Below are 57671 nucleotides of genomic sequence, written 5' to 3'. Positions count from 1 at the left end.
TCGCGCTGCAGAAGTACCACTGGGTGGAGAAGATCGACCACGTCCACCACGCGGGCAACTCCTCGGGCATCGTCGACGGCGCCGCCCTCGTCGCCATCGGCAACAAGGAGGTCGGCGAGCGCTACGGCCTCACCCCGCGTGCCCGGATCGTCTCCGCCGCCGTCTCCGGCTCCGAGCCGACCATCATGCTCACCGGCCCCGCCCCCGCCTCCCGCAAGGCGCTCGGCCGCGCCGGCCTGAGCATCGACGACATCGACCTCGTCGAGATCAACGAGGCGTTCGCCGGCGTCGTGCTGCGCTTCGCCCAGGACATGGGCCTCTCGCTCGACAAGGTCAACGTCAACGGCGGCGCGATCGCCATGGGCCACCCGCTCGGAGCGACCGGCGCGATGATCCTCGGCACCCTCGTCGACGAACTGGAGCGCCAGGACAAGCGGTACGGCCTCGCCACCCTGTGCGTGGGCGGAGGCATGGGCATCGCCACCGTCGTCGAGCGTCTCTGACCACCCGTCCTTCCCGCCTTACGGAGCAGCCACCACCATGAGCGAGTCCACCACCATCCGCTGGGAACAGGACGAGACCGGCGTCGTCACCCTCGTCCTCGACGACCCCGACCAGTCCGCCAACACCATGAACGAGGCCTTCCGGGCCTCCATCACCGCGATCGCCGACCGCGTGGAGGCCGGGCAGGACTCCATCCGCGGCATCGTCTTCACCTCCGCCAAGAAGACCTTCTTCGCCGGCGGCGATCTGAAGCTGATGATCCAGGCCGGTCCCGAGGACGCGCAGTCCGTCTTCGAGGGCGGCATGGCCATCAAGCGCGCCCTGCGCCGTATCGAGACCATCGGCAAGCCCGTCGTCGCGGCCGTCAACGGCGCGGCGCTCGGCGGCGGTTACGAGATCGCCCTCGCCTGCCACCACCGCATCGCGCTCGACGTCTCCGGCTCCAAGATCGGCCTGCCCGAGGTCACCCTGGGCCTGCTGCCCGGCGGCGGCGGTGTCACCCGCACCGTACGGCTCATGGGCATCGCCGACGCGCTGCTGAAGGTGCTCATCCAGGGCACCCAGTACTCGCCGAAGCGCGCTCTGGAGAACGGCCTGGTCCACGAACTGGCCGCCACCCCCGAGGAGATGCTGGCCAAGGCCCGCGCCTTCATCGACGCCAACCCGGTCTCCCAGCAGCCGTGGGACGTCAAGGGCTACAAGATCCCCGGCGGCACCCCGTCGAACCCGAAGTTCGCCGCCAACCTGCCCGCCTTCCCCGCGAACCTGAAGAAGCAGACCGCGGGCGCCCCCTACCCGGCGCCGCGCAACATCCTCGCGGCCGCCGTCGAGGGCTCCCAGGTCGACTTCGAGACCGCGCAGGTCATCGAGTCCCGGTACTTCACCGAGCTGGTCACCGGCCAGACGTCGAAGAACATGACGCAGGCGTTCTTCTTCGACCTGCAGGCCGTCAACGCGGGCCGCAGCCGCCCGGACGGCATCGAGCCGCGCCCCGTCCGCAAGGTCGCCGTCCTCGGCGCGGGCATGATGGGCGCGGGCATCGCCTACTCCTGCGCCCTCGCCGGCATCGAGGTGGTCCTCAAGGACGTGTCGGCCGAGGCCGCCGCGAAGGGCAAGGGCTACTCGGAGAAGTTGTGCGCCAAGGCGGTGGCGAGGGGCCGCACCACCCAGGAGAAGGCGGACGCGCTGCTCGCCCGCATCACGCCGACCGCGGAGGCGGCCGACCTCGCGGGCTGCGACGCCGTCATCGAGGCGGTGTTCGAGGACACGGCGCTCAAGCACAAGGTGTTCCAGGAGATCCAGGACGTCATCGAGCCCGACGCCCTCCTGTGCTCCAACACCTCGACGCTGCCCATCACCGTGCTCGCCGAAGGCGTCTCGCGTCCGGACGACTTCATCGGCCTGCACTTCTTCTCGCCGGTCGACAAGATGCCGCTCGTGGAGATCATCAAGGGCGAGCGCACCGGCGACGAGGCACTGGCCCGCGCGTTCGACCTGGTCCGGCGGATCAACAAGACGCCGATCGTCGTCAACGACTCCCGCGGCTTCTTCACCTCGCGGGTCATCGGCCAGTTCATCAACGAGGGTGTGGCGATGGTCGGCGAGGGCGTCGACCCCGTCTCCGTCGAGCAGGCCGCGGCCCAGGCCGGCTACCCGGCCAAGGTGCTCTCGCTGATGGACGAGCTGACCCTCACCCTGCCGCGCAAGATCCGCAACGAGACCAGGCGCGCGATCGAGGAGGCGGGCGGCACCTGGGCGGAGCACCCGGCCGAAGCGGTGATCGACCGGATGGTCGACGAGTTCGGCCGCACCGGCCGCAGCGGCGGCGCCGGTTTCTACGACTACGACGAGGACGGCAAGCGCACCGCGCTGTGGCCGGGCCTGCGCGAGCACTTCACCCGCGAGGACGCCGGGATCCCGTTCGAGGACATGCAGGAGCGCATGCTCTTCTCCGAGGCTCTGGACACGGTCCGCTGCATCGAGGAGAACGTCCTGACCTCGGTCGCCGACGCCAACATCGGCTCCATCATGGGCATCGGCTTCCCGGCCTGGACGGGCGGTGTGCTGCAGTACATCAACGGCTACGAGGGCGGCCCTGCCGGCTTCGTGGCGCGCGCCCGTGAGCTGGCCGACCGGTACGGCGAGCGCTTCCAGCCGCCCGCTCTGCTGCTGGAGAAGGCGGAGCGGGGCGAGGTCTTCACCGACGCCTGACACGCTGCCCCGATGAGGGCGGTGGAAGTCCTCGCCCGGCGGGTCGCGGCCACGGCTCCGACCCGCCGGGCACCGCGCCCGAGGATTCGTCCGTAGGGGCGCAGCGCGGCGCAGTCGTCGTGCACCGTCAGCAGCACGTCGTTGACCTCGCGCTCGGTGTAGTCGCGGTCCCGCTCGAAGAGCGTCTGCGCCAGGTGCGTGAGCACCTGCTCGCGCCGCGCGGGCTTGCGGGGGACAGCCGTCAGCCGGCCCTCGTGCTGGTTCCTTGATCGGACATGGGGGGCAGCCTCGACCACCGCCCGGCGCGCGGCAAGGCGTTCACGCGCTGCGCTCCGCGGGCCCGCCGGCGCCGAACGCCTCGCGCAGTTCCTCCCGCAGCGAGCGCTGGAACGCCGTCACCAGCGCCTGGATCACCATCGGCTGCATGTGCGCGGACAGCGACTTCATCGCCGCCACATGGTCCGGGTCCGACTCGCGCTCGCGATAGGGGCCCCAGACCTCGTCGCGGAACAGGCGCGTCAGGTCCTGCGCCGCGGCCCGCGCGTGGCCCAGCAGGACGGTGCGGGACGCGAGAATGGTCTCGTGCGCGATGGGCACGTCCAGCAGTTCGACGCCGAGGCGCAGCAGCGAGCCGTCGAGCCGGAACGCGTCCCCGTCGGTACGGTCCAGCACACCCATCGCGGCGAGCCGGTCCACGTCCTGCTCCGACAGCGGCCGGCCGGCCCGCCGTTCCAGCTCCTGCCGGGTCACCTCCTCGGCCGACTCGGGTGCCCACGAGGCGACCAGGGCGCGGTGGATGGCGAGGTCCTGGGCGCTCAGGTCCGCGGGCAGCTGCTCCAGATAGCGCTCGATGGCCGCCAGCGTCATGCCTTGGTGCTGCAGTTCCTCGATGAGGGCCAGCCGGGACAGGTGGTCGGAGCCGTAGTGCCCCACGCGCCGGGGGCCGATCACGGGCGGCGGCAGCAGACCGCGCGTGCTGTAGAAGCGGATGGTGCGCACGGTGACCCCGGCGCGCGCGGCCAGTTCGTCGACGGTGAGCGTCGGCTCCTCGGTCTCGGTCGCCATGACCCTCCTTCTGCTGAACCGCACCGGTGCAACAGTATTGCTGTCTCACCATCGTTGTGAAAGTCGGGCGCTTGAGGCAGGGCGTTGTCAGAGGTGCATCGTACGGTTGTGCCATGTCCGAGATCAGATACGTCCGGGGGGACGCCACCGTGCCGCAGGCCAAAGGCGTCAAAATGATCGCGCATGTGTGCAACGACATCGGGGGCTGGGGCAAGGGATTCGTGCTGGCCCTCTCCCGCCGCTGGCCGGAGCCCGAGGCGGCCTACCGCCGCTGGCACCGGCAGCGCGCGGGAAACGACTTCGCCCTGGGCGCGGCCCAGTTCGTCCGGGTCGGCCCGTACCTCTGGGTGGCCAACATGGTGGGCCAGCGGGGTGTGCGCACCGGCAGCAAAGGCGTCCCCGTGCGCTACGAGGCCATCGACACGGCGCTCGCCGCCGTCGCCGGCAAGGCGCTGGAGCTCGGTGCCTCGGTCCACATGCCGCGCATCGGCTGCGGGCTGGCGGGCGGCACGTGGTCGCGGATCGAGCCGCTGATAGCCGCCCGGCTCACGGCACGCGGCATCGACGTCACCGTCTACGACCACGACTGACCGGCGGCGTCGTCCCCCGGGCAGCGATCTAGGATGGTCGGCGGCCTTCACGGGGGAGCACATGGCGACGACGACGTACTCACTGGTCAACACGGGACGGGGCGGCCTGCGCGGCGCATACAAGGACCTGCCGCGGAACGGCGGGCTGCCCATCCTGATCGTGGCGAAGGAGGGCGGTGGCGCACCGCCGCGGCCGGTCGCCGTGCTGCAGCGTGACCACGGCGCGGGTGCTTTCCACGGTCACGGCACGGCACGCGAGTTCGTCCTCTGGTCCGGCGACGAGCGAGGCGAACTGCTGGCCAGGGTGACCACCGAATCCGTCGCCGGCCCCCGGGCGGTCTACCGCGTCGACGACCCGGCCGGCACGGCCATCGGCCGTATACGGATGCGCCGCGGATCACTCCTCGCGTTCCGCCGCACCCGCTGGACCGTCGAGCCCGCGAACGGCCGCCCCGCGCAGGGGGCCGCCGGGCGGCTGTTCTGGTGGGCCATGTGGTGGACGGTGTTCATGCCGTGGAACATCGTCGTGATCATCGGTTCCTTCACCGGCCTCGCCGAGGACCCGGTGACCTGCCCGCGACGGCTGACCTTGCGGGACGGGTCGGGCCGGGCTCCGCTGGTGTACCGAGGAATGCTCGACGAGTACCGGGCGGCGGCCGGCGTCTGGGACCCCCGGCTGGTGGCGGCCCTGGTGGGCATCCACCAGACGTACACCTCGGTCGCCGCGAGCGACGACACCGACTGGTACGCCAAGGGCTGAGCGTCCCGGCGCGACCCGCTCCGGACGTGATGCGGGGCGCTCCCACGGTCCGTGGGGACGCCCCGCTGCGACGGAACCGAGGTCAGTAGACCGCGACCCCGTACGCGCTCAGCGCCTCGCGCACCGGCTGGTGCAGGGCCGAGCCGCTGGTGCCGGTGCAGCCGGAGCTGCCCGAGTGGATGCCCAGCGCCGTCGAGCCGGCGAAGTGGGCGCCACCGCTGTCACCGCCCGCGGAACAGGCTGTGGTGCGGACCAGGTTGTAGACCGGGCCGTCGCTGTAGTTCACGGTGACGTTGACGGCGGTCACCGTGCCGCTGGTCACCTTCGTGGTGGAGCCGGACTTGCGCAGGGACTGGCCCACGATCGCGTCGGCCGCGGAGCTGATGTCCTGGTAGCTGCCGTTGTACAGGTTGACGTTCCCGGCGGGCGCCGAGCCGTCCGTGTAGCGGACGATGCCGTAGTCGTTGGTCGGGAAGCTGGTGCCCTCACGGGTGCCGATGGACGGCCCGCCGGAGGTGGCCGACCAGCTGCTCGCCGAGTTGGTGCAGTGCCCGGCCGTCAGGAAGTAACGGGTTGTCCCCTTCGAGACGTTAAAGGCGGCCGAGCAGCGGTAGCCGCCGCCGTAGATCGCGTCCCCGCCCGCCACCTCCGCGGTGAAGACGCCGGGCACGCGCGTGATCCGCACACGGTCGCCGAGTGCCGCGGCGACCGTCTTCAGCCGGAGCATGTCGCGGGCCGAGACCGACGAGTCGGCCTCGACCGCGACCTGGTTCGTCCGGGGGTCGATGCCCCACGACGTGCCGGTGATCCGGGCCTTGGCCTGCAGGGTGTCGATCGCGGACCGCAGCTGCGCCGCACTGCGCGAGACGAGCTCGGCGCGGGCGCCGGTCGCCCGTACCTGCTCGGCGGCCTCGGCGTCCGTCACCGTGACCACCAGTTCGCCGCTCGCGGCGTCGAGGTAGGAGCCGGCGGTGCGGTCGCCGAGGGCGCGTTCGAGCGAGCTGTGCTGCGCGTACTGGACGGCGGTCGCCGCGACGCCCGGGGCCGGACCGGCGGCCGGTACCGGGTGGTCGGCGGCCCCCGCCGTGGCGGAGCCGAGTCCGACAGCGGTGAGGGCCAGAAGGGCGGGAAGGCAGATGCGCGCGCGGAGCGTGCGTCTCATCAGGGCTTCTCCTTCTACGAGTCCGTGGGGGGCTTGCCGTGGGGACGGCAATGTGGACTGGACCAGTCCGAACTGCGGACTCAATGTGGCATGGCCCTGACACTGATACAAGGGTGCCGCCGCGCGCTTGCGCTTACCGGCTGGAGGCAATCACCGGATAGTGGTCGGACAGGTTGGTGTACGTGTACGTGGTGCCCCAGCTGGAGACCGACCAGGGCGCACTCTGCTCCTTGATCACCTCATTGGTCCAGCCCGCGGGCCTCGCGTGCCCCGCCCGGTGCAGCACGTAGTCCAGATCCTCGCGCGGGTCGTCGGGGTAGCGGTCGGCGGCGATCGAGTTCTCCTGCGTGTCGAAGGAGTACGGGTGCCCGGTCCGCGCGTCCGCCCCGGCGAAACCGCCGTCGGCGAGCATCCGCGTGTACTCCGGCGTACGGGAGTCGACGTTGAAGTCGCCCGCCACGATCACCTGTTCGGACGCCGGGATGTTCTTGGCGTCCAGGAACGTGTCCACCGCGCGGAACTGACGGCTGCGCATGTCGGCCGCCTCGCCCGCGTCGCACCCCGGATCCGTCGACTGTGCGTGCGTACCCACGACGTGGACCCTCGTGCCGTTCACGTCGAGGACCGTGTAGACGAACCCCTTGTTGGAGTACCAGTCCGCACCGCAGGCGTCCTGGTAGACGTACTGTTCCTTGCGCACGATCGGCCACTTGCTCAGGACCGTGACACCGCCGTCCTCGGGCGTCGTCGCCGAGTACGCGCCGCTCGTCGCGTCCCAGCCGTCCCTGCTGCGGCCCATCACCGGCGTCTGGTGCGGATACCGGTCCGCCGCCCTGCTCTTGAGCGCGTCCGACGAGGAGTTGTCGAACGCCTCCTGGAGCACGACCACGTCGTGGCCCTGGAAGAAGGGAGCCGAGGGTATGGCGGCCGCCCGGTGGTCCTGGCCCCAGTTGGGGTAGAGCGACTTGCTGAACAGGAACGCGTTGTACGTGAGCACCTTCAGTCGCGGGGTGTCCGCGGTGGGTGCGGCGACTGCCGACGGTGCGGTCGCGGCCAGGGTGGTGGCGGCGAGCACGGCGGTCAGGGCTGCGCCGGGGATGCGGCGGAGCGCGGAGTTCAGCACAGGATCTCCTGTTTCCGGTGGGGGTTCGGAGCCGGCCGTACGACCGGCGCCGCACATCAAACCAGCAGAAGTTACCTCCAGGTAATAGCCAGGCGCCCACTTCCTTTCCCCAGGCGCAACGATTGGCTCCGTTCCCCGCTCCGTGCCCCGATCGTGCACCTGGGCGCCCCGTACTCCGCTCGGTTGGCATGGCGAACGCAGGGCATGCGTCGCCAGGCATACGGCCATGCGCATCGCGCCAACTTTCTTCATCGAGAGGCCGCTCGCCCTGCCGCCCGCTCCAAGACGAAGGCCCGGCCAGGGAGATGATCCCCAACCTGGGCCCTTGTGCTGTCAGGACCGCTTCAGGCGTCGCACACTCTTGACACTGGGCCAGGTTCCCGTTGTCCCCGTCGGGGAGCGAAGGGTGCCCGCCAATCGCCGGTGCTGGCGTATACGTCGCCCGCGTGGGACACCTGACGGGGTCAGGACGAGGACCGGTCGTGGAATCGGGGTTCGGAGGACCTGCCGACCTCTACCATCTCGGTCATGAGTGCAACGGTTGTCACCATCGCTTTGGCATTCGTCGGCTACCTCGCGACTTATCTCAACAGCGTACGACTGACACAGCGTCAGGAACGGCTTTTGCGGGTGAACCGCCAGCTCAGCGACTTCTACGGGCCCCTCTTCGCGCTTACGGAGACCAACACCCGAATTTTTAATACGTTCATGGAGCGCACCTCGACGCGACCTGACGGGCGCTCTCCCTTTGCCGTTGGTGGCGAGTCCCCGACGGATGAGGAGCTGGCGGAGTGGCGGTTGTGGGTTACCACGGTGTTCTTGCCGAACATCCGGGCCATGCGCGACATCGTCGTCACCAAGGCAGACCTCCTCGCTGAGTCGCAGGTACCGCCGGTTTTGCTTGAGTTGAGCGTCCATGTCTCTGGGTACGAGATCGTGGTAGCCAAATGGGCAAGTGGCGATCACACGCAGCATCTCTCCAGTGTGCCGTTTCCTGCCGAGGAGCTGGCCCGGTACGCGCGACAGGCATTCATCCGGCTCAAGGAGGAGCAAGGCAGTCTCCTAGGCCGCCGTCGAAGGCACAGCAACGTGCAGCCGGACAACGACGGCGTACGTTGGCGTCGCCTCGACGCCAGGCCCAGTGACATCAGCATCTGACATCAACCGCTGTAACACCCGGCGCACCCCGGGGGACGCCGCCTGGCGGGACCCAACGGGTAGACGCCTGGGCCGATGACGACTGGTTGGCGGCCGCCGACCAGCGCCTGTGCCAGCGAAAACGCAGCCCGCCGAGATCGCTCGAAGACCTAGGGCCTCTCGTTTGGATCATGCCGGGCTCGCGGGGTCTGGCACGCACGCTCGCCGCGTTGTCGTCGGTCGCCATGGCTCCGCCATTGTCTCCCTCCTCCGCCTTGCGATCGCACGCACCAGCCCCCGCTCACTGATCCGGCCTGATCCAAACGAAAGACCCTAGGGCAAGAAGTAGCCCTAGGTTGGATCCTTTGACTGAGCCGACAAGTTGTGCCACTCGTGACCGCATCCGCCGGCGCAGTGCAGCGCCCGCCTGCGGGTGTCCGCGATGCTGAAGAGGGCGACGAGCAGGCGAAATGACTTGGTGAGTTCATAGGCCGGGAGGTCTTCCATCCCGAAGCGCCACTTCGTGAGCATCACCGCAGGCGTGTGGGTGGGGCGGATTCCAGAGCGCGCGATACTCTCCGGAACATCGCCCTCGCGGGCACGGGCCTGCCCGCAGAACAGCACTAGTGTGTGCAAGGCCTTGCGCTGGTCATCCTCCGGCAGGCTGTCGAACCACTCGACACCCTCAGCCGTGGATCTGAGCCCTTGTGCGAGTTCGTTCAGGATCACCTCGTGTGCGTACAACACAGCCTCCCCCCACGTGACCAGGCCGACGGTACGCTCACGACTCCCTGCGGGCAGCACGGTATTACGTTTTCCACGTGCCCTTCCGTGCCCGATGCGTGCCCGACAGGTCGGTAGGCCACGGTCAACAGCGGGTACCGGGAAGAGCCCAAGGCTTCCCCCTGGCACCCGTTGCCGCTGGTCAGGTCGCCAACTTCGCCCGGAGGTACGGTTATTCCCAAGTTCAGAGCGCGGGTTCGATTCCCGTCACCCGCTCCACGAGAAAGTCCCAGGCCAGCGGCCCGGGGCTTCTTTGTTGTCTAGACCGATCCAGGCGTCTCGCGCCCGTGCCAGATGCCGAGGGAGCCGCGCGCGGCCCGGCCCCCGGCCGGGCCTGCGCTCCTGGCTCCGCCCCGCTCCTGGCCCCGGCTCCGCCGGGCGCGCGGCTGGAGCGAGCACACCTGATGCGGTGGCCGAGCTCCCGCCCAACGCCGCTTCACCGACCTCTCTGTAGAGTGCAGCGCCACGGTGACTGAAGCGGACAGCGGAGCGGGGAGAGGCACGGCATTGTGGGATGACCTCGTTGCCCAGTACGCGTGGGCTGATGCAGACGAGCCGGAGGCCTACACCTTCTCCGTGATCTCGGGGAAGACCGAGGACGACGTGATCCGCGCTTTCGGCGGTGATCCGGCAGCGTCTCGGATGATGACATTCGCTGAAGCGGTCGACGAACAGGTCGGTCACCCCTACCCCGACTACGAGCTACTGCGCGTGGCTACCGTCGGGAAGCACGTCATCGCCATCGAGTGGGGTTACCACGGCAGCATTCCGGAGATCGCCAGGCGAGCCTCGGTGGACGGCGGCGAGTTCTTCAGCGTGCACCGGAACATCAACGCCCGCTATCAGGTCATGCACGCGGTCGATGGCCGAGTGGACGGTATGTTCGATCCCTTTGGCCTGGAGGACGCGACCTGGAGGGACCGCCAGCTGGAGGTCCCCGCCTGGGCGGAAGACGTCGCGTTTCGCATGGAGACGCTGTGCGCCGAATCCTTTGCGCTGATGGAACGCATGATGGGTGTTCCAGTCGATCCCGCTTGGATGGACGCCTCGCTCCGCACCACCCTCCTTGCCTCACCTGACACGCTCTTCAGTGACCCGAAAGCGGCGTGGTCCCCGTGACTGCCGACGCAACGGCGGAGCGCATGATGCTCCCGGCGGACTGCGGATGACATCAACGGCGGACACCAACGCCAGCGAATCGGAGCGGGGACGCAGAGGCCGGCATGTCTTTCAAGTGGCTACCGCCACCAGTCGCCGTCGCCCGCGAGGGAGCGGTGCAGGTAGTCCTCCAGTCTCCTTGCAGCCCACAGCCGACTGTCATTCTCGTGGTCCCAGACGAAGATGTCCGAACGCTCGGGCGTAAGGACGAAGGCGAATTGGTCGCCGCCGCTGTTGTCGCCGAAGAACAGCAGCGGATCAAAGGGCATGTACAGGCCCGGGAACGCATCGGGGGACCAGAACAGCAGGTTCTGCTCCACAATCCGATCCAGGGACCAGACGACGTCGGTCCCGGTACTCGCTTACTACCCCGTTCGTCTCCATCAGCAGGGCGCTCAGTTGCGCCGGCAAGACGCGCCCAAGGCGCCGGTCCGCCTCAGCCAGAGCGGTCGCGTCCACGGGTGCCCGGAACTCGACGTCAGGCGAGGCTCCAGCAGCGGCTTCTTTCCACATGGGCGCAGCTTAGGCGGAAGGTCCCACCGCTCCGGGCGCTGGTGCTGTACAGCAGCGCCGTACCGCAGCCCCGACATCCCCCGGTCCGTTTTCACGGGGTGGTGAGTCACACTGGAAGGTGACCGTCACACCGGAAAACCGGACCTCGGCACCACCTGGAGAACCTCATGAGCAGGGCCGCAGCACCCGTCGACCCGCCCCCGCCCGGCGGGGTGCTGTGGAGCCTCGCCGGGGACGTGCGGGCCCTGCTGATGCTCCCCGCCGCGCTCACGCTCCAGGTCGCTCACCCGGCCGTCGGAGCGGGCGTCGACGAGCACTCCGTCTTCCGCACCGACCCCTGGGGCCGCGGCGAACGCTCCCTGCGCTCGCTCCAGCTGTGGATCTACGGCGGCGAGGAAGCGGCCGCCGAGGGCCGGCGGCTGCGCGCGCTGCACCGCACCATCCAGGGCACCGACGCCCACGGCCGCCGCTACCACGCCCTCGACCCCGCCCACTACTCCTGGGTCCACGCCACCGGCTTCCCCGTCTACCGGCACGCCGCCCGCTACCTGGTGCGCCCGCTCACCGAGGCCGAGGAGCGGCAGCTGTACGCCGAGTGGCTCCAGGTCGGCCGCGTCCTCGGCATCCACGACCGGGACATGCCGCAGAGCATCGAGGAGTTCTGGCCCTACTACCGCAAGGTGCTCGCCGACGAGCTGGAGGCGACCGTCGTCGTACGCGAACTCGTCGACGTGCACCAGCGGGTGCCGCCTCCCGACCGGGGCCCGCTGCTCCTGCGGCTCGTCCTGCGGACCCTGTGGCCCGTGCTGCTGCCCCCGCTCGCCCGCTTCCGCCGCTTCATGACCGTCGGGCTGATGCCGCCCGACGCCCGCGAGGCCATCGGCATGGACTGGACGGACGAACAGGAGCGCGCCCTGCGCCGGTTCTGCCGCGTCGTGCGGGTCGTGGTGCCCCTGCTCCCCGAGCGGCTGCGCTACCTGCCGCTCGCCCGGCGGGCCCGGCGCGAGGTCCGCCGGGCCGGCCGGCTCAGGAGCTCAGTCCGCCGCGCGCGATGACGTCCGCGTACCAGTGCGCACTGTCCTTGAACGTGCGCCGTTGGGTCGCGAAGTCCACGTGCACGATGCCGAACCGCTTGCTGTAGCCGTAGGCCCACTCGAAGTTGTCCAGCAGCGACCACAGGAAGTAGCCCCGCACGTCGGCGCCGGCCCCGATCGCCCGGTGCACCGCCGCGAGGTGCGCGCGCAGATAGGCCACCCGCTCCGGGTCCTTCACCGCCCCGGACGGGTCGGCGTAGTCGTCGTACGCGGCCCCGTTCTCGGTGATCACCAGCGGCACGCCCGGCAGGTCGTCGCGCAGCCGGGTCAGCAGCTCGTACAGACCCTCCGCGTCCACGGGCCAGTCCATCGCGGTGCGCGGGCCGGGCGCCGGCACGAAGAGCACGTGCTCCTCGGCGCCCGCCCACGGCGACGGCGCCGGCGACGAACCGGCGGCGACGACGGTGGGGGAGTAGTAGTTGATGCCCAGCGAGTCGATCGGCGCCGACGCCGCCTCCAGATCCCCGTCCCGCACGAACGACCAGTCCGTGACGGCCGCGGTGTCGCGGACCAGGTCCTCAGGGAGCCGGCCGTGGAACACCGGGTCGAGGAAGATCCGGTTGCCGACCGCGTCGATCCGGCGCGCCGCGTCGGCGTCCGCGGCGGAGTCCGAAAGGGGCCGCACCGCGTGGAGGTTGAGCGTGAGCGACACCTCGCACTGCGCGGGCAGCCGGGAGCGGAGCTCCCGCACCGCCCACCCGTGCGCCAGGTTGAAGTGGTGGGCGGCGCGCAGCGAGGCGAGCGGGCTGGTGCGGCCCGGAGCGTGCACCCCGTTGCCGTATCCGAGGAAGGCGGCGCACCATGGCTCGTTGAGCGTCGTCCAGGTCGCCACCCGGTCACCGAGCGCCCCGGCCACGATCCCCGCGTACTCGCCGAAACGCTGCGCCGTCTCGCGCTGCGGCCAGCCGCCGGCGTCCTCGAGCTCCTGCGGCAGGTCCCAGTGGTACAGCGTGGCCACCGGCCGGATGCCGGAGGCGAGCAGCTCGTCGACGAGCCTGCGGTAGAAGTCCAGCCCCTTCTGCACGGCCGGCCCGCGGCCGGTGGGCTGCACCCGCGGCCAGGCGATCGAGAAACGGTAGTCCGTGACGCCGAGCCGTCTCATGAGCGCGATGTCCTCGCTCACGCGGTGGTAGTGGTCGGCGGCGATGTCGCCGGTGTCGCCGTTGCGGACCTTGCCCGGGATGCGGCTGAACGTGTCCCAGATGGACGGGGTGCGCCCGTCCTCCGCTGCCGCACCCTCGATCTGGTACGCCGCTGTGGCCGTGCCCCAGCGGAAGCCCACCGGGAACCGGAGCGTCGCCGTCGTGTCGGGGCGTGCGTCGAGCGCGGTCATGAGGATGAAAACTCCCAGGAGTGAGACGTCGTACGAGAGGGAAATCGCGGGGTCAGCCCTTGACCGCGCCCTGCATGATGCCGCCGACGATCTGCCGGCCCAGCAGCCCGAAGACCAGCAGCACCGGCAGCGTGCCGAGCAGGGTGCCCGCCATGATCACGGACTGGTCGTGGACATAGCCGCCGCCGAGCTGGCGCAGCGCGACCTGGACGGTCGGCTCCTGCGAGGAGAGGGCGACGATCGGCCAGAAGAAGTCGTTCCAGGCGGCCATGAAGGTCAGCATGCCGAGCACGGCCATTCCCGGCCGGGCGACGGGCACCACGATCGACCAGAAGATCCTGGCCGTGGAGGCCCCGTCCACCCGAGCGGCCTCGATCAGCTCGTCCGGCAGGGACTGGACCAGGAACTGCCGCATGAAGAACACCCCGAAGGCGGAGACGAGTCCGGGCAGGATCACGGCCTGCAGCTGGTTCACCCACTGGAGTTCGGCGATCAGCATGAACAGCGGGATGACGCCGAGCTGCGGCGGGATCATCATCGTGCCGACCGTGACGGCGAGCAGCGCCCCCCGGCCCCGGAAGCGCAGTTTGGCGAAGGCGAACCCGGCGAGCGTGCAGCACAGGACCGTGCCGACGGTGATCGAGGAGGACACGACGAAGGAGTTGAGCAGCGCCTTGCCGATGTCCGCCTCCTCCATCACCGCCTCGAAGTTGTGGATCAGGCGGGAGCCGGGCAGCAGTGTCGGCGGCACCTTGGCCAGGTCGGCGTTGGACCGGCTGGCCGCGACGATGGTCCAGTAGAACGGGAAGGCGGAGACGAGGACCGCGAGGATCAGGATCGCGTGGGCGAGCTTCCCGCCGTGCATCGTGCGGCCGGCGCGGGACCGGCCCCGCCGGCGTTTGCGCTCCCTGGGCGTCGTGGTGGCCGGCTGCTTCACCGGCGGCTCGGCGAGCGAGGTCATCGGCCGGCCTCCTTGCGCGAACGGCGGCGCGTGACCAGGGCGTTGACCCCGACCAGCACCAGGATCAGCAGGAACATCACCCAGGCGATGGCGGCGGCCCGGCCCAGGTGGAAGAAGCCCCAGCCCTGCTCGTACATGTACAGGCCGAGCGTCTGGTACTGGTGCGAGATGCCGCCGGAGACGGAGCCCTCGAACAGCAGCGGCTCGCCGAAGAGCTGGGTGGCGCCGATGGTGGAGACGATGACGGTGAAGACGATCGTGGGTCGCAGGCCCGGCAGCGTCACGTGGAAGAACTGCCGCCAGCGCGACGCCCCGTCCATCTCGGCCGCCTCGTACAGCTCGTCCGGGATGGACTGCATGCCCGCCAGGTAGATCAGCGCGTTGTAGCCCGTCCAGCGCCAGATGACGATGGTGGAGACGGCGATCTGCGAGGCGAGCGTCCCGGTCTGCCAGTCGACCGGCGAGATGCCCACCAGCCCCAGGACGTAGTTGACGAGGCCGAAGTCGCGGCCGAAGAGCTGGGCGAAGACGAGCGTGGCCGCGGCCACCGAGGTGGCGTACGGCAGGAGCATCACCGTGCGCAGGAACGTCCGTCCGCGCAGGCGGTAGTTGAGCAGATGCGCCAGGCCCAGGGCCATCACCAGCTGCGGCACCGTGGACAGCACCCCGATGGTGAACGTGTTGCGCAGCGAGGTCCAGAAGAACTCGTCGCCCAGCAGCGCGGTGTAGTTGCCGAGCCCGCGCCACTCCATCTCGCCGGGGGTCTGGAGCTCCACCCGGTAGAGCGACACGAACGCCGTGTAGAGGAGAGGGAAGAGGCCGAAGGCGGCGAAGAGCGTGAAGAACGGGGCGATGCAGGCGTACGGCGAGACCTTGTGCCAGGCGCGCCGCACGGCCGGCGGCCTGGGCGGCGCGTACGGTTTCGCGGGAGCGGTGAGGGTCACGGTGCGGCCCTTCGGAGGGAGTCGGTTCGGTACAGGGCGGGGCCCAGGGGGTGTCCGGGCCCGGTCCGGGGCGGGAGTGGTCAGGGACCGGGCCCGGAGTTTCAGGACCTGGCGTCAGCCGATGGTGTTGTCGACACCCTTCTTGGCGTTCGACCACGCCTTGTCGGGTGAGGTGCCCTTGCGCTCGACCTCGCTCAGCGCGTTGGTGATCTGCTGGTTCACGTTCTGGTCGTGGACTCCGAGCACCTGGACCGGTGCGGCTTTGGCCGCGGCACCGAAGATCCGCCCGATGGGGGCGTCCGAGAAGTACGGGTCCTTCGCGTCGGCGACCTGGTCGATGGCGCCTGTCGCCGAGGGGAAGTTGCCCTGCTTGCGGAAGAGCTTGGCCTGCTGCTCGGGGGCGGTGAGCCACTCGATCAGCTCGTACGCCTCCTTCTTGTGCTTCGCGGCGCGCGGGATCGACAGGTAGGAGCCGCCCCAGTTGCCGGCGCCGCCGGGCAGCTTCGCGATGTCCCACTTGCCCTTGCCGCCGTCACCGGCCTGGCCCTTGATGTAGCCGAGCATCCAGGCGGGGCACGGGATGGTGGCGAAGGAACCGGCGGCGAAGGCCTGGTTCCACTGCGGGGACCACTGGTCGAGCTCGGCGCTCAGTCCGTCCTGCGCTGCCTCGACGGAGGTGTCCCAGGCGGCCTTGATGGCGGGGTTGGTCTCCCAGATCAGCTTCCCGGAGGCGTCGTGGTAACGCTCCTTCTCCTGGCCGATCATGATGGAGAACAGGCTGCCGACACTGTCCAGCCAGGCACTCTTGGCCGGCGCCTTCTCCTTGTACTGCCGGCCCAGCTCCAGGTAGCCCTCCCACGTCGACCACTTCTTCGCGAGCTCCTCGCGGTCCGTGGGCAGTCCGGCCTCGGCGAACAGGTCGGTGCGGTAGCACATGGCCTCGGGGCCGACGTCCGTGCCGAGCCCCAGCACCTGGCCGTCCCTGCCGGTCGCGGCCGCCCACTTGGCCTCGGCGAACCGGTCCTCGAGCTTGTCCGCGCCATGCGTCCTCAGGTCCTCGAACCTGTCGGCCTGCTGCTGGGTGACCGACGCGATCCGCCCCACCTCGATGCCCTGGACGTCGGCGAGACCGCCGCCGCCGGCCAGCCGGGTCTGGAGCGACTTCCAGTAGTCGGCCTCGTCCTCGGTGTCCGTCTGCTTGATCGTGACGTCCGGGTGGAGCTTCTCGTACTCGGCGTAGAGCCCGGCCTCCTTGTAGCCGAAGGATCCGAACAGGTCGACGGTGAGCGTGACCTTTCCGCCCGCGCTGTCGGCAGCGCCGTCGGACGAACCTCCGCAGGCGGCGAGCAGTGCCCCGGCGAGCGCGACCGCACCCAGTCGGACGGCGGCCCTCTTGGCGGCTCGGGCTATGGGCATGGGAAGCCTCCCTTGGCTTCGGGGTGGAGCGAGAGCGAGAAGGTGGTCGGTACTGCGTGAGAGCGCTCTCAGATCTGCGACTGGAGCGTGCCCGCTCCGTACTCGCCCCGTCAATAGTCGAAGGCGTAACGGCTTGGACTCGGGCCCAACTCCCGTCTGTGTCTCATCTATTGACACGTGCGTTTCAGGAGTTTTACGTTGCGGCCATCTGAGAGCGCTCTCGGCCCCCCAATCCATGATGACGTGAGGTGCCGTCCATGCCAGCCCCCCGCACCGGACCAGCTGCCGCGCTGGTCCTGGCCACCACCCTGGCCGCCGTCGGACTCGGCCCCGCCGCCGCACCCGCGGCCGCCGCCACCGTCCCCGTAGGCTCCGGCAGTTACTCCGACACCCGTCCCGCCGGCACGTCCGGCCCCACCACCAACACCGGCACACCGGTCACCCCCAAGGTCACCGCCGCGGCCTCGGCCCGGCCGGTGCCCACCAACGACTGGTGGTCCTCCCTCGCCTTCCAGCGCTACGGCGACAACCCGTACTCCACTCCCATGTACGGACACCCGCTCACCTACCAGGCCACAGCCGGCGGCCTCGACGTCGGCTACCCCACCACCCCGGCGATCGTCGGCGACGGACGCCAGTACGAGTTCGCCCACAAGCGGGACCTGACCATCGGCCTCGCCGGGCTCAACTCGCCCGACACCAAGGCCGACGACTGGTCCGACTGGACCGTGACCCCCTACTGGTCCGACGGCGCCCGCACGCTGCGCACCACCATCGGGCACGGCCTTCCCTTCGTGTACGCCAAGGGCACCGGCGCGAACGCGCAGATCACCACGGCCGCCGCCCCCACCGTCTTCGCCGACCAGGGCAACGTCCTCGGCATCACCGTCGCCGGCCACCACTACGCCCTGTTCGCGCCCACCGGCAGCGACTGGAACGTCTCCGGGTCCACGATCAGCGCGGGCCTCGGCGGCAAGGACTACTTCTCCCTCGCCGTCCTGCCCTCCACCGACGCCCTCGCGACCTACAGGAAGTACGCCTACAGTTTCGTCACCGGATCGAAGGTCGCCTGGAGCTCCGCGGGCGGCACGGTGCGAGCCACGTACACGCTCACGACCGAGGCCAGGGAGGGCAGCGAACGCGGCACGCTCCAGGCCCTGTACCGCCACCAGTGGCTCCACACCGCCGACCCGCTCACCCCGTACACGTACGTCTCGCCGCGCGGCGCCATGAAGGTCCGCGAGGGCGCGTCGTTCACCACCTCCCAGAAGGCGTCCGGGGTACTGCCCGCCCTGCCGAAGTCGAACGGCGTGGACGCGGCACGCCTGCGCGGATACCTGAACGAGGTCGTGAACGCCTCCGATCCGTTCTCCGGGGCCACCGACACGTACTGGACCGGCAAGGCACTCGGCCGTCTCGCCCAGCTCGTGCCCCTCGCCGACCAGATCGGCGAGAGCGCCGTCCGTGACCGGCTCATCGGCCTGATCAAGGGCAGGCTCCAGGAGTGGTTCACCACGGGCGGCGCGTCGGAGTTCTCGTACGACAGGAACTGGCGGACGCTGACCGGCTACCCGGCCTCCTACGGCAGCGACACCGAGCTCAACGACCACCACTTCCACTACGGCTACTACGTCTACGCGGCGGCCGTCGTCGCCCAGTACGACCAGGGGTGGGCCGCCGACTCCGCGTGGGGCGGCATGGTGAAGACCCTGGTCCGCGACACCGCCAACCCCAGCCGCACCGACACCGCCTTCCCCTTCCTGCGCGGCTTCGACGTGTACGCGGGGCACAGCTGGGCGTCCGGCCACCAGGGCTTCGCCGCGGGCAACAACCAGGAGTCGTCGTCGGAGTCCACCAACCTCAGCGCCGCACTGGTCCTGTGGGGCTCGGCGACCGGCGACACCGCGCTGCGCGACCTCGGCACGTACCTGCTGACGACGGAGGCGGAGTCGATCGCGCAGTACTGGTTCGACGCCGACGAGCAGGTCTTCCCCGCCTCGTTCGGCCATGACACGGCCGGCATGGTGTGGGGCAGCGGCGCCGCGTACGCCACCTGGTGGACCGCGAACCCCGAGGAGATCCACGGCATCAACGTGCTGCCCGTGACCGGCGGTTCACTGCACCTGGGCGGCGAGAAGGCGGCCATCCGGCGCAACATCGCCGAGATGGAACGGGAGAACGGCGGCCCGGCCGTCGAATGGCGCGACATCCTCTGGGAGTTCCAGTCGCTCGCCGACCCGGCGGCCGCCCGGTCGAAGTGGGACGCGGGTCACGCCGGCTACACCCCCGAACAGGGCGAGTCCAAGGCCCACACCTACCACTGGATCAGCACGCTGGACACACTCGGCGCCCCGGACGCCACCGTGACAGGCGACATCCCGACGTCGGCCGTCTTCACCAAGGGCACGGTACGGATGTACGCGGCGCACAACCACGGCGCGACGGCCCGCACCGTGACATTCTCCGACGGCAAAACCCTGTCCGTACCGGCCCGGTCGACCGCGACCGGCACCGGGAGCGGCGGCGACCCGGATCCCCAGCCGCCGACGGGCAACACGTTCCAGCTGCGCAGCGGGGGCACCCTGACCACGGCGACCGGCGGCACGCCGGGCAGCGACACGATCGCGTCCGCGGACGGCGCCAACCACGACGGCACCCCGTACCGGCCGCTGGTCTACGAGGTCCGCGGAGTGACCGGCACGCTCAGGCCCGGCGCCTCGACCGCCTTCCGGCTCCCGGTGGACGCGGGCCCCACGGTGGGCCTCGGCCAGCAGGCCCGTGTCAGCTACGACCTCACCGGTGACGGCACCTTCGAGCGGACCGAGACGTACCACTACTTCGCCACCGACCCCGTCACGGGCTGGGAGGAGTACGCGCAGTCGCGCGGGCTCAAGTCGGCGACGGGCACGCTCGGCAACCTCGCCGGCGGCACCGTACGGCTGGAGGTGTGGAGCGCGATCGGCAACGGCACGTCCAGGCTCCGGACCGGGACGGACACCTCCGTGCTGGTGATCCCCTACGGCTGACGGACCGCACGAGAGGCGGCGGGCGCCGGCGATCAGGCCGACGCCCGCCGCACCAGTGTGGTCGGCGTGATGACGGACGCGGGGGTGTCGCTCCCGCTCTCACTCAGCAGCCGCATCAGGAGCCGGACCATCAGCCGGCCCATGCCCTCGATGTCCTGGCGCACGGTGGTCAGCGCCGGCCGGGTCGTCGCGACGACGGACTCCATGTCGTCGAAGCCGACGACCGCCACGTCCTCGGGCACCCGCACCCCCCGCTCGCGCAGCGTCCGCAGGGCACCCGACGCCATCAGGTCGTTGGCGACGAACACGCCGTCCACGTCCGGGCGGCTGTCCAGCAGCTCGGCCATCGCGCGGGCCCCGCTCTCCTCGGTGAAGTCGCCCTGGCGGATCAGGCCGGGATCGGCGTCGACCAGCACGTCGCGGTACCCGTCGACGCGGTCGAGCGCGGAGGTCTGGTCGCGGGGGCCCGCGATGTGGGCGATGGACGTGCGCCCGAGCGAGACGAGATGGCGCACGGCCTCGCGCGCCCCGCCCCGGTTGTCGCAGTCGACGTACGGCACGTCGGGAGAGGAGCCGGTGACGGGCCGGCCGCCGAAGACGGTGGGGATCTGGGCGCGGCCGATCACGGCTGGCAGCTCGTCGTCGTTGTGCAGCGAGAAGGCGAGCGCGCCGTCGACATGGCCGCCGCCGAGATAGCGGGCGATGCGGTCGTGATCGCCGGGGCCCTCCACCCACAGCAGCACGAGCTGCGAGTCGTGCGCGGTCAGCTCGCGGCTGATCCCGCGCACCTGCTGCTCGAAGAACGGGTCGGAGAAGATCCGGAACTCCGGCTCCGCGATGATCACGGCCACCGCGCCGTTGCGCCGGGTGACCAGGGTGCGGGCCGCGTGGTTGGGCACGTAGCCCAGCTCCTCGACCGCCTGGCGCACCTTGTCGACCAGGGGAGCCCGCACTCCGGCACCGCCGTTGACGACCCGGGAGGCCGTGGCCCGTGAGACCCCGGCACGCGCGGCGACGGCTTCCAGCGTGGGACGGGACCCTGCGGTCTGCTCGGGCAAGGCGGGCGCTCCTTGTGTCTGCTCCGTCGGCTGCGAGCCCTGACGCCGCTCAGGATAACTCCTGGCCCGGCCGCCTGAGAGCGCTCCCACCGAGCGCCCGTCCGTACCGGCGCCGTGCCGCCCGCCCGGCCACGCTCGACTCCGCCACGCGGTGCGCCGGCACCGGGTGCACCGCCCTGGCTGCCCGGCCGCGCCGACGGTGCACGCGGCCCGGGCGCCGGCCGGTCCCACCGGGGATGTCACCGGAACTCCGCGCCGGCATGCGCCCGCACGGCATGCGCCCGCACGGCATGCGCCCGCACGGCATGCGCCCGCACGGCATGCGCCCGCACGGCATGCGCCCGCACGGCATGCGCCCGCCCGCCTGCGCCTGCCGGCGTCATCGGCCCGGCCCGAACGCACTGGTGCCCCGCGGACCGTGGGCCGCGGGGCACCGAGTCACCACCGTCAGTGGTCGTGTCCGTGACCCTGCTCGTGCTCGTGGATCGTGTTCGTCTCCGCGATCTTCTTCCAGGACTTCGGCTGCGCCGGCCGGGCCGCGTCACCCTGAGCGATTTGCGCCCCGGCCGCCGCCGGGGCGGCCGGCTTCGCGGGCTCGTACAGCCACGTGTCGAACAGGGCGCCCAGCGGCCTGCCCGAGATCCGCTCCGCGTACGCGACGAAGTCGCCCACCTTGGCGTTGCCGTACGCCCGCTCCGCCGGCCAGCCCTTGAGGATCTCGAAGAAGTCCTCGTCGCCGATCTCGTTCCGCAGCGCCTGCAGCGCCAGCGCGCCCCGGTCGTAGACGGCGATGTGGAACTGGTTGTCCGGGCCCGGGTCGCCCGGCGTCACCGTCCAGAACGGGTCGTCGGCCGCCCGCGTCGCGTAGACGTGGTCCGCCAGCTCCTGCGCGGTGCCCTCGCCCTCCTTCTCGGACCACAGCCACTGGCTGTAGCGGGCGAAGCCCTCGTTGACCCAGATGTCCTTCCAGCCGTCCACCGAGACGCTGTCGCCGTACCACTGGTGCGCCATCTCGTGCACGACCACGGAGACGTTGACGCCGTTCGCGAACTGCCGTGGGCTGTAGAACGGGCGGGTCTGCGTCTCCAGCGCGTAGCCGCTCTTCACGTTCGGCACGTAACCGCCGATCGCGTTGAACGGGTAGGGGCCGAAGATCTCGGTCAGCCACTCGGTGACCTCGGCGGTCCGCTCGATGCTGGCCCGTGCCGCCCCCGCGTTGTCGCCGAGGTCCTTGCTGTACGCGTTGAGGACCGGCAGCCCGTCCGCGGTCTTGTCGGTCGTGATGTCGAACTTGCCGACGGCGAGCGTCGCCAGGTACGACGCCTGAGGCTTGTCGGAGCGCCAGTTGAAACGCGTCCAGCCCAGCCGCGAACTCTGTGAGACGAGAACGCCGTTGCTGATGGCCTGGGTGCCGTCCGGGACCGCGACCGAGATGTCGTAGGTCGCCTTGTCCAGCGGATGGTCGTTGCTCGGGAACCACCACACCGCCGACTCCGGCTCCTGCGCGGCGACTCCGCCGTCCGGGGTGCGGTGCCAGGCGGTGTAGCCGCCGATGCTGAGCTCGGACGGCTTGCCCGCGTACCGGACGGTGACGGAGACCGGCCGGTCCTTCTCCAGCGGTGTCACCGGAGTGATCTCCAGCTCGCGGTCGCCGCTCGCCGTGAACGCCGCCTTCCTGCCGTTCACGCGCACCTCGTCGACGGACAGCCCGAAGTCGAGGTTGAAGCGGCTCAGGCGCTGCGTGGTGGTGGCGAGGATCGTCGCCGTCCCCTTCAGCAGGTCCGTCTGCGGCTGGTACGTGAGCCTCAGGTCGTAGTGGGAGACGTCGTAGCCGCCGTTCCCGGCTGCCGGGTAGTAGGGGTCGCCGATGCCCGGTGCCCCGACCGACGTGTTTGCGGCCGATGCCGGGATCGCCAGCAGAAGCGTGGCCGCGAGCGCGCTCGGGACGATGAGTCTGCGGTGCACAGGAGCTCCAAGTCGTAGGGACGAACGATCTCCTGGACTCTACGCACGGCCGGGGCCACCGGTCAGGAGCGAAGCTCGGCCTTTCATGCGACTGCCATCCGGTCGGCACACGACAGCCGGGCGGCCACCGGGCCTCGGGACCGCGGCCCGCAGCCCGCGGACTCAGTATGTACGAGCACCCAATGGGCTGGCTGAACCGCGACGAGGCGCTGATCGCGCTCGGGAGTCGGGCATCAAGCCCTGCCACATCTGCCGACCCGAGACCGCCGTGGCCCAGGGCCTGTTGCGTAAGCGGATCACGGCCGTGGAGGATCAGGGAACTCGACACCGAGGGGGACGGCTGTGCGATTTGCCGATGGTCCGAGCGTGCACTGTGATGTTCATGTCGGGGCGGCCGTGCCGCGGGTCTGGGAGCTGGTGACCGACATTCGTCTGCCTGCCCGGCTCAGCCCGGAGCTGCAGCGCGTCGCGTGGCTCGATGGCGCGGACCGGCCTCTGGTGGGCGCGCGCTTCGAGGGCTACAACCATCACCAGCAGCTCGGCGAGTGGCGGACCGTCTCCCATGTGGTCGAGCTGGAGGAACAACGGGTGTTCGCCTGGGCTGTCACGGATGCGGACGGCCGGTACGGAGAACCGACGCTGGACCCGGCGAAATCCATGGCGTCCTGGCGCTACGAACTCGAGGCCGAGGGCGGCGGCACCCGGCTGCGGCAGTCGGCCCTCATCGGGCCGGGCCGCAGTGGAGTCACACTGGCCCTCGATCGCCGGCCGGACCGGGAGGAGGAGATCATTGCCTTCCGCCTGAAGGAGCTGAGCGCCGGGATGGAGGCCACCCTTTGCGGCATCAAGAAGCTTGCGGAGGCAGGCAGCTGAGGACCGGTTGCGAGGGTGTCACGGCCATGCGTCGATGGCAGCGACAAGGATTTACTTCGTAGAGGACCGTCGGCTTGTCGTACCTCGTGGACCCGGCTCGGTGCCTTTGGGGCGGTTGATGCCACGCTCCACCGCGTGCCGCTCGCGGTGGTCGACCGGGTCGAACTTCGGCGGCCGACCACCACGGGAGCCGCGTTTCTGGCGGTTGCGGGCCTGGTCGGCCTTGTGCGGAATGGTGCAGCGGACGCCACGCCTGGAACACCTGCCGGCACGCTGCTGCGCATGCTGCAGCAGGCCGCCGTCCTCGCCGACGCACCTGACCGCCCCCATCGCGGAACCGCCCGCTCCGGTCCCCTGCCTCGTGTCAGAGGCACCCGCCACCGAACCGAGACGCCTGTCAGGCCATGCCTGGCGTCGGCTGTCGGCTGGAACGGGGAACCTCGTCACTCCAGGGAAGAGGCTGGACCTGCTGCGGCAGTTGGCGGACCAGGGCTAAGGCGTCCTCGATGCGCCCAGCCCTCATGAGGTACGCGGCGAGGGCGTTCCGTTGGCCGGGATGGCAGGGGCCAGGATCGCGACGGCCTCCCCCGGGCGTCCGGCGTCACAAAGTAGCTTTGCGAGGTTCTGCGCCTCGTACCAGCGAGTGAGGGGCTTTCGTGGCTGCTCCAGCCGCGCGCCGGCAGGTGCTCCGCCGTGCGAGCCCGCGCGTCGTCGGCTGCCTCGGCCGCGGCAGCGACCGCATCCGTGCCGGTCGGGTTGGCCGAGAACCAGCGGCGGTTCTGCTCGGTCACGTACGCCCGCCACGCCTCCGCTTCCGCCTCGGGCGCGGCCGATCCACCCGACTGCCCCCTGTCGCACGGCAGTTGACCGGAGTACCTTCCGGCCCATGCCGATTCGTGTGCGGGCCACCCGCCTGACGTACAGATCGCTCGTCCTCGCGGCCTCCGCCGCCCTGCTGGCCGTGGGCATCCCCGCGGGGGCACAGGGCGCGCCGCCGGCGCGCGAGAGCAGACCCGTCTACTCCTATGAGAACGCGATCCGCGAATCGGTCTGGGTCGACACCCGGCTCGACGGAGACGGCGACGGACGCACCGACCGGGTCGCCGTCGACATCGTCCGCCCCCGCGAGACAGCCGGTCAGGGGCGGAAGATTCCCGTAATCATGGATGCCAGCCCGTACTACTCCTGCTGCGGGCGCGGCAACGAGAGCCAGCGCAAGACGTACGACGAGAACGGCGACCCCGTCCAGTTCCCGCTCTACTACGACAACTACTTCGTCCCGCGCGGCTACGCCTTCGTCGCCGTCGACCTGGCCGGAACCAATCGGTCGGACGGCTGCGTCGACGTCGGCGGCCGCTCGGACATCCAGTCGGCCAAGGCGGTCGTCGACTGGCTGAACGGCCGCGCCCAGGGCTGGACCGCCCGCACCGGCGGCGAGCGCACACGGGCCGACTGGACCACGGGTGCCACCGGAATGATCGGCAAGAGCTACGACGGCACCATCGCCAACGGCGTCGCCGCCACCGGCGTACGAGGACTGAAGACGATCGTCCCGATCGGTGCCATCTCCTCCTGGTACGACTACTACTTCGCCAAGGGCGCACCGCTGTACGACTCCGGCCCGGACTGGCTCTCCGGCTACGTCGAGAGCCCCGAGGCCCGGGCACACTGCCAGGCCGTCCAGCAGCGCCTCGTCGACGGCGCCCCGCGCAGCGGCGACCTGACCCGGCTGTGGGCCGAACGCGACTACGTGCCGGACGCGGACAAGGTGCGGGCCAGCGTCTTCGCCGTGCACGGCATGCAGGACCTCAACGTCCGTGCCAAGCACGCCGGCCAGTGGTGGGACGCGCTCGCCGAGAACGGCGTCGAGCGCAAGATCTGGCTCTCCCAGACCGGCCACGTCGACCCGTTCGACTTCCGGCGCGGTGAATGGGTCTCCACTCTGCACCGCTGGTTCGACCACTACCTGCTCGGATTCGACAACGGCATCGACCGCGAACCGATGGCCGACATCGAGCACGCCCCCGACCAGTGGTCCACCGACCGGGTCTGGCCGCCGCGCGGCACCGCCACGGCCTCGCTGCGCCCGGGCAACGGCAGCGCTCCCGGCGTCGGCACGCTGTCGCTGCGACCCGCGCCCCCCGGCGCGACCGAGACGTTCACCGACGACCCGGCGCTGGGCGAAGGCGACTGGGCCGCCGCGGTCGACACCACCACGGCCGCCAAGGCAGGGTTCGTCACCCGCCCCCTCACCCGCGCTCTGCGCCTGTCGGGCACCGGCCGGGTCACCGTCACCGTCACCCCCTCGACGACGAGCGCCCATCTGACGGCCGTGCTCGTCGACCTCGGGCCGGCCACCATCCGCGACTACGCGGCGTCCGGCGAAGGCATCACCACCCTTGCCCCACGCACCTGCTGGGGCGCGAGCACCGTCGGCGACAGCTCCTGCTTCAAGGAGACGAAGGCGGACACCGCCGACGTCGGCCACACGATCTTCAGCCGCGGCTGGGCCGACCTCGGCAACCACGCCTCCGACGCCGAAGGACGGCCGCTGACCCCCGGCAAGCCGTACACCATCACGCTCGACCTGCACGCGAGCGACCACGTGGTCCCGGCCGGGCACCGGCTCGCCCTCGTCGTCGCCGGCACGGACCGGAACCTGATCGACCCGCCGGCGAGCACCCCGCGGCTCACCCTCGATCTCGCCCGCACCACGGCGGACCTGCCCCTCGTCGGCGGAGCCGCCGCCTTCGCCCGCGCCACCGCCCCGACCGCCGACCGTCCCGGCGCGCGCGGTCAAAGCTCCGCAGGCGTCGCGGGCCCGCGTCCCATCCGCCCGATCCCCGGAGGCAGCACCCGATGACACCCCGCACCCGAACCGCGCTCCGGACGCCCCGCCTGCACACCCTGCTGCTGACGGGCGTGGCGGCGGTGCTGGCCGCACCGCTGGTCACCGCGCCCGCACAGGCCGCGCCCAACGTGCCGCGCACCGGCTTCGAGACGAGCAACGGCGCCCGCTGGACCACGCAGCCCGAGGAGCAGACACTGCTCGCGGCCGCGGACCGGGACAACCGTGCCGTGTCCGTCGAACGGATCGGCAGCACCGAGCAGGGGCGTCCCCTCCAGCTCGTCCACCTCGGCAACCGCGAAGCCGACCACACCGTGCTGCTGATCTGCAGTCAGCACGGCGACGAACCGTCCGGCCGCGAGGCGTGTCTGACCACCGTCCGCGACCTCGCGTACGGCAGGGACGAGGCGGCCCGCCGGCTGCTGACCCGCACCCACCTCCTCGTCGTGCCCACGGCCAACCCCGACGGCCGGGCCGCCGACACGCGCGGCAACTCCGACGGCGTCGACATCAACCGCGACCACATCGCCCTGAAGACCGCCGAGGGACGCGCCATCGCCGCCGTGATCCGCGACCGGCGCCCGGACGTGGTCTACGACCTGCACGAGTACGGAGCCACGCCTCCCTACTACGACAAGGACCTGTTCGACCTCTGGCCCCGCAATCTCAACACCGACGACGCCGTCCACCGCGAGGCGCAGACGCTGTCCGCGCGCTACGTCCGCCCGGCCGCCGGACACGAGGGCTACTCGACCGGCACGTACGGCATCTGGACCGACCCGGTCACCGGGGAACCGATCAGGCAGACCGCGGGCGACGGCCAGGAGCGCATCCTGCGCAACGCGACCGGCGTCAAGAACGCGGTCGGGCTGCTGATCGAGAGCCGCGTCGACCCGCTGACGCCCGAGGAGCAGGCGGACGCGGCACTGAACAACCGCCGGCGCGTGCACAGCCAACTGGCTGCCCTCACCGGCCTGTTCGCCTTCAGTGACGAGCGGCGGGGACGGATCGAGGCGGCGACCGGAGCGGCGCGGCATGCCGGTCTCGAGGACCGCGGGCCGGTCTACCTGGGCGGCGCCGACAACGACCCTGCCGCGCCCGAGGAGACCCTCCAGGACCCGCCCTGCGCGTACCGTCTCGACACCGCCCAGTACATGGAGGTGAAGGACGAACTGGCGCTGCACGGCGTCGCGGTCAGGCCCGTCGAAGGCGGCGCCGTCGTACCGCTGCGGCAGTCCCAGCGCAAGCTGGTACCGCTGCTGCTCGACACCCGCGCGGCCTACCACCTCACGGAGGGCCAACCTGTTGACGCCTGTTGATCCCGGGAGCTGATTGCCCGGTGTGGTAGGGGGTAGCGGGGAGTGCAATCGGACTCCGTGAACACGTGAAAGGTGCCCCCGTGTCGCACGAGCAACAGAAGCCGGGCAAACGGCTGTGGTATCCGGTCAGGGCGGCCCTGCCGGGCCGCCACCCGCACGAGGACAGACCGGCCGTCACCGACTGGGTGGTGTTCGGCGTGACGGCCGTCCTCACGCTTGCCTTCGTGGTCTGGGGGTCGGCCTTCACCGAAACGCTGGAGAGCGCCTCCGACACTCTGCTGAACGGCCTGATGCACAACGGCGGCTGGGCATTCGTCCTGGCCGCCTCGGGCTTCGTCGTCTTCGCTCTGTGGCTGGCGATCAGCCGCTACGGCAGGATTCCGCTCGGCCAGGAACACGAGGGGCCGGAGTTCCGGACGGTGTCGTGGGTGGCGATGATGTTCAGCGCCGGCATGGGCATCGGCCTGATGTTCTACGGCGTCAGCGAACCGCTCGCGCACTACACCAGCCCGCCGCCGGGCACCGATCCGGTCGACTCGGCGGACGCCATGCAGACGGCCCTGGCCACCACCCTCTTCCACTGGACCCTGCACCCATGGGCGATCTACGCGGTGGTCGGCCTCGCCATCGCGTACAGCACCTTCCGGCGCCGCAGGCGCCAGAACATCAGCGCCGTCTTCGAGCCGCTGATGGGCAAGGAGAAGGCCAACGGCGCGCCGGGCCGCGTGATCGACGTCCTCGCGATCTTCGCCACGCTCTTCGGCTCCGCGACGTCCCTGGGCCTCGGCGCACTGCAGATCGGCAGCGGCTTCCAGGAACTGGGCTGGATGGAGAGGGCCGGGACCGGGCTGCTCATCTCCATCATCGCGGTGCTGACGGTGTGTTTCGTGTTCTCGGCGGTCTCCGGGGTCGAGCGGGGCATCCAGTGGCTGTCCAACACCAACATGGTGCTCGCGGTGGTGCTCGCCGTGTTCGTCTTCATCGCCGGGCCCACCATCCTCGTCCTCGACCTCGTGCCCACCTCGCTGGCCTCCTACCTCGGCGACCTGCCCCAGCTGGCCGGCCGTACGGAGGCGGCGACCGGCGGCGGTGACGTCGCGGACTGGCTGAGCAGCTGGACGGTCTTCTACTGGGCCTGGTGGATCTCCTGGACGCCGTTCGTCGGCATGTTCATCGCGCGCATCAGCCGCGGCCGTACGATCCGCCAGTTCGTCGGCGGCGTCATCCTCGTGCCGAGCACGGTCAGCCTGGTCTGGTTCGCCGTCTTCGGCGGCACGGCGATGAAGCTCCAGGAGGAGGGACGGATGGCGGACGAGACGACGCCGGAGGGCCAGCTCTTCGGCGTGCTGCAGCAGTTCCCGATCGCGGGCGTGATGAGCCTGCTCGTGATGATCCTCGTCGGCATCTTCTTCGTCTCGGGCGCGGACGCCGCCTCGATCGTGATGGGCACGCTGTCGCAGAAGGGGACCTTCGAACCGGCCCGGCTCGTCGTCGTCTTCTGGGGCGTCGTGACCGGAGCGGTGGCGGCGGTGATGCTGCTCGTCGGCGAGGGCAAGGGGGACGCGCTCGCAGGTCTGCAGCACCTGACGATCCTCGTGGCGGCCCCGTTCGTCCTGGTGATGATCGGCATGTGCGTGGCCCTCATGCGCGACCTGCGCCAGGACCCCCTGATCGTCCGCGGAGAGATCGCCGAGGAGGCGGTGGAATCGGCGGTGATCGCGGGCCACGAGAAGTACGCGGGCGAGTTCGAGATCCGCATCGGCCCGGGCACGGGCCCGGAGGCGGGCCAGATCCCCCCGGAGGAGGCGGAAGAGGGCTCCGGAACGGCGGACACGGACACGCCCCCGGACGCGGGCAAGGACCGCCCCAAGGAGAGCTGACGGGCCGGCCCCGGGAGGGCCGAGCGCGCGGCCGGGGCCTGGGCAGGGGCCGTTCGGTCGGCTGCCGGCCCCCGGCTCGGGCGGCGGGCCGGATCTGGTCGCGCCGAGGCCCGGTGGCCGAGGCCCGGTAGCCGAGGCCTGGCGGCCACGACAGGGCCGGGGCCGAGCCGATTGGCCCGGTGCCGAGGGCCCATTGGCGCGATCCCGTGTGAGGGACGCGCCTTTGATGCGCTCCCGGCCTCTGGCCCTCCGGCGGCCCGCCGCGTCCGGTGCGAACCCGGCCCCGGCCCGCTCGGCCCGGCGCCCCCGGTCGGGGAACGCCCCCGTCAGGCGCGGCGCGTGCGCTGGTCCTTGGGGGAGGACAGCAGTTGCTCGCGAAGGGCCGTCAACTGGTGGGAGTGCTCCACGGCGCGCGTCTCGTCCAGGGTGGTCAGCGCGAGCAGCAGCCCATCAAGCCCAGGTCCGTCCGCCCCGCCCGGCTCGGGCGTGGTGCGGTGCCGGTCGGACGCCCCCGCCGAGGATCTCAGCCCGCCAGTGCCGCCGCCGCTCGTGCGCAGCCCCAGGCCACCGTCACGCCCGCGCCGCCGTGGCCGTAGCTGTGGATCAGGAGACCGCCGTCCGGCAGGCGTTCCGAGGTGAGGCGGACACCGCCCGTGCGGACCGGGCGCAGGCCCACCCGGTGGCCGAGGACGCGGGCGTCCCCGATGGCCGGGAGGACACGGGCGCAGCGAGCGACGATCGCCGCGGCCGTCGCCCGGTCGGGCTCCTGTGACCAGACGTCCTCGTCCGCCGTGCCGCCGAGGACGAGCCGCCCCGGCTGCGGGAAGAAGTACGTCGTCTCCGCCGAAGCCGGGTCGGCGGCGGTGAACCACTCCGTCACACCCGGGTTCTCCACCAGCACCAGCTGGCCCCGCACCGGCCGCAGGGTCGGGTCGGGCGCCAGCTCCCGCGCACCGAGACCCGTGCAGTTCACGACCACCGCGGCCCCGCTCCGGGCCTGCGCCTGCCCGAAGGAGGTCACCACGCGCCGTTCGAGCGTGCCGCCCGCCTCAGCCAGCCGCTGCTCCAGCCATCGCAGGTGAACGGGCATGTCGATCAGGGGAATGTGGGCCCGCAGCCCCGCCGGGTACCCCGAGGGCAGCTCGCCCGGCTCCGCCGTGCGCAGCCCGTCGACCTTGGCCGCCCACGCCCCGAGCCCCTCCATCCGCAGGTCGGCGTGGACTCCGGGCACGATCCGCACACCGGTCTCCTCGGCCCGGGCCGCCAGCTCCCCGTACACCCGCAGCGATTCGAGCGCCCACGCGCCCGCGAGGGCCTCGGGCTCGATGCGGTACGGCCACCACAGCGCCCCCGCCACCGCGGACGTGGTGGCCTCGGCCGGCTCCCGGGACCAGACCCGCACCCGCCTGCCGCTCTCGGCGAGCACCACGGCCGTCGTCAGCCCGATGACCCCACCGCCCAGCACCAGCACGTCAGCGTTCATGCCGGGACGGTAGCCCATGGCCTATGGGTGCGCGCCGGGTGCCCGTCGGGGACCCGTACGGCCGCCCTCCGGTGCTGGCCTAGGATCGGCCTCCTGATGACTGCCACTCTCGTCGCGAAGGACCTCGCCGCCGGCCACGGCGAGCGTTCGCTCTTCTCCGGCCTCGATCTCGTCGTCGCACCGGGCGACGTCATCGGCCTCGTCGGTGTCAACGGCGCGGGCAAGTCCACGCTCCTGCGCCTGTTCGCCGGACTCGACCGCCCCGAGCAGGGCGAGCTGCGGCTCTCGCCGCCCACCGCCACCGTCGGCCACCTCCCGCAGGAGCCCGATCGCCGCGAGGGCGAGTCCGTACGGGACTTCCTCGCCCGCCGCACCGGCGTCGCCGCCGCGCAGGCCGCCATGGACGAGGCCACCCAGGGCCTCGTCGACGGGGCACCCGGCGCGGACGACGCCTATGCGGTGAGCCTGGAGCGCTGGCTCGGCCTCGGCGGGGCAGATCTCGACGAGCGCGCCGAGGAGGTCGCCGACTCGCTCGGGCTCGCCGTCGGCCTCGATCAGCCGATGACCTCGCTCTCCGGCGGTCAGGCCGCCCGCGCCGGTCTGGCGTCCCTTCTGTTGTCCCGCTACGACGTCTTCCTGCTCGACGAGCCCACCAACGACCTCGACCTGGACGGACTGGAGCGACTGGAGCGCTTCGTCCAGGGCCTGCGCGCGGGCACCGTGGTCGTGAGCCACGACCGCGAGTTCCTGACCCGCACGGTCACCAAGGTTCTCGAACTCGACCTGGCCCAGCAGCAGATCACCCTCTACGGCGGCGGTTACGCGGCCTATCTGGAGGAGCGCGAGACGGCCCGCCGTCACGCGCGCGAGGAGTACGAGGAGTACGCCGACAAGAAGGCCGCCCTGGAGGGCCGCGCCCATATGCAGCGCTCCTGGATGGACAAGGGAGTGAAGAACGCCCGCCGCAAGGCGACCGACAACGACAAGATCGGCCGCAAGATGCGCAGCGAGGCGAGCGAGAAGCAGGCGGCGAAGGCCCGGCAGACGCAGCGCATGATCGAACGGCTCGACACGGTCGACGAGCCCCGCAAGGAGTGGGAGCTGCGGATGGAGATCGCCGCCGCGCCGCGCTCCGGTTCTGTGGTCGCGACCCTGCGCGAGGCCGAGGTCCGGCGCGGCGACTTCCGCTTCGGTCCGGCGTCCCTCCAGATCGACTGGGCCGACCGGATCGCGATCACCGGCGCGAACGGCGCGGGCAAGTCGACACTGCTCGCCGCGCTCCTGGGCCGTCTCGACCTCGACGCCGGGCACGCCTCGCTCGGCTCGGGTGTCGTCGTCGGCGAGGTCGACCAGGCGCGGAAGCTGTTCCACGGGACGCAGCCGCTGCTGGACGCGTTCTGCGCGGCCGTCCCCGACACGGAACCGGCCGACGTCCGCACGCTGCTGGCCAAGTTCGGGCTCAAGGCCGGGCACGTGCTGCGCCCGGCGACCTCCCTCTCCCCGGGCGAACGCACCCGCGCCGCCCTGGCGCTGCTCCAGGGCCGCGGGGTCAATCTGCTGGTCCTGGACGAGCCGACCAACCACCTCGACCTGCCCGCCATCGAGCAGTTGGAGTCGGCGCTCGATTCCTACACGGGCACGCTGCTGCTGGTCACCCACGACCGACGGATGCTGGATGCCGTCCGCACCACGCGCCGCGTCGAGGTGGCCGGCGGAAAGGTGACCGAGCAGTGACCCCGGCGGCCGCGCAGGCGCACAGCCCGGCCGCCGCCCACCGGAGCACCGGCTCAGTCCGGCCGCGTCAGCCCGCGGACGCCGTGCCTTGCCCGTTGCCCGCCCCCAGTTGCTCGCCGCCCCGCGTGCGGACGTAGAGCCGCCCCACCCCAGGGTGTCCGCGGCGCGAAGCTGCCGTCGGCGGGGGTGTCGGGACCTTGGCCCCCATGTGCCGCTCCGTCCCCGCGCTGGGGTTTCTGGGGTGCGAAGCCGCCGTCGGCGGGGGTGGGGGCGTCGGCCCCCATGTGCCGCCCCCTCCCCCCGCCAGGGTGTCCGCGGCGCGAAGCTGCCGTCGGCGGGGGTGTCGGGACCTTGGCCCCCATGTGCCGCTCCGTCCCCGCGCTGGGGTTTCTGGGGTGCGAAGCCGCCGTCGGCGGGGGTGGGGGCGTCGGCCCCCATGTGCCGCCCCCTCCCCCCGCCAGGGTGTCCGCGGCGCGAAGCTGCCGCCTGCGGGGGTGTCGGGACCTCGGCCCCCACGTACCGCCCCATCCCCCAGGGGTCTGGGGCGCAGCCCCAGTTACGGGAAGGGGCGGGGCGGGGGAAACTTCCCCCGCCCCGCCCCGCCCCGCGAGCCCGCGCCCCGCGCCTCAGCCGCGGCGGCCGCCCCCACCCTTCGGGTCCAGCAGCCCCGCCTTGCGCAGGGCGTCGGCCATCGCGCTGTTCGCCGGGGCGGCAGCCTGACGGGCGCCGCCACCGCCGTTGCCGCCCGCGCCGCGGCGGTCGCGTCCGCCACCACCCTGGCGCTGCTGCGGCGGACGCCCACCGCGCTCCCGCCTCGGCGCGCCGGCCCCGCCCGACGGAGCCGACGCGTCGTCGTCCAGCCGCAGGGTCAGCGAGATCCGCTTGCGCGGGATGTCGACGTCGAGCACCTTCACCTTGACCACGTCACCGGGCTTCACCACGTCGCGCGGGTCCTTGACGAACGTCTTCGACATCGCCGACACATGGACCAGACCGTCCTGGTGGACGCCGACGTCCACGAACGCCCCGAACGCGGCGACATTCGTGACGACGCCCTCCAGCACCATTCCGGAGGCCAGGTCACCGATCTTCTCCACGCCCTCCTTGAACGTCGCCGTCCTGAAGGCGGGCCGCGGGTCGCGCCCCGGCTTCTCCAGCTCGCGCAGGATGTCCGTCACCGTCGGCAGACCGAAGGTCTCGTCCACGAAGTCGTCCGCCCGCAGCGAACGCAGCACACCGGTGTTGCCGATCAGGGAGGCGACCTCGCCTCCCGCCGTCTTCACCATCCGCCGCACCACCGGATACGCCTCCGGGTGCACGCTGGACGCGTCCAGCGGGTCGTCACCGCCCCGGATCCGCAGGAAGCCCGCGCACTGCTCGTACGCCTTCGGGCCGAGCCGCGCCACGTCCTTGAGCGCCTTGCGGGAACGGAAGGGACCGTGGGAGTCCCGGTGGGCCACGATGTTCTCGGCGAGGCCCGCGCCGATGCCCGAGACACGCGAAAGCAGCGGCGTGGACGCCGTGTTGACGTCGACGCCGACACCGTTCACACAGTCCTCGACCACCGCGTCCAGCGAACGCGACAGCTTCACCTCGGACAGGTCGTGCTGGTACTGGCCGACCCCGATCGACTTCGGGTCGATCTTCACCAGCTCGGCGAGCGGGTCCTGCAGCCGCCGCGCGATCGACACGGCCCCGCGCAGCGACACGTCGAGGCCGGGCAGTTCCTGGGAGGCGAACGCGGACGCCGAGTACACCGAGGCCCCGGCCTCCGAGACCATGACCTTGGTCAGGCCCAGCTCGGGGTGCTTGGCGATGAGTTCACCGGCGAGCTTGTCGGTCTCGCGGGACGCCGTGCCGTTGCCGATCGCGACCAGTTCGACCGCGTGTTCCTTCGCCAGGCGGGCCAGCTTCGCCAGAGCCTCGTCCCACTTGTTGGCCGGGACGTGCGGGTGGATCGTGTCGGTCGCCACGACCTTGCCGGTCGCGTCCACGACGGCGACCTTCACGCCGGTACGGAAGCCGGGGTCGAGCCCGAGCGTGGCGCGCGTGCCGGCGGGCGCGGCCAGCAGCAGGTCCCGCAGGTTCGTCGCGAAGACCCGCACCGCCTCGTCCTCGGCGGCCGTACGCAGCCGCAGCCGCAGGTCGATGCCGAGGTGGACGAGGATCCGCGTCCGCCAGGCCCAGCGCACGGTGTCGCCGAGCCACTTGTCACCGGGCCGCCCCTGCTGCGCGATGCCGAAACGGGAAGCGACGATCCCCTCGTATGACGAGGGGCCGTCCACCGGCTCCTCGGGTTCCAGGACGAGGTCGAGGATCTCCTCCTTCTCGCCGCGGAACATGGCGAGGATGCGGTGCGAGGGGAGCTCGGTGAACGCCTCGGCGAAGTCGAAGTAGTCGGCGAACTTGGCGCCCGCCTCCTCCTTGCCCTCGCGGACCTTCGCCGCGAGCCGGCCCCGCGTCCACATCCGCTCGCGCAGCTCACCGATCAGGTCGGCGTCCTCGGAGAAACGCTCCGTCAGGATGGCCCGCGCGCCCTCCAGCGCCGCGGCCGCATCGGCGACGCCCTTGTCCGCGTCGACGAACGCCGCGGCCGCCGCGAGCGGCTCCACGGACGGGTCGCCGAGCAGGCCCTCCGCCAGCGGTTCGAGGCCGGCCTCACGGGCGATCTGCGCCTTGGTGCGCCGCTTGGGCTTGAAGGGCAGGTAGATGTCCTCCAGCCGCGCCTTCGTGTCGGCGGCCCGGATCTGCGCCTCGACCTCGTCGGTGAGCTTGCCCTGTTCCCGGACGGACTCCAGGATCGCGGTCCGCCGCTCCTCCAGCTCCCGCAGATACCGCAGCCGCTCCTCGAGCGTGCGCAGCTGCGCGTCGTCGAGCATCTCGGTCGCTTCCTTGCGGTAGCGCGCGATGAACGGCACGGTCGACCCGCCGTCGAGCAGCTCGACGGCCGCCTTCACCTGCCGCTCGCGTACGCCGAGCTCCTCGGCGATCCTGCCTTCGATGGACGTGGTCACGGTTTCCCGACTCGCCTTCTCGTGCTGGCTGTGCTTGAGCCTGCATTGTGCCGGGTGCCGCCCTGCCGTGTCGCGCGCCGCCGCGGCGAAGAAGCACGGCCTTCGGGGCTTTCGTTGCCTTTGTCCGCTCGCTCGACCGGGGCGGACCGGCCGGTGTATATCCGAGCCGTCCTGTACCGAGTGCATCCTCCCCAGCGATGCGCGCCGACCGAAAGCCGGATTGTCATGACATCGACGCCAGTCAACGAGGAGCCCTCGTCCGCGGAGGACTCCGGGCCCGGGACGGAGACGGCCGGGAAGCCGGACCGGACGGCGGTGGTCATCGCCGCGGTCCTGATCCTCGTCTGCGGCGGACTCGTCGGCTACGGCCTGCTCGGCTCGGACGACAAGCCCGCGGCCAAGCCCGTTCCCACCGCCGAGGTCACCTACGAGGTGCAGGGCAAGGGGACGGTCGAGATCTCGTACCAGGCCCGCAGCGAGGACGGGGCGGCGACGGTCGAGAGCGACGTGGAACTGCCGTGGAAGAAGACGGTACGAGTGCCGCTCGGCAAGGACCCGTCCGTCGGCATCGTGCTGGACGAGAAGGGCGGCGAGGCGAGCTGCACGCTCGCCATTCGCGGCGAACACGTCCAGCGCGCCACCGCTTTCGGCGAATTCGGCCGCGCGACCTGCACCGGCGCTCTCCCGGCGCCCACCCCGGCCGCCACGGACTGATCCGCCGCCCCGCCCGGCGGGAGCCGGCATCGGCCCGGAACGGACGGAGGGCTGTCGTCCCGCCTTGCGGGGCGACAGCCCTCCTCCGAACCGGCCCCGCCGACGGCCCGAGGCCCCTGGCCCGGCGGCCACGCGGGCGCACCCCAGGGAGGTTCGGCCCGGCGCGGCAGGGGCGGCGTCAGGCCGGCCGGCCCGTCGCGTCCGCGGGGAACGCGCCCGCCGCGAACGCCGTCATCAGGAAGCCGCGGCCCAGCTCGGTCAGGCGCTCGACGGACGGCGCGCCCAGGTGTTCGTACGGTGCGAGGTCCATGCGGTCCGTCTGCTCCTCGACCTCGTTGCGCAGCGCCGTGCCCGCTTCCGTCAACACCCCCTCGGCGTCCAGCAGTCCGCGCTCCCGCAGGCGGTCCTGCGCCGACTCCCAGTCCGCGCGGCCCCAGCCGCGCGTCGCGAGGATCCAGCGCGGCGCCATGCCCTTGCCGGTCGCCGTGTGGCTCACCAGCGCCTCCAGCGGATCGAGGCCCGCGAGCAGCAGCGCGGCCAGATGGGCGTCGCCGCGGTGCTCGCGCAGCAGGGTCGCCGCGTGCCAGTACGCGAGGTGCGGTTCGGAGGGCACCGGCAGGTCGGCGTGCGCGGCGTACAGCGGCCGGGCGTACCGCGTGCACGCCTCCGTGGCGCGCAGGGCGAGTTCCGCCGCCTCGGCCAGTTCCTTCGACGCCATGACGTCCTCGCCGAGCAGCCGCCGCAGCGTCGCGTCGGCGGCGCGCAGCCGGGCCGCAAGCACCGTCTCGGGGGACGCGGTGTCCCACACCGCGGGCAGGTGCCGGGCGATCAGCTCCGGGTTGAAGTTGTAGAAGGTCGCGGCGACCGCGCCCGGCCCGACCGCGCCCAGCGCCGCGGAACGCGCCGCGAAGTAGGCCGCGGAGGCATCCTCGATGCCGAGGCCGGCGAGTTCCGTGCCCAGGTCGGGCGAGAAGTACACCGTGGAGTGCAGCGGGTTCAGCGCGTTGTGGCAGCGGCGTCCCGCTTGCGGGGGAAGAGAGCTCATGCCCGCAGGTTACCGACTGGTTGGTACGGCGGTACAGGGAGCCGTGCAGCTCCGTCCTCATGGCAGGAAAGGTGGGACATTCGTCATTGCGGCCATCCCGGCCGCGCGCGAAGGATGGGGGCATGGCAGAGCGATCCGTCCTGGTCGTCCTCTTCGACGACGTGCAGAGCCTCGACGTGAGCGGACCGGTGGAGGTCTTCGCCGGTGCGGGCAAGGCGATCGGTGACCCGGCGGCGTACCCGATCCGTACGGCGACCCCGGACGGAGCCCCCGTCCGCACCTCCAGCGGCCTCACCCTCGTTCCGGACCTCGCTCTCGCCGACGCCCCGCGCCCGCACACCCTCCTCGTCCCCGGCGGCCAGGGCACCCGCCGTCCCGACGCACGGGTGATCGACTGGCTCCGTGAGCACGGTGCGCGCGCCGAACGGCTGGTCTCCGTGTGCACGGGCGCCCTGCTCCTCGCCGAGGCGGGACTGCTCGACGGACGGCGCGCCACCACCCACTGGACCGCCTGCGACCACTTCGCCCGCGCCCACCCGGCGGTCGAGGTCGACCCCGACCCGATCTTCGTCCGTGACGGCCGGGTGTCCACCTCCGCCGGTGTCACGGCGGGAATCGACCTGGCCCTCGCGCTCGTGGAGGAGGACCTCGGACGGGACGTGGCGCTCACCGTGGCGCGCCACCTCGTCGTGTTCCTGCGCCGGCCGGGCGGCCAGGCGCAGTTCAGCGCCCAGCTCGCCGCCCAGACCGCCCGCCGCGAACCGCTGCGCGAGGTCCAGCACTGGGTCACCGAGCACCCCGAGGCCGACCTGTCGGTGGAGGCGCTCGCGGGCCGGGCGCGCCTGTCACCGCGCCACTTCGCGCGCGCCTTCCAGGCCGAGACCGGCATGACCCCCGGCCGCTACGTCGAACGCGTACGCCTCGAACACGCCCGGCGGCTCCTGGAGGACACGGGGGACGGGGTCGCGCTCGTCTCGCGCGCCTGCGGCTACGGCACCCCCGAGGCCATGCGCCGGGCCTTCGTCAAGGCGCTCGGCGTCGCGCCCGCCGAATACCGCCGCCGTTTCCGCGCCACGGGCGCGCCCGCCGCCTGAACCGCCGCGCCACCTGACCACCGGGCCCGCGCATCACCGAGCCACGCATCACCGAGCCGCGCACGAGCCCGCCTCGCGCGCCGTCGACCCACCCCGCCCACCGAAGGGACCCTTCCATGCAGATCGCCGTCCTGCTCTTCGACCGCTTCACGGCCCTCGACGCCGTCGGCCCCTACGAGGTGCTCTGCCGCCTCCCCGGCGCGGAGGTCGTCTTTGTCGCCGAGCGCCCCGGCCCCGTGGCGAACGACCGGGGGCAGCTGTCCCTCGTCGCCACGAAGAGCTTCGACGAGGTGCCCGCCCCGGACGTCGTCGTCGTACCCGGCGGGCCCGGCCAGAGCGACCAGATGGAGAACGAGGCCCTGCTCGGCTGGCTGCGCACCGCCGACGCGACCTCCACGTGGACCACCTCCGTGTGCACGGGCTCGCTGCTGCTTGCCGCGGCCGGGCTGCTGAAGGGGCGCGAGGCGACCTCGCACTGGCTCGCGCTCGGCATGCTCAGGTCGTTCGGCGCCGAGCCCACCGGCCGCCGCGTCGTGACCGACGGCAAGTACGTCACGGCCGCCGGGGTGTCCTCGGGCATCGACATGGGCCTGACCCTGGTCGGCAGGCTGGCCGGTGACGAGCACGCGCAGGCCGTACAGCTGCTGACCGAGTACGACCCCCAGCCGCCCTACGACGCCGGATCGCCGGAGAAGGCGCCCGCCCACCTCGTGGAGGAGTTCCGCACCAGGAGCCGGTTCATCCTCCGGTAGGACCCGGCGCCCAGCCGAAGCGCGGTGCCCTGCGCTCCAGGAAGGCGGCGACACCCTCGGCGGTGTCGCCGCTCCCTCGCGCCTGCTCCGCCCAGTACGCGTCCCGGTCGGTGCGGCCGGCGGCGAACTCCTTGGCGGCGCACTGCGTCAGCTGCGAACGCGAGGCGAGGACGCGGGTGAACCCGGCCGCACGCCGGCCCAGTTCGCCCTCGGGCAGCACCTCGTCCACCAGCCCGGTGCGCAGCGCCCGGTCCGCGTCGATCAACTCACCCGAGAACAAGAGGTACTTGGCCGCCGCCGGACCCACCAGCGAGGCCAGCCGACGTGTGGAGGCCGCCGGGTAGACGATGCCGAGCTTCGCGGGCGTCACACCGAACTGCGCGTCGTCCGCGGCGAACCGCAGGTCGCACGCGGCGGCGAGCTGGCAGCCGCCGCCCACGCAGTACCCGCGCACCACGGCGAGCGTCGGCTTGGGGAAGGCGGCGAGCGCCTCCTCCGCGCGGACCGCGAGCGCCTGCGGGTCCTCGCCGGGCTCGCGCAGCGAGGAGATGTCCGCACCCGCGCAGAAGGTCTTGCCCTCTCCGGTCAGCACCAGCGTCCGCACAACGGGGTCGCCGGCCAGTTCGTCGAGCAGCTGGGGCAGGGCGCGCCACATCCCGGCGGTCATCGCGTTGCGCTTGGCGGGATTGCTGATCACGACGGTGGCGACACCGTCCTCGACGGTGTGCGTCAGCTGCGGCTGTGGCTGCGGGGACTGGAACGGCTCCATGCGCCGGATGCTATCCGCCCGGGTCGGCGGGGATCCCGGCGGGGAAAAGACTGCTGAAACGATCGGCCGGGCGAACCGCGCAGAAGGAGCTCCCGACCAGTCGCACAACTGACGCTGTCATACGCAATCGGTCAGAAGACGCTGAAAGGTGATCAGTTCTGTTCAGCTGCTCGGCCCTCACCGACTGACCTCCAACACTTATTAACTCGATGGTCAGTGGCAAACGAGCCGAGGATGAAACTATGGAGAGCCGCGGGAGCGTGCCCGCCCGGCCGCTGTCGTACGAGGGGGTCTGGCGCTTCACCGCTCCGGCGGTCGACGTCTCCGTCCCGCAGGCCCGGCGCGCGGTGCGGGACCTGCTGGCACGTCAGGGGGTGCCGGTCGCGGACGAGGTGGTGCACGGACTCCTGCTGATCGTCTCCGAGCTGGTCACCAACGCCGTACGGCACGCGGCCCTGCTCTCGCCCGAGGTCGCCGTCGAGGTCGCCATCGGCGCCCAGTGGGTCCGCGTGTCCGTCGAGGACAACCATCCCTACCGGCCCAGGGCACTGGAGGCGGACTCCGCGCAGACGGGCGGCCGGGGCCTGCTGCTCGTACGGGAGATCACCCGTGAGGCGGGCGGCCTGTGCGACGTCGAGCACACCGCGAGCGGAGGCAAGATCATCTGGGCCGAGCTGCCGCTGGTCCCGGTGCTGAACGGTGAGGCCACCCCGATCTAGTCCCGCGACCGGGCGGGTGCGGCCCGCACCCGCCCGCAGGTCTCACCAGCCGCCGGACGGCCCCGTCAGTTCCTTGACCGCCGGGCGCGCGGCGTCCAGCACCGTCATGAACCATGCCGAGAACGTGGCCCGGCCCTGCAGCTCCGTCAGCTCGTCGGGCGTCACGAACGCCGTCTCGCCGACCTCCTCGGGGTCCGGCCGGAGTGCGGACTGCACCATGCCGACGAAGAGGTGGTTGTACTCCTGCTCCACCAGCCCCGACGCCGGGTCGGGGTGGTTGTAGCGCACCGTGCCGGCCTCCGCGAGCAGGGACGGCGAGACCCCGAGCTCCTCGTGTGTACGCCGGGCGGCGGCCGCGAACGGCGCCTCGCCGGGGTAGGGGTGGCCGCAGCAGGTGTTCGACCAGACACCGGGGGAGTGGTACTTGGTGAGCGCGCGGCGCTGGAGCAGCAGCCGGCCCCGCTCGTCGAAGAGGAACACGGAGAACGCGCGGTGCAGCCGGCCGGGCGCCTGATGGGCGGAGAGCTTCTCCGCGGTGCCGATGGTGTTGCCCTGTTCGTCGACCAGTTCGAGCAGGATCGCTGGTGATGTGCCGTTCGACGAACTGTTCGCCGCAGTGGCTGGTGTGATCGGCATGACCATCCTTCGCATCGTTCCTCGGCCCCGGGAGTCTGCCCAGTCTGCCGCAAAAACGGTGCTTGTCCGCACTTCGGCGGCCTGGCATGTCCGCCCCGCCGCGCGGTGCGCACGGCGGGGCGGACGGGCGCGTCAGACCCCGAACGCCGCCGGGTAGCGGATCTCACCGCGCGCAACCGCGGCCGATCCGTCCAGCATCAGCGCCATCACGGCCGCCTCCGGCGCCTCGAAACCTGGCCTGATTCCGTACCGGGAAGCCCGCTCGAAACCGAACCGCGGGTAGTACTCCGGATGCCCGAGCACCACCACCAGGCCCTCACCGCGCGCCCGCGCCGCGTCCAGCACGGCCCGCACCACCGCCTGCCCCGCGCCCTGACGCCGGTACCGGGGCGCGGTCGCCACCGGGGCCAGCGCGAGCGCTGGCGTGTCGCCCACACGGCACCGCGTGAGCAGCGCGTACGCCGCGGGGGAGCCTCCTCCACCGCCTTCGGCGTGGGCGGTACCCCCAGCGGCCTCCGCGATGTACGACAGTCCCGGCAGCCAGGCCTCGCCGTCCTTGCGGAGCGCGTCCACCAGAGCCGCCTCGTCCGGCGTGGGGAAGGCGGCCGTGTTCAGCTCGCGGACCGCATCGGCGTCGGCAGCCGTCTCGGGGCGGGTGCGCCAGCGGGGGTCGGCCGGACGCAGCACATAGCCGGTGTAGCCGTACTCCGCGCCGTGCTCGCGGCGCATGGCGATCTCCTCGCGCGTGGCGGCGAGGGCCTCGGCCATGCCAGGCGCCGCGGGATCCGCGGCGTCGGCCCGCGCGGCCAGCGGGCCGTAGTACTCGTCCCAGTCGGTCTCCGGCTGGCGGTGCACCGAGAGGATCGCGTATCCGGCGGCGGACGCCGCCGCGCAGTTCCCCGCGGTCGTACGCAGCCGGTAGTGCCGGTCCCAGAAGGCGCGGGCGGCGGCCGAGGGCTCGGCCGTCCACTCGCACTCGGTCAGGACGAGGGAACCGCCCGGGGCGAGCAGCCGCCGCCACGCGGCGAGGGCGGTGTCGAAGCCGATGGAGTAGGCGGAGCTCTCCGCCCAGACGAGATCGAACGACCCGTCGGGGAAGGGAAGGTCGCCCATGTCGGCGCCGACGGTACGGATGGCGTCACCGAGCCCGCGGGCGTCGGCCGACTGCCGCAGTTCGTCGAGGAACGGCTGGTGCAGGTCGACCGCGGTCACCTGTGCGCCGGCCTCGGCGGCCAGCAGCAGTGCGGAACGGCCCGGGCCGCAGCCCAGGTCGAGCACCCGCGGATGCGCGGGCAGCGGTCCCGCGGCGGCGAGCAGCCGCAGCGAGGTGGCGTCGGAACCGGGGCCCTGCCGCGGAAGGCCATGGTGCAGGGCGAAGAAAGCGTCGTGCGATGCGTTGTCGGACAACGGGGAAACCCTTGTGTGTGAAAGGGCTCCGGCCGACGGCACGACCGGGTCCGCTGGACGGACCGGGTCGGATCAGGGGCGGCCGGGAGCCCGGAAGCGGATGACGGACCGGGCGCGCGCAGGGCTGGGGGTACCACCACGCAGCCAGGCGCAGGGGGACTCCATTGCCGCAGTCATCGACCTCAGCTCCTCTCAAGGGTTCGGCCGGGGCGTGATCGCCCCGGCCGAACCCTAAACAACGACGCGCCCGCTCAGTGACAGAGTTTCGCCTCGTGCTCCGCGTGCCCGACGGGCTCCAGCTGGAACGTGCAGTGCTCGACGTCGAAGTGGTCGCCGATGCAGCCCTGGAGTTCGTGGAGGAGCTTCTCGTGCCCCACCGCGTCCAGCACGTCCTGGGTCACCACCACATGGGCGGAGAGCACCGGCATGCCCGAGGTGATCGTCCAGGCGTGCAGGTCGTGCACGTCCTCCACGCCGGGCAGCGCCAGCATGTGCGCCCGGACCTCGCCCATGTCGACGCCCTTGGGCGCCGCCTCCAGCAGCACGTTGAGCGTCTCGCGCAGCAGCCGCAGCGTGCGCGGGACGATCATGAGGCCGATGACGAGGGACGCGATCGGGTCGGCGTACTGCCAGCCCGTGCCCAGGATGATGCCGGCCGACACCAGCACGGTGACCGAGCCGAGCGCGTCGGCGAGCACCTCCAGGTAGGCGCCGCGGACGTTCAGGCTCTCCTTCTGGCCGCGTACCAGCAGGGAGAGCGAGATCATGTTGGCGACCAGGCCGACGAGGGCGAACGCGACGGTCAGGCCGCCGCGGGTCTCGGCCGGTGTGATGAAGCGCTCGACCGCCTCGAACAGCAGGTAGCCGCCGACGCCGAGCAGCAGCAGGCAGTTGGCGAGCGCGGCGAGGATCTCCGCCCGCGCGAAGCCGAAGGTGCGGTTCAGCCCGGCCGGGCGGTTGGCGAAATGGATGGCGAGCAGGGCCATGGCCAGTCCGACGGCGTCGGTCGCCATGTGGGCGGCGTCCGCGATCAGGGCGAGCGAGCCGGACAGCACACCACCGACGATCTCCAGAACCATCACGCCCAGCGTGATGGAGAGGGCGATGCGAAGCCGTCCCTTGTAGGCGGCGGCCGCGGTCCCCGTCGGCGGCGGCCCGCCGTGCGTATGCCCGTGGTCGTGCCCAGCCCCCATGAGGATGCCTCCAAGCCGGTGTCGGCGGTGTCGCCCAGGCCTCAGTGAACTACGGGTGGGGGGTATGGTCAACACGGCACTGAACACCGTTGTCATGTGCTCTGACCTGCGGAAATGCCCGCAGGTCAGACGCTTGTGCGATCAGCGCGCGGCTTCGGGGTGCCGACGGAGCCAGCCCTCCCAGGCCGTCTCGACCATCTCCCGTACCCCGTACGAAGCCGTCCAGCCCAGTTCCTTGGTGATCAGATCGACCGAGGCGACCGCCTTCGCGGCGTCCCCGGGCCGGCGCTCCTCCACGACGGGGACGAAAGGCCGGCCGGTGACCTCGCTCACCAGATCGGCGAGCTCGCGCACCGAGACCCCCACACCGCGTCCGATGTTCACCGTCAGATCGCCGTCGGCGTCCGGTTCGGCCAGCCGCCGGGCCACGGCCAGATGCGCGTCGGCCAGGTCCGCTACGTGGATGTAGTCACGGACGCACGTGCCGTCCGGTGTCGGATAGTCCGCACCGAAGATGCGCGGGGCCTCGCCCCGCGTGATCCGGTCGAAGAACATCGGGATGATGTTGAACACGCCCGTGTCCGACAGCTCGGGCGCGGCAGAGCCCGCCACGTTGAAGTAGCGCAGGCAGGCCGTGGCCAGGCCGTGAGCGCGGCCCGCCGCCCGCACCAGCCACTCACCGGTGAGCTTCGTCTCCCCGTACGGGTTGATCGGCGCACAGGGCGCGCTCTCCGGGACGAGGTCCGTCTCCGGCATCCCGTACACGGCCGCCGACGACGAGAACAGGAACCGCCGCACCCCCGCCGCGACGACCGCCTCCAGCAGGACCGTCAGGCCGTGCACGTTCTCCCGGTAGTAGCGCAGCGGCTGCTCGACGGACTCCCCGACCTGCTTCTTCGCCGCGAGATGGACGACGCCGGTGACCCCGTGCCCGGCGAGTGTGCGGGCCACGAGCTCCTGGTCGAGCACGGAGCCGCGTACCAGCGGGACGCCCTCGGGCAACCGCTCGGGGATGCCCGAGGACAGGTCGTCGAGCACCACGACCCGCTCACCGGCCGCCGTCATGGCATGCGCCACATGCGCGCCGATATAACCCGCTCCACCTGTGATCAGCCAAGTCATGACGGCCACCCTAGGCCGTGTCCCCCGGTGCCCCGTCCCCGCTCGCGGTGTCCGCCGCCGTGTCCCGTTCCCTTCGGGTCCCCGCCCCTGCCCCGGCGTCCGGCCGCGGTTTGTCCCGCGAGGCGGTGATCGACCATAGTGATCCCGGCGGGCCTCCGAGGCGTGAACGGCCGATGAATTCCCGCTTCCCTTCATCCGATAGCCTCAGCCGACGTGCCGCCGCCCGGGGACCGGGCCGAGCCGCCGTGTCAGTGCATCGTCAGCTCCAAGGAGTGAGTTCGTCTGTCGACCGCCATCCTCACCGGTCCGCCGGTACCCGGATCGCCGCTCGAAGGCGATCTGCGGTCGCTGGGTTTCGACGTGCACGTCGCCAACGGTCCCGAGCACACCGCCGCCCTCGTCGCGGACGTGCCGCGAGCCCAGCGTGTCGCCCTGGTCGACCCCCGCTTCGTTGGACATGTGCACGCCCTGCGGCTGGCCCTGACCGACCCCCGCTTCCCTGCCGCCGCCGTCACCGGGGCGCTGACCGCCCAGCCGGCCGCCCGCGCCGCGCTGACCGCGGCCGTGGGCACGGTCACGGCGACCGTGCCCGCCGGCGCGGCCGCCGTCACCGGGGCCGGGCTGGTGGACGACGTCGCCACCGCCCTCGAAGCCGGGGGCGCCACCGTGCACCGCCCCGAGCTGGGCTCCCTTGTCGCCGAGGTGCCCACGGAGGCGGAGCAGAGGCACCGGGTCCGCGCGGCGGTCGAGGCCGTCGACGACGAGGCCGTCCGCCTGCGCTCCGCCGTCAAGGCGCGTGACGGCTTCTTCACGACCTTCTGCGTCAGCCCGTACTCCCGCTACATCGCGCGCTGGTGCGCCCGCCGCGGACTGACCCCGAACCAGGTCACCACCGCCTCGCTGCTCACCGCGCTCATCGCCGCCGGATGCGCGGCGACCGGCACCCGTCCGGGCTTCGTCGCGGCCGGAGTGCTGCTGCTCGTCTCCTTCGTCCTGGACTGCACCGACGGCCAGCTCGCCCGCTACTCGCTGCAGTACTCGACGCTGGGCGCCTGGCTGGACGCCACCTTCGACCGCGCCAAGGAGTACGCCTACTACGCCGGTCTCGCCCTCGGCGCCGCACGCGCCGGCGACGACGTATGGGCGCTCGCGCTCGGCGCGATGGTTCTGCAGACCTGCCGGCACGTGGTCGACTTCTCGTTCAACGAGGCCAACCACGACGCCACAGCGAACACGAGTCCCACGGCAGCCCTGTCGGACAGGCTCGACAGCGTCGGCTGGACGGTGTGGGTGCGCCGGATGATAGTGCTGCCGATCGGCGAGCGCTGGGCCATGATCGCGGTGCTCACCGCGATCACCACCCCCCGGATCGTCTTCTGGGCCCTGCTGGCCGGCTGCTCCCTCGCCGCCTGCTACACCACCGCCGGCCGCGTGCTGCGCTCGCTCACCCGCCGGGCCCACCGAACCGACCGCGCCGCCCAGGCGCTCGCGGACCTCGCCGACTCGGGTCCGCTGGCCCAGACGGTGGCGCGTGCCGCCGCCAAGAGCGTGCGCGACCTCCCCGGGCTCATACCGCTCGCGGCCGCCGTCGCCGGTGCCGCCGCGGTGGTGGCCACAGCCGCCTTCACCGGCTTCGGCTCCGGGTGGACCGTCGCGGCGGCCGCCGGTTACGCGGTCACCTCCGGCATCGCGGTCGCGCGGCCCCTCAAGGGCGCCCTCGACTGGCTGGTGCCCCCGGTGTTCCGGGCCGCCGAGTACGGCACCGTCCTCGTCCTCGCCGCTCACGCGGAGGTGAACGGGGCGCTACCGGCAGCTTTCGGGCTGGTGGCGGCAGTCGCCTACCATCACTACGACACGGTGTACCGCATACGCGGCGGTACGGGCGCGCCCCCGCACTGGCTGGTGCGGGTGATCGGCGGGCACGAGGGGCGGGTCCTGGCGGTCGCGCTGGCGACCTTCCTGCTGAACGGCACGGACTTCACCATCGCGCTGACCGTCATCGCCGTGGCTGTCGCGCTCGTGGTGCCGGCCGAGAGCATCCGCTTCTGGGTGACCGCCCATGAACGGGGTGCACCCGCAGTACATGACGAAGGAGAACCCGCATGATCGGCCTCGTACTGGCAGCCGGTGCCGGAAGGCGTCTTCGCCCCTACACCGACACGCTCCCGAAGGCCCTCGTGCCTGTGGACGGCGACACCACCGTCCTCGACCTCACCCTCGGCAACTTCGCCGAGATCGGGCTCACCGAGGCCGCGATCGTCGTCGGCTACCGCAAGGAGGCCGTCTACGAGCGCAAGGCGGCGCTCGAGGCGAAGTACGGCCTGAAGCTCACCCTCGTCGACAACGACAAGGCCGAGGAGTGGAACAACGCCTACTCCCTGTGGTGCGCCCGTGACGTCCTCGCCGAGGGCGTCATCCTCGCCAACGGCGACACCGTGCACCCCGTGTCGGTCGAGAAGACGCTCCTCGCCGCCCGCGGAAACGGCCGGCGGATCATTCTCGCCCTCGACACGGTGAAGAACCTCGCCGACGAGGAGATGAAGGTCGTCACGGCCGACGGCAAGGGCGTCCGGCGGATCACCAAGCTCATGGACCCCGCCGACGCCACCGGCGAGTACATCGGTGTCACCCTCATCGAGCCCGACGCCGCCGCCGACCTCGCCGACGCGCTGAAGGCCACCTTCGAGCGGGACCCGGACCTCTACTACGAGGACGGCTACCAGGAGCTCGTCCATCGCGGTTTCACGATCGACGTGGCCCCGATCGGGGACGTCAGGTGGGTCGAGATCGACAACCACGACGACCTCGCGAAGGGCCGTGAGATCGCGTGCCTGTACTGACCCGGCTCATTCCTTCCCCGGTCGTCGTCGACATCCGCGCGGGAGCCCTGGACGATCTGGCCGCTCTTCTGGCGGACCAGCGCATCTCCGCGTCCGGCAAGCTGGCCTTCGCCGTCAGCGGCGGCTCGGGGCAGGCGCTGCGCGAGCGTCTGGCCCCCGCGCTGCCGGGCGCCGACTGGTACGAGGTCTGCGACGGCACCATCGACTCCGCGGTCAAGCTCGCCGACGACATAAAGGGCAGCCGGTACGACGCGGTCGTCGGCCTCGGCGGCGGCAAGATCATCGACGTGGCGAAGTACGCCGCGGCCCGGGTCGGGCTTCCGCTCGCCGCCGTCGCGACCAACCTCGCGCACGACGGCCTGTGCTCGCCGATCTCCATCCTCGACAACGACAACGGTCGCGGCTCCTACGGCGTGCCCTCGCCGATCGCCATGGTCATCGACCTCGACGTGGTCCGCGACGCCCCTGTGCGCTTCGTCCGCTCCGGCATCGGCGACGCGATCTCCAACATCTCGGCGATCGCCGACTGGGAGCTCTCCCACCGCGTCAACGGCGAGCCGGTGGACGGCCTCGCCGCGGCCATGGCCCGCACCGCCGGTGAGGCCGTGCTGCGCCACCCCGGCGGCGTCGGCGACGACGAGTTCCTCACCGTACTCGCCGAGGCCCTGGTGCTCTCCGGCATCGCCATGTCGATCAGCGGCGACTCCCGGCCTTCGTCCGGCGCCTGCCACGAGATCAGCCACGCCTTCGACCTCCTCTATCCCAAGCGGGCCGCCAGCCACGGCGAGCAGGTCGGCCTCGGCGCCGCGTTCGCGATGCACCTGCGCGGTGCGCGCGAGGACGCGGCCCTGTTCGCCGAGGCACTGCGCCGGCACGGGCTGCCGGTGCTGCCGGAGGAGATCGGGTTCTCCACGGAGGAGTTCGTCCGCGCCGTGGAGTACGCACCGCAGACCCGCCCGGGACGGTTCACCGTCCTCGAGCACCTCGACCTCACCACCGACCAGATCAGGGACGCGTACGCCGACTATGCCAAGACCATCCGTAGCTGAACTGCGTCCGGTCGTTCACCCGGCGGGTGTGAAGGACCGGCGCAGCGGAGAGCACTGGGGCGGGCGCCTGTACATGCGGGAGATCTCGCTGCGCGTCACGCGCTTGCTGGTGAACACCCGGGTCACGCCGAACCAGCTGACCTACCTGATGACTCTCGCGGGCGTCCTCGCCGCCCCGGCGCTGCTGGTGCCGGGGATCTGGGGTGCCGTCCTCGGTGTGGTGGCGGTCCAGCTGTACCTGCTGCTCGACTGCGTCGACGGTGAGGTGGCCCGCTGGAAGAAGCAGTTCTCACTGTCCGGCGTGTACCTGGACCGGGTCGGCGCCTACCTGTGCGACGCGGCGGTCCTGGTCGGCTTCGGCCTGCGCGCCGCGGACCTGTGGGGCAGCGGGCGGACCGACTGGCTGTGGGCCTTCCTCGGCACGCTCGCCGCGCTCGGCGCGATCCTGATCAAGGCGGAGACCGACCTGGTCGGTGTCGCCCGCCACCAGGGCGGGCTGCCCCCGGTCAAGGAGGCGGCGGCCGAGCCGCGCTCCTCCGGCATGGCGCTCGCCCGCCGGGCCGCCGCCGCGCTGAAGTTCCACCGGCTGGTCCTCGGCATCGAGGCGTCCCTGCTCATCCTGGTGCTGGCCGTCCTGGACCAGCTCCGGGGCGACCTGTTCTTCTCGCGCCTCGGCGTCGCCGTGCTGGCCGGCATCGCGCTGCTGCAGACGGTGCTGCACCTGGTCTCTGTCCTGGCGTCGAGCAGGCTGAAATGACGGCTCCGCTCAAGCTGGGCGCGGTCGTCATCACCATGGGGAACCGCCCCGACGAACTGCGTGCGCTCCTCGACTCGGTCGCGGGGCAGCACGGCGACCGGATCGAGGTCGTCGTCGTCGGCAACGGCGCCCCCGTGCTCGACGTCCCCGAAGGCGTGCGGACCGTGGACCTGCCCGAGAACCTCGGCATCCCGGGCGGCCGCAACGTGGGCATCGAGGCGTTCGGCCCGTCCGGCAGGGACGTCGACGTCCTGCTATTCCTCGACGACGACGGCCTGCTGCCGGGTGCCGACACCGGCGAACTCGTGCGCCAGGCCTTCGACGCCGACCCGCGGCTCGGCATCATCAGCTTCCGCATCGCCGACCCGGAGACCGGGCTCACCCAGCGCCGCCACGTCCCGCGGCTGCGCGCCTCCGACCCGATGCGCTCCTCGCGCGTGACGACCTTCCTCGGCGGCGCCAACGCCGTGCGGACCGAGGTCATCGAGGAGGTCGGCGGGCTGCCCGACGAGTTCTTCTACGCCCACGAGGAGACCGACCTCGCCTGGCGCGCGCTCGACGCGGGCTGGGCCATCGACTACCGCGCGGACATCGTCCTGCTCCACCCCACGATGCCGCCCTCGCGGCACGCGGTCTACCACCGCATGGTGGCCCGCAACCGCGTGTGGGTGGCCCGCCGCAATCTGCCCGTGCCGCTCATCCCCGTCTACCTGGGCGTCTGGGTGCTGCTCACGCTGCTGCGCCGGCCGACGGCGCCCGCGCTGAAGGCGTGGTTCAGGGGCTTCGCGGAGGGGTGGCGGACCCCCTGCGGACCGCGCCGTCCCATGAAGTGGCGTACTGTGTGGCGGCTCACCAAGCTGGGCCGACCTCCTGTCGTCTGACAAGCTCGGTTCTGAGAGCATCTGGGCCGAAGGACACACAGAGCCCCGATCAGCCCCGCATCGTGAACACGGAAGTTTCAACTTGTGAGTGACACAACCCATGACGGTGCCGTCGCGATGAGCCCCACGCCGTCGCCCGACGACGGCCTCTCGCCGGCACAGCTCGCGGCCAAGTACGGACTGTCGGTCTCCGGCGCCCGTCCCGGCCTGGCCGAGTACGTCAGGCAGCTGTGGGGGCGGCGCCACTTCATCCTGGCCTTCTCGCAGGCCAAGCTCACGGCCCAGTACAGCCAGGCGAAGCTCGGCCAGCTGTGGCAGGTGGCGACCCCGCTGCTCAACGCGCTGGTCTACTTCCTGATCTTCGGTCTGATCCTGAATGCCAGCCGGGGCATGCCCGTCGAGGTCTATGTGCCGTTCCTGGTGACCGGTGTGTTCGTGTTCACGTTCACGCAGAGCTCGGTGATGGCCGGCGTCCGCGCGATCTCGTCCAACCTGGGCCTGGTCCGCGCTTTGCACTTCCCGCGCGCCTCGCTGCCGATCTCCTTCGCGCTCCAGCAGCTCCAGCAGCTGCTGTTCTCGATGATCGTGCTGGTCGCCATCGTCGTGGCGTTCGGCAGCTACCCGACCTGGTCGTGGTTCCTGGTGCTCCCGGCGCTGGCCCTGCAGTTCCTGTTCAACACCGGCCTGGCCATGATCATGGCGCGGCTCGGTTCGAAGACCCCGGACCTGGCCCAGCTCATGCCGTTCGTCATGCGGACGTGGATGTACGCGTCGGGTGTGATGTTCTCCATCCCGATCATGCTCGCCGACCGGCCGGCCTGGATCGCCGACGTCCTGATGTACAACCCGGCGGCCCTCTACATGGACCTGGTCCGTTTCGCGCTGATCGACGGCTACGGTTCCGAGAACCTGCCCTCGCACGTGTGGGCGTCGGCCCTCGGCTGGGCCGTCGTGATCGGCTTCGCGGGCTTCGTGTACTTCTGGAAGGCTGAGGAGCGGTACGGCCGTGGCTGACGACAAGAACGACAACGGGTCGGCCGCACGCGTGCCGACCGTGATCGCGGACGACGTCCACATCGTCTACCGCGTCAACGCGGGCAGCGGTGGCAGGGGGAGCGCCACCGCGGCCCTGAGCCGGATCCTGCGCCGCGACAAGGGCGAGTCGCGTGGGGTGCGCAAGGTGCACGCCGTACGCGGTGTGTCCTTCACCGCCTACCGCGGCGAGGCCATCGGCCTCATCGGCACCAACGGCTCCGGCAAGTCGACTCTCCTGCGGGCGATCGCCGGCCTGCTGCCCGCCGAGAGCGGCAGGGTCTACACCGACGGACAGCCCTCGCTGCTCGGCGTCAACGCCGCGCTGATGAACGACCTCACGGGTGAGCGGAACGTCATACTCGGCGGCCTGGCCATGGGCATGTCGCGTGAGGAGATCCGCGAGCGCTACCAGGACATCGTCGACTTCTCCGGCATCAACGAGAAGGGCGACTTCATCACCCTGCCCATGCGCACCTACTCCTCCGGCATGGCGGCCAGGCTCCGTTTCTCCATCGCCGCCGCCAAGGACCACGACGTCCTGATGATCGACGAGGCACTGGCCACCGGCGACCGCCGCTTCCAGATCCGCTCCGAGGAGCGCATCCGCGAGCTCCGCAAGGAGGCCGGCACGGTCTTCCTGGTCAGTCACAGCAACAAGTCGATCAGGGACACCTGCGACCGTGTCCTGTGGCTGGAGAAGGGCGAGCTGCTGATGGACGGCCCGACCGACGAGGTCATCAAGGCGTACGAGAAGGAGACCGGCAAGTAGCCGTCACCACGCCCCCGGGCCCCTGCCGCAGGCCGAGCGGCGGGGGCCCTCGCGTACCGGTCGCGGCCTCTCGCCGTGCCCCTCCGGATGCGCACGGACCGCCGGACAACGGTCAAGTTCCATGCATCGCGGGAAGGTTGGGGCGAATCGGGGCGCCGCCCCCGGGTGCAGCGGCACCCCGGAGCCGCGTCGTGCGTTGTACAACGTAAGCTGTAGCGGTGCGGAATCGCGGCAAGTGCGGGGATTTATCCCTTCCGTCTCGGGGGTCGGGCAGTCACCGGAGGCGAGAATGGGCGGCGGCGTGTCCGAAATAGGATGTATTGGGTCGGCAGTGTAGAACGGGAGATGTGACGGCCATGACGGAATCTCCCCAGCTCCGCCACGCCTGTGCCGTCCGCGTCGTACCGGGCAGTGCGCGGTGACGGCCGCCCGGGAGGCGCGTGAGGCGTCCGCCCGCGCGACCCTCGACAAGGCCGCCCACGAGAACTTCCCCGTCGCCCCCTTCTTCCTCCCGCGCGACTGGCGCGACGACCTCATGGCCGTCTACGGATTCGCCCGCCTCGTCGACGACATCGGCGACGGCGACCTCGCCCCCGGCGGCGCCGACGCCCGCAGCCTCGGTGTCGGCCCCGCCGAGGCCGACGACCCGCTCGTCCTCCTGGACGCCTTCGAGGCCGACCTGCGCCGCGTCTTCGACCCGGCCGGCGACACCCCGCGTCATCCGCTGCTGCGCGCCCTGCTGCCCACCGTCCGCCGCCACTCGCTCACCCCCGAGCCCTTCCTCGGCCTCATCGCCGCCAACCGGCAGGATCAGCTCGTCCGCCGCTACGGGACCTGGGACGACCTGCGCGCCTACTGTGCGCTGTCGGCCACCACCGTCGGCCGGATGGTCCTCGCGATCACCGGCACGTCGAGCCCGGAGCGCATCCGCCGTTCCGATGCCGTGTGCACCGCGCTCCAGATCGTCGAGCACCTCCAGGACGTCGCCGAGGACCTCGCCCGCGACCGCGTCTACCTGCCCGCCGAGGACCTCGAGCGCTTCCGCGTCACCGAGGAGGACCTCGCCGCCCCCACGGCGAACGCCTCGGTGCGGGCACTGATCGCCTACGAGTCCCAGCGGGCCCGCGACCTCCTCGACGAGGGCACGACGCTCGTGGGCAGCGTGCACGGCAGGCTGCGGCTGCTCCTCGCCGGATTCGTCGGCGGTGGGCGCGCCGCCCTCGCCGCGATCGCCACGGCCGGACATGATGTGCTGCCCGGACCGCCCAAAGCCGCGAAGGCCCACGTACTGCGCGAAACGGGAGCGGTCTTGCGAAGAGCACGCAGGAAGGGATGAGCCGGACGATGGAGGGATCGCGCCAGACGCCCGCGCCGGTACAGGCCGCGTACCGCTACTGCGAGGCCGTGACCGGGCAGCAGGCCCGCAACTTCGCCTACGGAATCCGGCTGCTGCCGGCCGACAAGCGCCAGGCCATGTCGGCGCTGTACGCGTTCTCCCGGCGGGTCGACGACATCGGTGACGGTGCGCTGACCCCCGAGGCCAAGTACGCCCGACTGGAGGACACCCGGCAACTGCTCGACCGCATCAGGAAGGGCGCCGTCGACGACGACGACACCGACCCCGTCGCCGTCGCGCTCGCCGACGCGGCACAGTGCTTCCCCCTGCCGCTGGACGGGCTCGACGAGCTCATCGACGGCGTCCTGATGGACGTGCGCGGCAAGACGTACGAGACCTGGGACGACCTCAAGGTCTACTGCCGCTGTGTCGCGGGCGCGATCGGCCGGCTCTCGCTCGGCGTGTTCGGCACCCAGCCCGGCGCACGCGGCACCGAACGCGCCGCCGAGTACGCCGATACACTCGGCCTCGCGCTGCAACTGACCAACATCCTCCGCGACGTTCGCGAGGACGCCGCCAACGGGCGCAGCTACCTGCCCGCCGACGACCTGGCGAGGTTCGGCTGCTCCGCGGGCTTCCACAGCACGACCCCGCCGCCGGGGGCCGACTTCGTGGGCCTGGTCCACTTCGAAGCGCGCCGCGCCCGTGCGCTGTTCGCCGAGGGCTACCGGCTGCTGCCCATGCTCGACCGCCGCAGCGGCGCCTGCGTCGCCGCCATGGCGGGCATCTACCGCCGCCTGCTCGACCGCATCGAGCGCGACCCCGAGGCGGTGCTGCGCAGCCGGGTCTCCCTGCCCGGGCACGAGAAGGCGTACGTGGCGGTCCGCGGCCTCTCGGGTCTCGACGCCCGCCACATCGGCCGCCGCACGCAGGGGGGCCGCGCGTGAGGCCCCTCGCGGTAGCGGCCCCGCGAGGACCGCTCGCCCCTCCCGCCCGGCGCAACCGACCGCCGCACGCTCGCGCCGCGCGGCGGCGGGCAGGCCTTCCGGGAGCCGCGCAGCGGCTGCCCGTGGTACGCCCGCGCGGGGCCGTGCAAGGCCCGCATGCGCCGCATCCGCACCCGGAGTCGCCCGTGGCGGGGAGCATGTCCGTGACGCCTCCAAGGAGGGAGAGCCGATGACGGGCGACGACACCCTGGGGCCGCACGCCGTGGTCGTCGGAGGCGGCATCGCCGGAGTCACCGCCGCGCTGCAACTCGCCGAGGCCGGGCTCGAGGTCACCCTCCTCGAGGGGCGGCCCCGCCTCGGCGGACTCGCCTTCTCCTTCCGCCGCGGCGACCTCACCGTCGACAACGGCCAGCACGTCCACCTGCGCTGCTGCACCGCCTACCGCTGGTTCCTGGACCGCATCGACGCCGCCCGGCTGGCGCCCGTGCAGGACCGGCTGGACGTCCCCGTACTCGACGTGGCGGCTCCCGGGGGACCGCGGCTCGGCCGGCTGCGGCGTACCGCCCTGCCCGTACCGCTGCACCTCGCGGGCGGGCTAGCCGCCTACCCGCACCTCTCGCTCGCCGAGCGCGCCGGCGTCGCACGCGCCGCGATGGCGCTGGGCAGGCTCGACCCCGCCGACCCCGCGCTCGACGGCATCGACTTCGCCACCTGGCTCGGCCGGCACGGCCAGTCGCCGCGCGCCGTCGCCGCCCTGTGGGACCTCGTCGGCGTCGCGACCCTGAACGCCCGTGCACCGCACGCCTCCATGGGCCTCGCCGCCATGGTCTTCAAGACCGGGCTGCTCTCCGAGCCCGGCGCCGCCGACATCGGCTGGGCCCGCGTACCCCTCGGCGAACTGCACGACACCCTCGCCCGCAAGGCGCTCGACGCGGCCGGTGTGCGCACCGGACTGTCCACCCGCGTGCGGGGCATCACCCGCGCCGAAGGCGGCCGTTGGCAGGTGACGGCCGGCGGCGAGACGCTGCACGCCGACGCCGTCGTCCTCGCCGTGGCGCAGCGCGAGGCCCACGCCCTGCTGCCGGAAGGGGCCGTGGACGACCCCGGTCGGCTGCTGGACATCGGCACCGCCCCGATCCTCAACGTCCACGTCGTCTACGACCGCAAGGTGCTGCGCCGCCCGTTCTTCGCCGCGCTCGGCACTCCCGTGCAGTGGGTCTTCGACCGCACCCACGCCTCCGGGTGCACCGAGGGCCAGTACCTGGCGCTGTCGCAGTCGGCGGCCGAGGACGAGATCGACGATCCCGTCGCCGTGCTCCGCGAGCGCTACCTGCCCGAACTGGAACGGCTGTTGCCCGCCGCGCGGGGCGCACGCGTCCGCGACTTCTTCGTCACCCGGGAGCGCACGGCGACGTTCGCGCCCGCCCCCGGCATCGGCCGCCTGCGGCCGGGCGCGCGCACGCGCGCCCCGGGCCTGTACCTTGCTGGCGCGTGGACTGCCACCGGCTGGCCCGCGACCATGGAGGGCGCCGTGCGCAGCGGGTTCAGTGCCGCCGGTGCTGCACTCTCCGCGCTCGGCCGTCGCCATGAACATCCGCTCAAGGAGGCGGCGTGAGCACCAGGACTGGAACAAGAGGAGTAAGCGTGCCGACAGTGCCCTCGGCGAACCCGGCTGAAGACACCGCACAGACCGCCCAGGCCGTGGAAGCCACGGACATCGCCGCGCTGCTGGAGCGCGGCCGCACCCTGTCCACGCCGGTGCTGCGTGCCGCCGTGAACCGGCTCGCCCCGCCCATGGACACCGTGGCCGCCTACCACTTCGGCTGGATCGACGCCGAGGGCCGCCCCTCGGACGGCGACGGCGGCAAGGCGGTGCGCCCCGCGCTCGCGCTGCTGTCCGCCGAGGCGGCCGGGGCCGCGCCCGAGGTCGGCATCCCCGGCGCGGTCGCGGTCGAGCTCGTGCACAACTTCTCGCTCCTGCACGACGACCTCATGGACGGCGACGAGCAGCGCAGGCACCGCGACACGGTGTGGAAGGTGCACGGCCCCGCGCAGGCCATCCTCGTCGGCGACGCCCTCTTCGCGCTGGCCAACGAACTCCTGCTGGAGATCGGCACCGTGGAGGCGGGCCGCGCCACCCGCCGCCTGACCACCGCGACGCGCAAGCTCATCGACGGCCAGGCCCAGGACATCTCCTACGAGCACCGGGAGCGGGTCACCGTCGAGGAGTGCCTGGAGATGGAGGGCAACAAGACCGGCGCGCTGCTGGCCTGCGCCGTCTCCATCGGCGCGGTCCTCGGCGGCGCCGACGACCGTACCGCCGACACCCTGGAGGCGTACGGCTACCACCTCGGGCTGGCCTTCCAGGCCGTCGACGACCTGCTCGGCATCTGGGGCGACCCCGTCGCCACCGGCAAGCAGACGTGGAGCGACCTGCGCCAGCGCAAGAAGTCCCTGCCGGTCGTCGCCGCGCTCGCCGCCGGCGGCCCGGCCTCCGAGCGCCTCGGCGCGCTGCTCGCGGCCGACGCCAAGAGCAACGACTTCGACAGCTTCTCCGAGGAGGAGTTCGCCGCCAGGGCCGCCCTGATCGAGGAGGCGGGCGGCCGCGAGTGGACCTCCCAGGAGGCCCGCCGCCAGCACGCCGTCGCGATC

At 71.7% G+C, this 57671-nt stretch carries 46 protein-coding genes and 2 pseudogenes (2 of these 48 only partly in view); 28 read left to right on the top strand and 20 right to left on the bottom strand.

Annotation, left to right across the window (positions count from 1 at the left end):
* Together HW130_RS01500 and HW130_RS01495 are read left to right on the top strand one after the other, a co-directional pair.
* A protein-coding gene (locus tag HW130_RS01500; RefSeq protein WP_177147476.1) for an acetyl-CoA C-acetyltransferase crosses the window boundary here: on the top strand, nucleotides 1-503 show its 3' portion. The gene continues 712 nt to the left of window position 1, outside the view; the window shows 503 of its 1215 coding nt (coding positions 713-1215); its start codon lies beyond the left edge, outside the window; the stop codon is at nucleotides 501-503.
* Between the two features lie 37 nt (nucleotides 504-540).
* The gene (locus HW130_RS01495) at nucleotides 541-2715 is read left to right on the top strand and encodes a 3-hydroxyacyl-CoA dehydrogenase NAD-binding domain-containing protein (RefSeq protein ID WP_177147475.1); all 2175 of its coding nucleotides are present in this window, start codon (nucleotides 541-543) and stop codon (nucleotides 2713-2715) included.
* Between the two features lie 77 nt (nucleotides 2716-2792).
* Here the strand turns inward: HW130_RS01495 and HW130_RS01490 are convergent.
* Nucleotides 2793-3011: pseudogene (locus HW130_RS01490) on the bottom strand (DUF2087 domain-containing protein); the annotation flags it as partial.
* 22 nt (nucleotides 3012-3033) lie between these two features.
* Entirely contained in the window at nucleotides 3034-3780 is a 747-nt protein-coding gene (locus tag HW130_RS01485; RefSeq protein WP_177147474.1) for a MerR family transcriptional regulator, read from the bottom strand.
* Nucleotides 3781-3893: 113 nt separating this feature from the next.
* Between HW130_RS01485 and HW130_RS01480 the strand changes: the two genes are divergently transcribed.
* Nucleotides 3894-4370 carry a macro domain-containing protein gene (locus HW130_RS01480; protein WP_177147473.1) on the top strand — a complete coding sequence of 159 codons (477 nt, stop codon included), beginning with the start codon at nucleotides 3894-3896 and terminating at the stop codon, nucleotides 4368-4370.
* A gap of 61 nt (nucleotides 4371-4431) precedes the next feature.
* On the top strand, nucleotides 4432-5130 hold the full coding sequence (locus HW130_RS01475; protein WP_177147472.1) for a hypothetical protein: 699 nt from the start codon (nucleotides 4432-4434) through the stop codon (nucleotides 5128-5130).
* An 82-nt stretch (nucleotides 5131-5212) separates the two neighbouring features.
* Here HW130_RS01475 and HW130_RS01470 read toward each other — a convergent pair whose 3' ends face one another.
* Both HW130_RS01470 and sph read right to left on the bottom strand, forming a co-directional pair.
* Nucleotides 5213-6292, bottom strand: coding sequence for a S1 family peptidase (locus HW130_RS01470; protein WP_177147471.1), 1080 nt, complete (start codon nucleotides 6290-6292; stop codon nucleotides 5213-5215).
* A 133-nt stretch (nucleotides 6293-6425) separates the two neighbouring features.
* Nucleotides 6426-7415, bottom strand: coding sequence for a sphingomyelin phosphodiesterase (gene sph, locus HW130_RS01465; RefSeq protein ID WP_177147470.1), 990 nt, complete (start codon nucleotides 7413-7415; stop codon nucleotides 6426-6428).
* 528 nt (nucleotides 7416-7943) lie between these two features.
* On the opposite strand from sph, the gene HW130_RS01460 reads away from it, so the two are divergent.
* Nucleotides 7944-8573 (top strand): hypothetical protein, encoded by a 630-nt coding sequence (locus tag HW130_RS01460; protein ID WP_256355730.1) that lies wholly within the window; start codon nucleotides 7944-7946, stop codon nucleotides 8571-8573.
* 330 nt (nucleotides 8574-8903) lie between these two features.
* Here the strand turns inward: HW130_RS01460 and HW130_RS01455 are convergent, their stop codons facing one another.
* Complete coding sequence (locus HW130_RS01455) at nucleotides 8904-9281, bottom strand: DUF5958 family protein (protein WP_309140284.1); 378 nt, start codon at nucleotides 9279-9281, stop codon at nucleotides 8904-8906.
* Between the two features lie 522 nt (nucleotides 9282-9803).
* Between HW130_RS01455 and HW130_RS01450 the strand changes: the two genes are divergently transcribed.
* Nucleotides 9804-10454, top strand: coding sequence for a DUF6461 domain-containing protein (locus tag HW130_RS01450; protein WP_177147469.1), 651 nt, complete (start codon nucleotides 9804-9806; stop codon nucleotides 10452-10454).
* Nucleotides 10455-10573: 119 nt separating this feature from the next.
* Here HW130_RS01450 and HW130_RS35540 read toward each other — a convergent pair whose 3' ends face one another.
* Nucleotides 10574-10813: an SMI1/KNR4 family protein gene (locus HW130_RS35540; RefSeq protein ID WP_256355729.1), complete on the bottom strand. Its 240-nt coding sequence runs from the start codon at nucleotides 10811-10813 to the stop codon at nucleotides 10574-10576.
* 360 nt (nucleotides 10814-11173) lie between these two features.
* On the opposite strand from HW130_RS35540, the gene HW130_RS01440 reads away from it, so the two are divergent.
* Nucleotides 11174-12061, top strand: coding sequence for an oxygenase MpaB family protein (locus tag HW130_RS01440; protein WP_177147468.1), 888 nt, complete (start codon nucleotides 11174-11176; stop codon nucleotides 12059-12061).
* Here HW130_RS01440 and HW130_RS01435 read toward each other — a convergent pair.
* The 4 genes from HW130_RS01435 to HW130_RS01420 all read right to left on the bottom strand — a co-directional run bounded on the left by HW130_RS01435 (nucleotide 12033) and on the right by HW130_RS01420 (nucleotide 16754).
* Nucleotides 12033-13433 (bottom strand): GH1 family beta-glucosidase, encoded by a 1401-nt coding sequence (locus HW130_RS01435; protein ID WP_177147467.1) that lies wholly within the window; start codon nucleotides 13431-13433, stop codon nucleotides 12033-12035. The two genes, HW130_RS01440 and HW130_RS01435, sit on opposite strands and share 29 nt — an antisense overlap.
* Nucleotides 13434-13485: 52 nt before the next feature.
* Nucleotides 13486-14394: a carbohydrate ABC transporter permease gene (locus tag HW130_RS01430; RefSeq protein WP_177147466.1), complete on the bottom strand. Its 909-nt coding sequence runs from the start codon at nucleotides 14392-14394 to the stop codon at nucleotides 13486-13488.
* Nucleotides 14391-15338 (bottom strand): carbohydrate ABC transporter permease, encoded by a 948-nt coding sequence (locus HW130_RS01425; RefSeq protein WP_177147465.1) that lies wholly within the window; start codon nucleotides 15336-15338, stop codon nucleotides 14391-14393. Before HW130_RS01425 ends, HW130_RS01430 begins: the two co-directional genes overlap by 4 nt.
* A 114-nt stretch (nucleotides 15339-15452) precedes the next feature.
* Complete coding sequence (locus HW130_RS01420) at nucleotides 15453-16754, bottom strand: extracellular solute-binding protein (RefSeq protein WP_177147464.1); 1302 nt, start codon at nucleotides 16752-16754, stop codon at nucleotides 15453-15455.
* Between the two features lie 257 nt (nucleotides 16755-17011).
* Here HW130_RS01420 and HW130_RS01415 point away from each other — a divergent pair, with 257 nt between their 5' ends.
* Entirely contained in the window at nucleotides 17012-19780 is a 2769-nt protein-coding gene (locus HW130_RS01415; RefSeq protein WP_177147463.1) for a glycosyl hydrolase, read from the top strand.
* A gap of 32 nt (nucleotides 19781-19812) precedes the next feature.
* On the opposite strand, the gene HW130_RS01410 is transcribed toward HW130_RS01415, so the two are convergent.
* Both HW130_RS01410 and HW130_RS01405 read right to left on the bottom strand, forming a co-directional pair.
* The gene (locus tag HW130_RS01410) at nucleotides 19813-20838 is read right to left on the bottom strand and encodes a LacI family DNA-binding transcriptional regulator (RefSeq protein WP_177147462.1); all 1026 of its coding nucleotides are present in this window, start codon (nucleotides 20836-20838) and stop codon (nucleotides 19813-19815) included.
* A gap of 447 nt (nucleotides 20839-21285) precedes the next feature.
* On the bottom strand, nucleotides 21286-22803 hold the full coding sequence (locus HW130_RS01405) for a M1 family metallopeptidase (protein ID WP_177147461.1): 1518 nt from the start codon (nucleotides 22801-22803) through the stop codon (nucleotides 21286-21288).
* A 342-nt stretch (nucleotides 22804-23145) separates the two neighbouring features.
* On the opposite strand from HW130_RS01405, the gene HW130_RS01395 reads away from it, so the two are divergent.
* The 4 genes from HW130_RS01395 to HW130_RS01380 all read left to right on the top strand — a co-directional run bounded on the left by HW130_RS01395 (nucleotide 23146) and on the right by HW130_RS01380 (nucleotide 29723).
* Entirely contained in the window at nucleotides 23146-23676 is a 531-nt protein-coding gene (locus HW130_RS01395) for an SRPBCC family protein (protein ID WP_177147460.1), read from the top strand.
* Between the two features lie 886 nt (nucleotides 23677-24562).
* On the top strand, nucleotides 24563-26539 hold the full coding sequence (locus tag HW130_RS01390; RefSeq protein WP_177147459.1) for a Xaa-Pro dipeptidyl-peptidase: 1977 nt from the start codon (nucleotides 24563-24565) through the stop codon (nucleotides 26537-26539).
* Nucleotides 26536-27843 (top strand): M14 family metallocarboxypeptidase, encoded by a 1308-nt coding sequence (locus tag HW130_RS01385; RefSeq protein ID WP_177147458.1) that lies wholly within the window; start codon nucleotides 26536-26538, stop codon nucleotides 27841-27843. Before HW130_RS01390 ends, HW130_RS01385 begins: the two co-directional genes overlap by 4 nt.
* Nucleotides 27844-27923: 80 nt before the next feature.
* Nucleotides 27924-29723, top strand: a complete 1800-nt coding sequence (locus HW130_RS01380; protein WP_375256493.1) for a BCCT family transporter — start codon at nucleotides 27924-27926, stop codon at nucleotides 29721-29723.
* A gap of 523 nt (nucleotides 29724-30246) precedes the next feature.
* On the opposite strand, the gene HW130_RS01375 is transcribed toward HW130_RS01380, so the two are convergent.
* The gene (locus HW130_RS01375; protein WP_177147457.1) at nucleotides 30247-31206 is read right to left on the bottom strand and encodes an FAD-dependent oxidoreductase; all 960 of its coding nucleotides are present in this window, start codon (nucleotides 31204-31206) and stop codon (nucleotides 30247-30249) included.
* A 96-nt stretch (nucleotides 31207-31302) separates the two neighbouring features.
* Between HW130_RS01375 and HW130_RS01370 the strand changes: the two genes are divergently transcribed.
* Nucleotides 31303-32940 carry an ABC-F family ATP-binding cassette domain-containing protein gene (locus HW130_RS01370; protein ID WP_177147456.1) on the top strand — a complete coding sequence of 546 codons (1638 nt, stop codon included), beginning with the start codon at nucleotides 31303-31305 and terminating at the stop codon, nucleotides 32938-32940.
* A gap of 626 nt (nucleotides 32941-33566) precedes the next feature.
* Here HW130_RS01370 and HW130_RS01365 read toward each other — a convergent pair.
* Complete coding sequence (locus HW130_RS01365; RefSeq protein WP_177147455.1) at nucleotides 33567-35954, bottom strand: Tex family protein; 2388 nt, start codon at nucleotides 35952-35954, stop codon at nucleotides 33567-33569.
* A gap of 225 nt (nucleotides 35955-36179) precedes the next feature.
* On the opposite strand from HW130_RS01365, the gene HW130_RS01360 reads away from it, so the two are divergent.
* On the top strand, nucleotides 36180-36668 hold the full coding sequence (locus HW130_RS01360) for a hypothetical protein (protein WP_256355728.1): 489 nt from the start codon (nucleotides 36180-36182) through the stop codon (nucleotides 36666-36668).
* Between the two features lie 178 nt (nucleotides 36669-36846).
* Here the strand turns inward: HW130_RS01360 and HW130_RS01355 are convergent, their stop codons facing one another.
* Nucleotides 36847-37713, bottom strand: coding sequence for a hypothetical protein (locus HW130_RS01355; RefSeq protein WP_177147454.1), 867 nt, complete (start codon nucleotides 37711-37713; stop codon nucleotides 36847-36849).
* 122 nt (nucleotides 37714-37835) lie between these two features.
* On the opposite strand from HW130_RS01355, the gene HW130_RS01350 reads away from it, so the two are divergent.
* A complete protein-coding gene (locus HW130_RS01350) occupies nucleotides 37836-38807 on the top strand; it encodes a GlxA family transcriptional regulator (protein ID WP_177147453.1) in 972 nt (323 codons plus the stop codon).
* 116 nt (nucleotides 38808-38923) lie between these two features.
* Entirely contained in the window at nucleotides 38924-39559 is a 636-nt protein-coding gene (locus HW130_RS01345; RefSeq protein WP_177147452.1) for a DJ-1/PfpI family protein, read from the top strand.
* On the opposite strand, the gene HW130_RS01340 is transcribed toward HW130_RS01345, so the two are convergent.
* Entirely contained in the window at nucleotides 39546-40328 is a 783-nt protein-coding gene (locus tag HW130_RS01340) for an enoyl-CoA hydratase/isomerase family protein (protein WP_177147451.1), read from the bottom strand. The genes HW130_RS01345 and HW130_RS01340 overlap by 14 nt on opposite strands.
* 242 nt (nucleotides 40329-40570) lie before the next feature.
* On the opposite strand from HW130_RS01340, the gene HW130_RS01335 reads away from it, so the two are divergent.
* Nucleotides 40571-41047: an ATP-binding protein gene (locus tag HW130_RS01335; RefSeq protein WP_177147450.1), complete on the top strand. Its 477-nt coding sequence runs from the start codon at nucleotides 40571-40573 to the stop codon at nucleotides 41045-41047.
* Nucleotides 41048-41089: 42 nt separating this feature from the next.
* Here the strand turns inward: HW130_RS01335 and idi are convergent, their stop codons facing one another.
* The 4 genes from idi to galE form a co-directional block, all read right to left on the bottom strand.
* A complete protein-coding gene (gene idi / locus HW130_RS01330; protein ID WP_177147449.1) occupies nucleotides 41090-41683 on the bottom strand; it encodes an isopentenyl-diphosphate Delta-isomerase in 594 nt (197 codons plus the stop codon).
* Between the two features lie 132 nt (nucleotides 41684-41815).
* Nucleotides 41816-43090 (bottom strand): bifunctional class I SAM-dependent methyltransferase/N-acetyltransferase, encoded by a 1275-nt coding sequence (locus HW130_RS01325; RefSeq protein WP_177147448.1) that lies wholly within the window; start codon nucleotides 43088-43090, stop codon nucleotides 41816-41818.
* 251 nt (nucleotides 43091-43341) lie between these two features.
* Nucleotides 43342-44283: a cation diffusion facilitator family transporter gene (locus HW130_RS01320; protein ID WP_177147447.1), complete on the bottom strand. Its 942-nt coding sequence runs from the start codon at nucleotides 44281-44283 to the stop codon at nucleotides 43342-43344.
* Between the two features lie 141 nt (nucleotides 44284-44424).
* Nucleotides 44425-45405 (bottom strand): UDP-glucose 4-epimerase GalE, encoded by a 981-nt coding sequence (galE, locus tag HW130_RS01315; protein WP_177147446.1) that lies wholly within the window; start codon nucleotides 45403-45405, stop codon nucleotides 44425-44427.
* Nucleotides 45406-45687: 282 nt separating this feature from the next.
* Between galE and HW130_RS01310 the strand changes: the two genes are divergently transcribed.
* From HW130_RS01310 to HW130_RS01260, 11 genes and pseudogenes are all read left to right on the top strand, one after another.
* Nucleotides 45688-47511, top strand: a complete 1824-nt coding sequence (locus tag HW130_RS01310; RefSeq protein WP_177147523.1) for a DUF5941 domain-containing protein — start codon at nucleotides 45688-45690, stop codon at nucleotides 47509-47511.
* Nucleotides 47508-48245 (top strand): sugar phosphate nucleotidyltransferase, encoded by a 738-nt coding sequence (locus tag HW130_RS01305; RefSeq protein ID WP_177147445.1) that lies wholly within the window; start codon nucleotides 47508-47510, stop codon nucleotides 48243-48245. The genes HW130_RS01310 and HW130_RS01305 overlap by 4 nt, the downstream gene beginning before the upstream one ends.
* Nucleotides 48233-49294 carry an iron-containing alcohol dehydrogenase family protein gene (locus HW130_RS01300; protein ID WP_177147444.1) on the top strand — a complete coding sequence of 354 codons (1062 nt, stop codon included), beginning with the start codon at nucleotides 48233-48235 and terminating at the stop codon, nucleotides 49292-49294. The genes HW130_RS01305 and HW130_RS01300 overlap by 13 nt, the downstream gene beginning before the upstream one ends.
* Nucleotides 49272-50051 carry a CDP-alcohol phosphatidyltransferase family protein gene (locus HW130_RS01295; protein ID WP_177147443.1) on the top strand — a complete coding sequence of 260 codons (780 nt, stop codon included), beginning with the start codon at nucleotides 49272-49274 and terminating at the stop codon, nucleotides 50049-50051. The genes HW130_RS01300 and HW130_RS01295 overlap by 23 nt, the downstream gene beginning before the upstream one ends.
* Nucleotides 50048-50932, top strand: coding sequence for a glycosyltransferase family 2 protein (locus HW130_RS01290; RefSeq protein ID WP_177147442.1), 885 nt, complete (start codon nucleotides 50048-50050; stop codon nucleotides 50930-50932). Before HW130_RS01295 ends, HW130_RS01290 begins: the two co-directional genes overlap by 4 nt.
* Before the next feature lie 84 nt (nucleotides 50933-51016).
* Entirely contained in the window at nucleotides 51017-51946 is a 930-nt protein-coding gene (locus tag HW130_RS01285) for an ABC transporter permease (RefSeq protein ID WP_177147441.1), read from the top strand.
* Nucleotides 51939-52736 (top strand): ABC transporter ATP-binding protein, encoded by a 798-nt coding sequence (locus tag HW130_RS01280; protein ID WP_177147440.1) that lies wholly within the window; start codon nucleotides 51939-51941, stop codon nucleotides 52734-52736. Before HW130_RS01285 ends, HW130_RS01280 begins: the two co-directional genes overlap by 8 nt.
* A gap of 418 nt (nucleotides 52737-53154) precedes the next feature.
* On the top strand, nucleotides 53155-54072 hold the full coding sequence (hpnC, locus tag HW130_RS01275; protein WP_177147439.1) for a squalene synthase HpnC: 918 nt from the start codon (nucleotides 53155-53157) through the stop codon (nucleotides 54070-54072).
* Entirely contained in the window at nucleotides 54069-55019 is a 951-nt protein-coding gene (gene hpnD, locus HW130_RS01270) for a presqualene diphosphate synthase HpnD (protein ID WP_177147438.1), read from the top strand. Before hpnC ends, hpnD begins: the two co-directional genes overlap by 4 nt.
* 130 nt (nucleotides 55020-55149) lie before the next feature.
* Nucleotides 55150-56634 (top strand): annotated as a pseudogene (hpnE, locus tag HW130_RS01265) (hydroxysqualene dehydroxylase HpnE); the annotation flags it as partial.
* A gap of 38 nt (nucleotides 56635-56672) precedes the next feature.
* On the top strand, nucleotides 56673-57671 hold the 5' portion of the coding sequence (locus HW130_RS01260; RefSeq protein WP_177147522.1) for a polyprenyl synthetase family protein. The gene runs 87 nt beyond the window's last position; only the first 999 of its 1086 coding nucleotides appear in the window; it begins with the start codon at nucleotides 56673-56675; the stop codon falls past the right edge of the window.

Origin of the sequence: Streptomyces sp. PKU-EA00015, from assembly GCF_013387495.1 — a bacterium.
Taxonomy (GTDB): Bacteria; Actinomycetota; Actinomycetes; order Streptomycetales; family Streptomycetaceae; genus Streptomyces.
The sequence above is the reverse complement of the archived record's forward strand: the minus strand, read 5'-3'. Positions and strand labels throughout refer to the sequence as shown.

Bases quoted from the DNA above. Each gene is read 5' to 3' on its own strand.
- HW130_RS01320 (WP_177147447.1), bottom strand. From the start codon at position 44,283: ATGGGGGCTGGGCACGACCACGGGCATACGCACGGCGGGCCGCCGCCG.
- HW130_RS01305 (WP_177147445.1), top strand. From the start codon at position 47,508: ATGATCGGCCTCGTACTGGCAGCCGGTGCCGGAAGGCGTCTTCGCCCC.
- HW130_RS01350 (WP_177147453.1), top strand. From the start codon at position 37,836: ATGGCAGAGCGATCCGTCCTGGTCGTCCTCTTCGACGACGTGCAGAGC.
- HW130_RS01440 (WP_177147468.1), top strand. From the start codon at position 11,174: ATGAGCAGGGCCGCAGCACCCGTCGACCCGCCCCCGCCCGGCGGGGTG.
- HW130_RS01290 (WP_177147442.1), top strand. From the start codon at position 50,048: ATGACGGCTCCGCTCAAGCTGGGCGCGGTCGTCATCACCATGGGGAAC.
- HW130_RS01420 (WP_177147464.1), bottom strand. From the start codon at position 16,754: ATGCCCATAGCCCGAGCCGCCAAGAGGGCCGCCGTCCGACTGGGTGCG.
- HW130_RS01415 (WP_177147463.1), top strand. From the start codon at position 17,012: ATGCCAGCCCCCCGCACCGGACCAGCTGCCGCGCTGGTCCTGGCCACC.
- idi (WP_177147449.1), bottom strand. From the start codon at position 41,683: ATGCCGATCACACCAGCCACTGCGGCGAACAGTTCGTCGAACGGCACA.
- HW130_RS01355 (WP_177147454.1), bottom strand. From the start codon at position 37,713: ATGAGCTCTCTTCCCCCGCAAGCGGGACGCCGCTGCCACAACGCGCTG.
- HW130_RS01375 (WP_177147457.1), bottom strand. From the start codon at position 31,206: ATGAACGCTGACGTGCTGGTGCTGGGCGGTGGGGTCATCGGGCTGACG.
- HW130_RS01485 (WP_177147474.1), bottom strand. From the start codon at position 3,780: ATGGCGACCGAGACCGAGGAGCCGACGCTCACCGTCGACGAACTGGCC.
- HW130_RS01435 (WP_177147467.1), bottom strand. From the start codon at position 13,433: ATGACCGCGCTCGACGCACGCCCCGACACGACGGCGACGCTCCGGTTC.
- HW130_RS01430 (WP_177147466.1), bottom strand. From the start codon at position 14,394: ATGACCTCGCTCGCCGAGCCGCCGGTGAAGCAGCCGGCCACCACGACG.
- HW130_RS01370 (WP_177147456.1), top strand. From the start codon at position 31,303: ATGACTGCCACTCTCGTCGCGAAGGACCTCGCCGCCGGCCACGGCGAG.
- HW130_RS01495 (WP_177147475.1), top strand. From the start codon at position 541: ATGAGCGAGTCCACCACCATCCGCTGGGAACAGGACGAGACCGGCGTC.
- HW130_RS01460 (WP_256355730.1), top strand. From the start codon at position 7,944: ATGAGTGCAACGGTTGTCACCATCGCTTTGGCATTCGTCGGCTACCTC.
- hpnD (WP_177147438.1), top strand. From the start codon at position 54,069: ATGAGCCGGACGATGGAGGGATCGCGCCAGACGCCCGCGCCGGTACAG.
- HW130_RS01390 (WP_177147459.1), top strand. From the start codon at position 24,563: ATGCCGATTCGTGTGCGGGCCACCCGCCTGACGTACAGATCGCTCGTC.
- HW130_RS01470 (WP_177147471.1), bottom strand. From the start codon at position 6,292: ATGAGACGCACGCTCCGCGCGCGCATCTGCCTTCCCGCCCTTCTGGCC.
- HW130_RS01345 (WP_177147452.1), top strand. From the start codon at position 38,924: ATGCAGATCGCCGTCCTGCTCTTCGACCGCTTCACGGCCCTCGACGCC.
- galE (WP_177147446.1), bottom strand. From the start codon at position 45,405: ATGACTTGGCTGATCACAGGTGGAGCGGGTTATATCGGCGCGCATGTG.
- HW130_RS01360 (WP_256355728.1), top strand. From the start codon at position 36,180: ATGACATCGACGCCAGTCAACGAGGAGCCCTCGTCCGCGGAGGACTCC.
- HW130_RS01475 (WP_177147472.1), top strand. From the start codon at position 4,432: ATGGCGACGACGACGTACTCACTGGTCAACACGGGACGGGGCGGCCTG.
- HW130_RS01340 (WP_177147451.1), bottom strand. From the start codon at position 40,328: ATGGAGCCGTTCCAGTCCCCGCAGCCACAGCCGCAGCTGACGCACACC.
- HW130_RS01335 (WP_177147450.1), top strand. From the start codon at position 40,571: ATGGAGAGCCGCGGGAGCGTGCCCGCCCGGCCGCTGTCGTACGAGGGG.
- HW130_RS01480 (WP_177147473.1), top strand. From the start codon at position 3,894: ATGTCCGAGATCAGATACGTCCGGGGGGACGCCACCGTGCCGCAGGCC.
- HW130_RS01385 (WP_177147458.1), top strand. From the start codon at position 26,536: ATGACACCCCGCACCCGAACCGCGCTCCGGACGCCCCGCCTGCACACC.
- HW130_RS01295 (WP_177147443.1), top strand. From the start codon at position 49,272: ATGCCAAGACCATCCGTAGCTGAACTGCGTCCGGTCGTTCACCCGGCG.